Source organism: Pseudomonas sp. LBUM1673 (genome assembly GCF_059695645.1).
On the sequence record NZ_CP166780.1, the window covers coordinates 1,431,597 to 1,485,166 of the forward strand.

The following is a 53,570-nucleotide window of genomic DNA, read 5'->3' on the forward strand; positions in this document are numbered from 1 at the left end:
TTTGCGCCAACGTTAGTTGCTTCAGTGGCCTTGACTTCAACGCCAGGTCTGACGAACTGCAACCCTTCGGTAATCACGCGATCGCCTGCCTTCAGACCGTCTTCAATCAGCCATTGGCTGCCGACGGTACGGCTGGCCTTGAGCTGACGCAGTTCGACCTTGTTGTCCGGACCGACGACCAGTGCGGTCGGGCTGCCTTTGAGGTCACGGGTCACGCCTTGTTGCGGAGCCAGAATCGCCGCGCTGTTCACGCCGGCCTGCAGCTGGGCGTGAACGAACATGCCCGGCAACAGGGTGTGGTCAGGGTTGGGGAACACGGCGCGCAGGGTCACGGAACCGGTGGTCTGGTCAACCGAGACTTCGGAGAACTCAAGCTTGCCGTCCAGCTTGTACTGGCTGCCATCTTCCAGGGTCAGCTTGACTGCGGCGGCGTTGTCGCCCGCTTTTTGCAGACGACCGCTTTCCAGTTCGCGGCGCAGCTCAAGCAGCTCCACCGAAGACTGGGTGACGTCGACGTATATCGGGTCCAGTTGCTGAATGACTGCCATGGCGTCGGTCTGGCCGCTGCTGACCAGCGCGCCTTCGGTCACCGAAGAACGGCCGATGCGACCGGAGATCGGTGCATAAACCTTGGTGTAGCGCACGTTGATCTGGGCGCTCTGCAGGGACGCCTCCGATTGCAGGCGGTTGGCCAGCGCCGTGTCGTATTCCTGACGGCTGACGGCCTGTTCGTCGACCAGTTGCTTGTAGCGATCCGAAATCGATTTGGTCGAACGCAGATTGGCTTCGGCGCTTTTCAGGGTCGCATCATAGACCGCAGGGTCGATCTGATAGAGCTGCTGGCCGGCCTTGACGTCGCCGCCTTCCTTGAACTGTCGTTTGAGAATGATGCCGTTGACCTGTGGGCGAACTTCGGCGATGCGGAACGCACTGGTGCGCCCTGGAAGTTCGGACGTCAGGGTGAAGGCTTGAGGTTGCAGGGTTACGACGCCGACCTGAGGGGTGGGTGCGGCGGGTGCCGCCTCTTCCTTTTTACATCCGCTGAGCAGCGATGCCAGGGCGACGGCAGTAACCAGAGCGGTAACAGCTGGCTTGAATTGCATGAAGATCCTCGGGTCAGGCGCGCACATTGCGCACAAGAAATGTGGAAGGGTAAAAAATTTCTACCGGGTGGATAAGTAGCTTGCTAAGGAATATACTTACATTCATGGTTGTTTGTAAAGGCCTTGGCGGCGTACCCGCACCGTTACAAAAGCCGTTCAAAGGTTTGAATTGTAGGCCTGATGAGACGCCCAAGAGCGCTCGCCCCACTTTTATTCAGCTGATATTCAGACATCGCTGAAGCACCCTGATTGAGGTTGTACTGCCATGGTCCGTCGTACCAAAGAGGAAGCTCAAGAAACCCGAAGCCAGATACTCGAAGCGGCAGAAAAAGCCTTTTTTGAGCGGGGTGTGGCACGCACGACGCTGGCGGATATCGCTACCCTGGCCGGCGTGACTCGCGGGGCCATCTACTGGCATTTCAGTAACAAGGCGGATCTGGTGCAGGCGATGCTCGATACCTTGCATGAGCCGCTGAATGAAATGGCCAAGGCCAGTGAAAGCGAAGATGAACTCGATCCGCTGGGCTGCATGCGCAAGCTGCTGATTCATTTGTTTCATCAAGTTGCCCTGGACCCGAAAACCCGACGCATCAACGAGATTCTGTTTCATAAGTGCGAATTCACCGATGAAATGTGCGACCTGCGCCAGCAGCGCCGAATGGCCAGCCTCGATTGCAATGTACGAATCGCTCTGGCCCTGAGTAATGCGGTGAATCGGGGGCAGTTGCCGGAAAACCTCGACACCTCCCGCGCGGCCATCAGCCTGCATGCTTACATCGATGGCATCCTGTATCAGTGGCTATTGGCGCCCGACAGTTTTCAACTGCACGCCGAAGCCGAGCGTTGGGTCGATACAGGGTTGGATATGCTGCGCTTGAGTCCCAATCTGCGCAAATGAAACAAAATGCGTAATTGGATCCATTTGTGTCAATGCCGGGAACGGGACAAATGTCCCTGTTTCGCTCGCCTTTCTGTGATGGGGTGCTTTTATATACGTACGCTCGCCAGGTTGACAGGTAGCGAGCTACGTATTTTGTAGGAGTTTTGTGTCGAGTGTGTGAATGAGTGTGAACAACCCGGGCTACAAGGGCGCCGAGCAGCCGATCAAGGGCATCGCATTGATTTGCCTGGCGGTGTTGTTGTTCGCCAGCCACGACACGTTGTCCAAGTACCTGTCCGGCTTCTACCCGATTGTGATGGTGGTTTGGGCACGCTACGTGGTGCACACATTGTTGATGTTGGTGATTTTCGTACCACGCAGTGGTTTTTCAGCGGTGGTGCGTACCAAGCGTCCCGGACTGCAATTATTGCGTGCGCTTTGCCTGATCGGCACCAGCCTGTTCTTCACCACGGGTCTGCGTTACATCCCCTTGGCCGAAGCCACGGCCGTGAACTTCCTTGCACCTTTATTAGTCACGGCACTGTCCGTGCCGTTGCTGCGTGAGCGGGTGACGCGTAACCAGTGGCTAGCGGTGCTGGGTGGGTTTGTCGGCGTGTTGATCGTTGTGCGGCCTGGCGGCGCGCTGTTCACCCCGGCCATTTTGCTGCCACTGTGCTCGGCATTGTGTTTTGGCTTTTATCAATTGCTCACCCGCATGCTCAGCGGTATCGACAGCCCGACCACCAGCAATTTCCTGACTGGCATTCTCAACAGCCTGATCATGAGTGCGCTGTTACCGTTCTTCTGGAATACGCCGACGCTGCTGCACGGCCTGTTCATGATCGGCCTGGGCACTTGCGGCATGCTCGGGCACATGCTGCTGACCCAGGCCTTCCGGCACGCCGCGCCGGCGATGCTGGCACCGTTCAGTTATGGGCAGATTCTGTTTGCCGGGATGTACGGGTATTTGATCTTTGACCATACCCCGGACAGTTTCGGTGTGATCGGGATTGCGGTGATTTGCCTCAGTGGCCTGGCGGTCGCCTGGGGACAGCGCAAGCGCTGACAAGATTGCAGCCTTCGGACGATTCTTTGATCTTCCATACGCAAAAGCCCCGGCTCTTTCGAGTCGGGGCTTTTGCATTCCAACAGCGGACGCTTACAACGCCGGATAGTCGATGTAGCCAACCGGGCCCTTGCCGTAGAACAGTTCCGGGCGCGCCTCATTCAACGGTGCATCGGCCTTCAAGCGTGCCGGCAAGTCAGGGTTGGCAATGAACGGTACACCGAACGCCACCGCGTCAGCCTTGCCGCTGGCCAGCCACGCGTTGGCGCTGTCCTTGGTGAAGCGTTCGTTGGCGATGTACGGGCCGCCGAAGGCTTCTTTCAGTTGTGGACCGAGGCTGTCGCCGTCTTCTCTCTCGCGGGAGCAGATGAAGGCGATGCCACGCTTGCCCAGTTCGCGAGCGACGTAGGTGAACGTCTCGGACAGGTTATCGTCGCCCATGTCATGGAGATCGGCACGGGGTGACAGGTGCACACCCACGCGGCCCGCGCCCCAGATTTCGATGGCGGCATCGGTCACTTCCAGCAACAGGCGCGCACGGTTTTCCAGGGAGCCACCATAGTTGTCGGTGCGCTGGTTGGTGCTGCTTTGCAGGAATTGGTCGAGCAGGTAACCGTTGGCACCGTGGATTTCCACACCGTCGAAACCGGCGGCCTTGGCGTTCTCGGCACCGACGCGGTAAGCGTCGATAATGTCGGCGATTTCAGCGGTTTCCAGGGCGCGGGGGGTTGGGAAGTCGGCCAATGGACGAACCAGGCTGACATGGCCCTTAGGCTGTATGGCACTCGGAGCGACCGGTACTTCGCCGTTCAGGTAGGACGGGTGGGAAATCCGGCCCACGTGCCACAGTTGCAGGAAGATTTTGCCGCCCGCGCCGTGGATCGCTTTGGTCACGTTGCTCCAGCCGCGTACCTGGTCGTTGGACCAGATGCCGGGAGTGTCGGGGTAGCCCACGCCTATCGGCGTGACCGAAGTCGCTTCGCTGAGGATCAGGCCGGCAGAGGCGCGCTGCACGTAGTACTCGGCCATCAACGCGTTCGGCACACGGCCTTCGTCGGCGCGGCATCGGGTCAGCGGTGCCATGATGATGCGGTTGGCCAACTCGAGGTCGCCCAGTTTGATGGGATCGAAAATAGTCGTCATGAAATAGTTCTCTTTTGGCGATCAGTTAGTAGCAGGGGCCAGCTCGGCATCGCCGCTCTGACGGAAAGTAATCAGGGTCACCAACAGAGCGAGTACCGCCAGTGCGGCTGCCGCGAGCGGCACACGGGTCAAGCCGAAGCCGTGGGCGATGACGCTGCCGCCGACCCAGGCACCGAGCGCGTTGCCGATGTTGAAAGCGCCGATGTTCAGGGTCGACACCAGGTTCGGTGCGGCCTTGCCATAGGTCACCACGTTGACTTGCAGGGCGGGTACGGCGGCAAAGCACGCAGTGGCCCAGAGGAACAGGGTGATTTCGGTCGGAATCACGGCAATGCTGGTCCAGGTCAGTACGGTGGAGACCACCGCCATGGTGATGAACACACCGATCAGCGTTGCAGCCATGCTTTTGTCCGCCAGCTTGCCGCCGATGATGTTGCCGACCGTCAGGCCCAGACCGATGAGCATCAGGGTCCAGGTCACCCCGCGCGGCGAGACACCGGTGACCTCGCCCAACAGAGGTGCGACATAGGTGAACAAGGTGAAGACCGAGGCGGCGAACAATGCGGTCATGCTCAACGACAGCCAAATGCCGGCGCCTTTGAGGGCGCGCAGTTCGGCGCGCATGTCGAGCTTTTCTTCATCGCGCTTGGCCGGCAGGAAGCGGATCAGGCCGATCAGCGCAATCACACCGATCACGGTCACCGCCCAGAAGGTCGAACGCCAGCCGGCTTCCTGACCGAGCGCGGTGCCCAGCGGCACGCCGAGGACGTTGGCCAGGGTCAGGCCGGTGAACATCAAGGCCACTGCCGATGCACGTTTGTTGGCCGGCACCAGGCCTGCCGCCACCACCGAGCCGATGCCGAAGAAGGCGCCGTGGCACAGGGCGGTGACCACACGGGCAAACATCAAGACGTTGTAGTCACTGGCCAGGGCGCAGAGCAGATTGCCGATGATGAAAATGCCCATCAACGCTACCAAAGCGGCCTTGCGCGGCAGTCTGGCGGTGGCCAGCGCCATGAACGGGGCACCGATGGCCACGCCCAGGGCGTAACCGGTCACCAGCCAGCCGGCGCCGGGGATCGACACACCAAGATCGGCCGCCACTTCGGGCAGCAAGCCCATGATGACGAACTCGGTGGTGCCGATGGCGAAGGCGCTCAAGGCCAGAATGAGTAGCGAGAGGGGCATTGTCAGTTCCTTGTCGGAGCGCTGAGCTCCTTGACGATGGCGTCGAGGAACGCCTGAATCACGTCCTCGTTGCGTTTGAAGAAGTGCCATTGACCGGCTTTCTGGCTGCTGATCAGTCCCGCCCGTTGCAAGGTCGCCAAGTGAGCGGACACGGTCGACTGCGACAGGCCGCAGCGTTGATCGATCTGTCCGGCGCAAATGCCGTACTCGTGGTTGTGGAGCTGTTCCGGGAATTGGACCTTGGGGTCTTTCAGCCAGATGAGAATGTCTCGGCGTACTGGGTGTGCCAGCGCTTTTATTATTTCGTCGAGGTCGATGGTCATGGTTGGGGCTCGTGATGAGTAAAACGCTATATCGCGATGAGGCGAACTTTAAATCGGTACTTCGCGATATACCAATATGATTTTGGTCTGATGACCGCATAAATCGGTATATCGGGTTATAACGATACGATGTTTGTAAAGATAAGTATTGGCGGTGCTAAGCTGCGCCCATGAACTATCTCGCACATCTGCACCTCGGTGGCCAGCGCCCCGGTCAAATGCTCGGCAGTCTGTACGGCGATTTCGTCAAAGGACGGCTGCAAGGGCAGTTCGATCCGGAGATCGAGACGGCCATTCAGTTGCATCGCAGCATCGACGTGTTTACCGATCGCCATCCGCTGGTGGACATCGCCTTGTCGCGGTTTTCCATCACGCGCAGGCGTTACGCCGGAATCGTGCTCGATGTGTTTTTCGACCACTGCCTGGCGCGGGACTGGGAGTTGTATGCCGACCGTCCGCTGGCGCTGTTCACTTCGGACGTTTACCGGGTGCTGTTGGCCGAGCAACAGTTGCCGGAGCGCCTGGCGAAGATTGCGCCGCACATGGTGGCCAATGACTGGTTGGGTGCTTATCGGGAATTCGAAGTGCTTGAACAGGTACTGCGGGGGATTTCGCGCCGGTTGACCCGGCCGGAGGAGTTGGCGGAGGCGATGCAGGAGTTGCGACGGTTGTATGAACCGTTGAGCGAGGATTTCCGGTTGTTCTATCCGCAGCTTCAGGATTTCGTCCAAAACCGCTGACACAAATCCTGTAGGAGCGAGGCTTGCCCGCGAAGAACGATAACGCGGTGTCTCAGGTACACCGCGGCGTTCCCTTCGCGGGCCTCGCTCCTACAGATTACGCGGCGATCAGTTCGCCGGCACGCCGTGGCTCGGCAGGTTTCGCGACTTCACCAAACAACGCCCTCTGCACCGCCTGCTGCGCCTCGAACGCCAGCGCTGCACGCTCCCGGTCCTGGCACTCAATCGGTTTGAGCAGATGAATTTCCACCTCCCCCCGATCATTGGCGAACAAGCGCATCAGGTGCGACAGCAAATCATCATCGCCAATGAACGGTGCCAGGGTATCGAGCTCGCCATCGCGTAGATAACGAATCGCCACCGGTTGCAGCGCCACGTCGGAATCGATCGCCGCTGACAGCAAACGACCATGAAACGTGCGCAGCGAGCGGCCATCGGTGGTCGTGCCTTCGGGGAACATCAGCAGCGGATGTTCCTGCTCCAGATGACGGGTCATCTGCTTGCGGATCAACTGACTGTCGCCCGAACCACGGCGGATGAACAGGCTGCCCGCCTTGGCTGCCAACCAGCCCGCCACCGGCCAGGTGCGCACTTCGGCCTTGGACAGGAACGACAGCGGCGTGAGCATGCCCAGCAGCGGAATGTCGGTCCAGGACACGTGATTGCTGACCCAGAGCATTGGTTGCTTGGGCAGCTCACCCAGCACAGTCACGCGAAAGGGCAGGGCATTGCTCAGCCGTGCCATAAAAAACCTCGACCAGCGCTGGCGACGGACCATCGAGTGGGCAATCCCCAATCGCTCGAACAACCCGAACACACCGGCCATGCTTAAGCCCAGCGCTACCACCAAAAGCACTCGCGCAATTCGCGCGTACACCCGCAAGCGGCTCATTACACAGCCGCCTTGAAGTGCTTGGCGTAACGTGGGCAGAGCTCGTCGCGCTTGAGCAGGATGAACACGTCGGCCACCTGGAAATCCTCGTCCCAGCACGGCTCGCCACAGATTTTCGCGCCCAGGCGCATATAGGCCTTGAGCAGCGGCGGCATTTCGGCGATGACGTTGGACGGAATATCCAGCGTCGGCAATGGCTTCTTCGGTTCGGCCCGCAGGTGTTCGGTGCACAGGTAGCGTTCGCGCAGGCGCTGCATGATCGCGTGGGCCTGAATGCCGCCGTCCTGCATCGGAATGCTCGCGCAACCCATCAAGTAGCTGTAGCCGCCCTGGTTCAGCACTTCGGCCAGTTCACCCCAGAGCACGGCGATGGTGCCGCCGTTGCGGTAGGCCGGGTCGACGCAGGTGCGACCGATTTCCAGGATCGGGCCTTTCAGATGGACCAGGCCATGCAGGCTGAATTCTTCTTCGCTGTAGAACTTGCCCAGGCTGCTGGCCGCTGTGTGGTCGAGCAATCGGGTGGTGGCCACCAGGCGCCCGGTGTTCAAGTCACGCACACCGATGTGGGAGCAGTGAACATCATAGTCATCCATGTCCAGACCCTGCTCCGCGCCTTTGAGCCTGGCGTTGAATTCGCCGCTGAACACGTTGAAGCGCAAGGCCTGGGCTTGCTGCAAGGCCTCGGCGCCCACCAGGCGTTCGGCTTGCAGGCGGCGTTCATTGCCGGTGTCGCTGATGCGGGCGATCTGAGTCATTGTGAATCTCCGTACGGGCTGGCCACCCGTCTTGGGTTGCAGCCGATCGACTTTCTTTATGCAGCCGTGTTGTGCAAAGTCAGGCTATGTAGCCCCGGTGTCATCACCATGAAGCTTTGGTGATGCTTATATGACAGCCTTTGAGGAGCCTCTTATGCCTTGGCAAACCCTGTTGAACCGCCGCGATCGCCTGCCCGCCAACCCGGACCTGGGTGAGGGGTTTGCGACCTTGTTGCAACAGTTGGGGGCGGTTACGCCGTTCGAACTGGCGGTGGTCGGTGGACGGCTGATGGCGACACCGGGGCTGGCGTTTCTGGTGGGTTATCAAGCGGCGTTGCGCATGCTCTGGCCGAGCGCGTCGCCGAGCCTCGGCGCGTTGTGTGCGACCGAACAACGCAGCTTGCGGGTGGCGGACATGCAGACCCGGCTGCGGGATTTGCGCCTGAGCGGGCGCAAGGATTTCGTCACCGCCGGCGATGCCGCCGACTGGCTATTGGTCGCCGCTCGCAGTGAAGAGCCTGGCGACGCCCCGCGCCTGAGTCTGGTGGTGGTGTATCCCGATGAACCCGGCGTGCGACTGGAGAAACTCGCCCCGATGCCGCTGATGCCGGACATTGGCCACGGCCGGTTGTTTCTCGACAACGCCCTGTGCGAATTGCTGGCGGGGGATGGTTGGGATGCTTACGTCAAACCGTTCCGCACTCTGGAAGACATCTATGTACTGAGCGCCATGACCGCTTGGCTGTTCGGCGTCGGTCAGGACAACGACTGGCCGCAGACCTTGCAGCTGCGTTTGCTGGCGCTGCTGGCCGGGTGCGCGGAAGTCAGCCGTCAGGCGCCGAATAATCCGGCCGGGCATGTGTTGCTGGGCGGGTTGTTTGCGCAGTTCGATGGGCTCAAGGCTGAAGTGAATCAGGCCCTGGCCGATGGCCCGCCGCAATGGGCGGCGATGTGGCAGCGCGATCAGACTGTGATGGATTTGGCGGCAGGGGCGCGGGGCAAGCGATTGGCCAAGGCGTTGACGGGATTGTCGTAAGGTTGGAGGGACCCTTCGCGGGCAAGCCTCGCTCCTACAGGGATCGCATCCGGCACAAATCCTGTAGGAGCGAGGCTTGCCCGCGAAGGTGATCCCATTGGCGACGCAAATTCAAAAACTGTCATCAAGCTCGACTAGGCTCTGCAGGTTCATCCCTCCGAGCACCCCTCATGTTCAAAGGCTTGTCCCTGATTGTCATGCTGCTGCTCAGCCTCGCCGCCCACGCCGAAAACTGGCCGGCCGAGCAATGGTCGCCCGGCCCGAAAGTTACCGGCCCGGCACTTCAGGCCCTGGAGAGTTATGCCTTCCCGCCCCGCGAAGACACCACTCACCAAGGCATCCGCACCGATGCCTTGCTGGTGATCCGCGATGGCCAACTTGTCTACGAACGCTACGCTGCCCCGACCACTGCGCAAACGCCGCACCTGACCTGGTCCGTCAGTAAAAGCCTGATAGCCATGGTGCTCGGCGTGGCCTATGGCGAAGGGCTGTTCAAATTGCAGGACCCGGTGGTGCAGTTCTATCCACCGCTGGAAAAACATCCCGCCATGACCATGGCCGACCTGCTGCACTGGGCCTCGGGCCTGGACTGGCAGGAAGACTACGAATACGCCCCATTGAAGTCCTCGGTGGTGGCCATGCTTTACACCCGTGGTCACCGCGATATGGCCGCCTTCACCGCCGACCACGACGAGTACGCCAAACCCGGTCAGGCATTCCGCTACTCCAGCGGCGACAGCAACCTGCTGGCGGCAGCGCTTAAAACCATCGTCGGCCCGGCCCGTTATCCGGATTATCCGTGGACTGCGCTGTTCGAACCCTTGGGGATTCGCAGTGCGGTGTGGGAAGCGGATGCCACGGGCACATTTGTCGCATCGTCCTATGCCTACCTCACCGCCCGGGACCTGGCGCGGGTCGGTCTGTTGATGGCGCGCGATGGTCGTTGGCGTGAGCAGCAATTGCTGCCCAAGGACTGGGTCGACTTCAGCCGCGAGCCTTTCGCCCGCTATCAAGCCAACCAGGATGAAGCAGTGCCCGGCGGGCATTGGTGGCTCAATCGCGCAGTGGATGGCGCGACACAACCCTGGCCCGCCGCCCCCGTCGATACCTTCGCCGCGCTGGGCCATTGGGGTCAGGCGATGTACATGATTCCCAGCGAAAAGCTGGTGATCGTGCGCTACGGCGATGATCGCGACGGGAGTTATCGGCACAACCAATTGCTCAAACTCGCGCTCAAGGCGTTTGCCGCGAAGGTGCAGCCATGAGCCGCCGCTTTATTCGCCGTCGGCCGTTCAGCACGCTGTTGCTGGTGCTGCTGATTGCCTTGCTTGGCTGGGTCTGGCAGGAGCGTGTGGCGCTGTGGGCCTTCCCCGACATCATCAGCGCCTACACCGCCAAGGAATACTGCTCGTGTCGCTATGTGATGAACAATCCGGCCGAGTATTGCCGGGGCTATGTGAAGCAGTACTTGCCCACCAGCGGGTTCGTCGATGATGCCGCGAGCAAGCGTGTGATGGTCGGCGGCATGGGGCGCAGCAATAGCGCTGTTTGGGTTGGTGAACGCCAAGGCTGTCGCCTGCAACCCTGACAGTGGTCAGTTTTTTGTGGCGAGGGAGCTTGCTCCCGCCCGGCTGCGAAGCAGTCGTAATGCCAGCGGCCGAGGTCTGACTGGAAGAACTCATTGTCTGATTTTGGGAGCGCTTCGCACTCCAGCGGGAGCAAGCTCCCTCGCCACAAAGGTTGGGTTGGAGTAACAGAAAGTTTGCAACCTGCCTCAGGCCAGTTAAGGTTCGCTCAGGTTTATCTGCCCATGAGTCTCTATGTTCAACCGCTTTGTCTGCAAAACCCTCGCCTTCCTGCTGCTGGCCGGTGTAACTGTGTCGGCCCAGGCCAATTGGTATCTGGATGGCGAGTCCTCGCGGCTGTCGTTCATTAGCACTAAAAACGCCAACATCTCCGAAGTGCAGCGCTTTCTGGTGCTGCACGGCAAGGTCGATCCCAAAGGCCTGGCCGAGGTAGAAGTCGAGCTGGAGTCCGTCAACAGTGGCATACCGTTGCGCGACGAGCGCATGCGCAAGGAACTGTTCGAGATCCAGACGTTTCCCGAAGCGCTGATCACCACGCAAATCGATCTGCGGCCGATCAACGATTTGGCGCCGGGTGCGCAACTGGAGTTGCGCTTGCCGCTGACCGTCAACCTGCATGGCAAACAACACCAATACAACGCCGAACTGCTGGCGACCCGTCTCGATGACCGGCGCTTTCAAGTGGTGACCCTCGAACCTTTGGTGATCAGCGCTGAAGATTTCGACCTGGCCCCAGGCCTGGAAAGCTTGCGCAAGGTTGCCGGTTTGTCGGCCATCAGTTTGTCGGTGCCGGTGGGTGCGGTGCTGATTTTTACGGCGCGCTGAGATGCGTGGTGCAATTTTCCCGTGGCGCGAAGGCAACCGCTTTGAACTGCTGATCGACGGCCCGCAGTTCTTCCCGAGAATGCTGGTGGCGATTGCTCGCGCCGAAGAACAAGTCGAACTGGAACTGTACCTGGTGGAGGCGGGGGCCTGCGCCGAGGCCATGGTTCAGGCTCTGGTCCAGGCGGCCGAGCGCGGTGTGCGGGTACGTTGCCTGTTCGATGACTATGGCAGCCTGGCCTTCACCCTGGCCTTGCGTCAGCGCCTGACGGCCGCCGGTGTCGAGTTGCGTTTCTACAATCGCCTGAGCTGGCGACGCTGGGTGGGCAACTTCTATCGCGACCATCGCAAGCTGCTGCTGGTGGATCAATGCCTGGCGGTGGTCGGCGGCACCGGGGTGACCGATGAGTTTTGGGCACCGGGCGAAGACACCTGCGAATGGCACGAAGTGATGGTGGAAATCACCGGCCCCTTGGTCATCGACTGGCAGTTGCTGTTCGATCGCCAATGGATCGCCAACCGTTATCGCCGCGCCTGGAAACCCGCTTCGCACTTCGGTTTGCCGCGCCTGCCACGAGTACCGGCCATGGGCGAGGGCATGGGCCGGGTCGCCTATGCCGACGCCCGCCAGCACCGCGACATTCTGCAATCGCTGGTTCGCGCGCTGAACAGCGGCCAGCGGCGGATCTGGCTGGCCACACCGTACTTCCTGCCGACCTGGAAAGTCCGCCGCTCACTGCGTCGGGCGGCAGCTCGTGGCGTCGATGTGCGTCTGCTGCTGACCGGGCCGCGCACCGATCACCCGTCGGTGCGCTACGCCGGGCATCGCTACTACCCGCGCCTGCTCCGGGCAGGGGTGAAAATCTTCGAATACCAGCCGTGTTTCCTGCACCTGAAAATGGTGTTGATCGATGACTGGGTGAGTATCGGTTCGTGCAACTTCGATCACTGGAATCTGCGTTTCAATCTGGAAGCCAACCTCGAAGCTCTGGACCCCGGACTGACCCGGGCGGTGGCGGCGAGTTTCGAAAATGACTTTGCCCTGAGCCAGGAAGTCAGCCTCGAGGCATGGAAGCGCCGACCGTTGTGGCGGCGGGTCAAGCAGAGGGTGTGGGGATGGGTGGATCGGCTGGTGGTGAATCTGCTGGATAGGCGGGGCTGAACACAATTTCCGCAACACCCCAGAACCACTGTGGGAGCGAGCCTGCTCGCGATGAGGCCATAACATTCAGCATCTCTATTGAATGTTATGCCGCCATCGCGAGCAGGCTCGCTCCCACAGTTTTATTGCGGTGTGTCAGGGATTACAGCAACTCAAAACTCTGCTGCGTCACGTCCTGGGAATCCAGGCCGATCTGCACGTTGAACTTGCCCGGTTCCGAGGCGTATTTGAGCTGGGCGTTGTAGAACTTCAGGTCGTCCTCGGTGATGGTGAAGTGCACGACTTTCTGTTCGCCGGCCTTGAGCAGCACTTTCTGGAAGTTCTTCAATTCCTTGACCGGGCGGATCATCGAACCGGTCACGTCCTGGATGTACAACTGCACCACGGTTTCGCCGTCACGCTTGCCGGTGTTCTTCAGCACGACGCTGGCGTCGAGCTTGCCGGTCTTGTTCAGTGTGGTCGACGACAAGGCCATGTCGGTCAGGCTGAACTGGGTGTAGCTCAAGCCGAAGCCGAACGGGAACAGCGGCCCGGTGGTGTCCTCGAAATATTGCGAGGTGTAGTTGCCCGGTTTGCCCGGGGTGAACGGCCGGCCAATGCTCAGGTGGTTGTAGTAGGTCGGAATCTGACCCACCGAGCGCGGGACGCTGATCGGCAGTTTGCCCGACGGGTTGTAGTCGCCGAACAGCACGTCAGCGATGGCGTTACCGCCTTCGGTGCCGCTGAACCAGGTTTCCAGAATCGCGTCAGCCTGCTCGTTCTCTTCGAGAATCGACAACGGACGACCGTTCATCAATACCAGCACCAGCGGTTTGCCAGTGGCTTTCAAAGCCTTGATCAGCTCGCGCTGGGCGGCCGGGATGTTCAAGTCGGTGCGGCTTGACGATTCGTGGGACATGCCACGGGATTCGCCCACCGCTGCCACCACCACATCGGCCTGTTGCGCGGCTTTCACCGCTTCATCGATCAACGCATTGGCCGAACGCGGATCATCCACCACTTCCGGCGCATCGAAGTTGAGGAAGTTCAGGTAATCGAGGATTTTCTTGTCGCTGGTGATGTTCGCGCCACGGGCGTAGATCAGCGTCGACTGCGCGCCAAGCGCACTGGTCATGCCGTCGAACAGGGTCACCGATTGCTCGGGACGGCCAGCGGCGGCCCAGCTGCCCATCATGTCGATCGGCGCCTTGGCCAGTGGACCGACCAAAGCGATTTTCGCGGTTTTCTTCAGCGGCAGCGTGTCGCCCTGGTTCTTCAGCAACACCAGGCTGCGGCGCGCCACATCACGGGCCTCGGCGCGGTGCAAGCGGCTTTCGGCGTAGGTGTCGGCCGGGTCATCCTCGGCCTTGCCGATGCGCAGGTACGGGTCTTTGAACAGGCCCATGTCGTACTTGGCGGCGAGCACTTCACGTACGGCGTTGTCGATATCTTTCTGTTCGATCTCACCGGCCTTCAACAGCCCTGGCAATTCCTTGCCATAGAGGGTGTCGTTCATGCTCATGTCGATGCCGGCCTTGATCGCCAGCTTCGCGGCTTCGCGACCGTCAGCGGCAACGCCGTGCTTGATCAGCTCGAAAATTGCCCCGTGATCGCTGACCGCCAGCCCCTTGAAGCCCCATTCCTTGCGCAACAGGTCGTTCATCAGCCAGGTGTTGGCGGTGGCCGGCACGCCGTTGATCGAGTTCAGCGCAACCATCACCCCGCCGGCACCGGCGTCGATGGCGGCGCGGTACGGCGGCAGGTAATCCTGGTACATCTTGACCGGGCTCATGTCGACGACGTTGTAGTCGCGACCGCCCTCGACCGCGCCGTACAAGGCGAAATGCTTGACGCTGGCCATGATGCTGTCGGCCGCGTTCGCGCCGGTGCCCTGGAAGGCCTTGACCATCACGCCGGCGATCCGCGAAACCAGGTAGGTGTCTTCACCGAAGCCTTCGGAAGTGCGGCCCCAGCGTGGGTCGCGGGAGATGTCGACCATCGGTGCGAAGGTGATGTCGAGGCTGTCAGCCGCCGCTTCCTGGGCGGCGATGCGCCCGGAGCGACCAATGGCGTCCATGTCCCAGCTCGAGGCCAGGGCCAGCGGAATCGGGAAAATGGTGCGGTGGCCGTGGATCACGTCATAGGCGAAGAACATCGGGATCTGCAACCGGCTGCGCATGGCCGCGTCCTGCATCGGACGGTTTTCCGCGCGGGTGATCGAGTTGAAGGTGCCGCCGATATTGCCAGCGGCGATCTCCTTGCGGATCATTTCCCGAGGCATTTCCGGACCGATGCTGATCAAGCGCAACTGGCCGATCTTCTCATCGAGGGTCATTTGCTTCATCAGGTGGCTGATGAAGGCGTCCTTGTTCTCTATAGGTGCGGGCGTCGTGGCGGCCAATACGGTATGACTGACCAGGCTGACGAACAGGCCCAGCAAACACAGCTTCTTCATGAATGGTTTTCTCTAAAGCCTAAACGACAGCGGATACGCGCCGGTCAGCCAAAATTTAGGGAGCGACTATTGTTGTTCGAGCATTTGTTGTTCGGGCATTGTTCAGAAAAATGCAGCACACTTCTCAACAGTTTTTTACGCTGGGCATCTTTTAGCCCATTGGCTCGCTGCAATCCAGTAGCGGTGCAGATTATGCCCCAAGAGCTCGCAGGTTGTTTCATCAACGGAATGTGCCAGGGAGTCAACCAGATGAATGTACGACACCACTATCGGTCGAGCCTGCAGGTTGCAGCCTTGATGTTGCTGACCACGCTGCTGGCCGGCTGCGGCATCAACACCATCCCGACCCTCGACGAACAGGCCAAGGCTGCCTGGGGCCAGGTGCAGAACCAGTACCAGCGCCGCGCCGACTTGATCCCCAACCTGGTGGAAACCGTCAAGGGTTATGCCAGGCACGAACAGGAAACCCTGACCGCCGTGATCGAAGCCCGGGCCAGGGCGACGTCGATTCAGGTGGATGCCAGCACGCTGGACAATCCGGAAAAGCTCAAACAGTACCAGCAGGCGCAGGATCAACTGACCGGCGCGCTGAGCCGGTTGATGGTGGTGTCCGAGCGCTACCCGGACCTCAAGGCCAACCAGAACTTCCTGGCCCTGCAATCGCAACTTGAAGGCACCGAGAACCGCATCGCCGTGGCGCGTCGCGACTTCATCCTGGCGGTGCAGAAATACAATACCGAGCTTCGCACCTTCCCCGGTCGCCTGTGGCACACCGTGATGTACAGCGATTTGCCGATCCGCGAAACCTTCGAGGCTACCAGCCCCGGTGCCGAGAAAGCGCCTGAAGTGAAGTTCCAGTAAGCGCCGGAAACGGTTCGAAGCGCCACCAAGGATGAGGTTGCCAATGCGCATGTTGAAAGTGGGCCTGGTGCTGTTGTTCTGGGTGTTTACCCTGACGGCCCAGGCCGAGTTGAAGTTCCCGGAACTGACCGGGCGGGTGGTGGACAACGCCGGGATGATCGAGCCTGCGGTGCGCGAGCAACTGACGCAACAGCTCAACGCCCATGAAAAAACCACCGGCGAGCAGTTGGTGGTGGTTACGTTGACGGATTTGCAGGGCACCGACATCGCGGATTTCGGTTATCAACTGGGACGCTACTGGGGGATCGGCCAGAAGGACAAGAACAACGGCGCGCTGCTGATCGTCGCGCGTGAGGAGCGCAAATTGCGTATAGAAGTCGGTTACGGCCTGGAAGAGCGCCTGACCGATGCGCAGAGTTCGGTGATCATTCATCAGGTGATCACTCCCGCGTTCAAGGCCGGCAACTTCAGTAAAGGTATCAGCGATGGCGTTGCGGCGATGCTGGTGGTGTTGGGGGGCAATCCGCTGGACGAGCCGTCGACGGTGTATGAGTCGTCTGGCGATCAGGAAGGGGACTTTGTCTCGCGGCATCCGGGGCTTTTCGTGTTACTGGTGATGCTGTTCATCCTGACGATCTTCGTCGGCCAGATGTTCGGTATTCTGCCAAGCGCAGGTGGGGGCGGCCGGGGCAGCTCGGGAGGCGGTTTCGGCGGTGGAGGTTTTGGCGGCGGTGGAGGCGGGGGCTTCAGCGGCGGCGGGGGCAGTTTCGGGGGCGGCGGTTCGTCGGGCGGCTGGTGATGACACTGCAGGTAAAAACAACAATAGCGAGCAGGCATTCATAAACATGGCATTACTCACTGAACACGAACAACGCAAAGTCGCCGAGGCGATTGCCCGGGTCGAGCGCGACACCGACGCCGAACTGGTGACGGTACTTGCGGCCCGCGCCGACGATTACGCGTACATCCCGCTGCTCTGGGCCAGCCTGCTGGCGCTGGTGGTGCCGGGTATCGTGCATTACCTGACGGGCTGGCTGACCATGCACAGTCTGTTGCTGGTGCAATGGCTCAGTTTCATCGTGTTGTGCCTGGTGTTCCGGATTCCGAAAGTCACCACGCGCCTGATCCCGCGCTCGGTCCGTCACTGGCGCGCGTCGAACCTGGCGCGTCGGCAGTTCCTGGAGCAAAACCTGCACCACACCGTGGGCAGCACCGGCATGCTGATTTTCGTCTGCGAGGCCGAGCGCTATGTAGAGATTTTGGTGGATGAAGGGATTTCCAAACGGCTGGACAACAAGAACTGGGACGCGATTGTGGGGGCGTTTACCCAGCAAGTGAAACAGGGGCAGACGTTGCAGGGCTTTGTGACGTGCATCGAGGCATGCGGCGAGTTGCTCAAGGTGCATGTGCCGGTGACCCATGTGCGCAATGAATTGCCGAATCGGTTGGTGGTGTTGAGCTGATTTCACCCTCTGGAATTGACATAGCTCTCTGTGGCGAGGGGGCTTGCCCCCGTTGGGCTGCGCAGCGGCCCCTGTCCGGTTTCTTCAGTTAGACCGAGTTCTCTGGTTTTACGACTGCTTCGCAGCCGAACGGGGGCAAGCCCCCTCGCCACAGGACTCGCTAGCCTCAGGATTCGCACCGTTCGGCAAATAACTGCGTGTCCCGAACGGCCATCCCCCCTAAAATACCCGCCATTCCCTGATTCGCACCGCCCGAGGCCGTTTTTTCCCATGTCTGTCACCACCACTCCCGCCAGCCTCGCGCCGGATCATCACGCCCAGTTCATCGACCTGCTGCAAACCAGCCTCGATCAGAACGCCTTCATCAAACTGGTGCTGGCCAAGTACGTCGGTGCTGAAGTGGATTTGCAGCGGCTGATCATCAAGCAGCTGACGGTCAAGGATCAGCCGTGCCTGTCCTTCGTCTATCGCTACAAGACCCGCGACATCACCAAGAACCTGCCGATTGCCGAAGGCGTGGCGACCATTGCGGCGCTGTTGCCGGCGTCGTTCAAGAATGCGCATTTACTGTCATTGACCGACGAAGCCCAGCTCGAATACAGCAAAAAGGGCAAATCTTCGCTGTTCAAGAGCAAACCTCAGCAATTGCGCGAAGTACCGTCCGCCGAGCATAACCGCGAGAAAAACCGCTTCCTTGAGCTGAGCCGGCCGTTTCTCAAAGACCTGGGCGTGACCAACGCGCAGCATGAACTGATCCCGGCGATGTCGCGCAAGTGGAAACAGATCAACAAGTTCATCGAAGTCTTCAGCCATGCGCTGACCTCGTCACCGTTGGCGCTGGACAAGCCTGTTCGAGTGGCGGATTTCGGATCGGGCAAGGGCTACCTGACGTTCGCGATCCACGACTACCTGCGCAACACCTTGAAGGCCGAGGGCGAGGTGACTGGCGTCGAGCTGCGTGAAGACATGGTCAGCCTGTGCAACAGCGCGGCGGCGAAGCTGGAGCATCCGGGGCTGGTGTTCAAATGCGGTGATGTGCGTAGCGTGGCGCCGAGCGAGCTGGACGTAATGATCGCGCTGCATGCCTGCGACATCGCCACTGACTATGCGATTCACACCGGCATTCGTTCCGGCGCGTCGATCATCATGTGCTCGCCGTGCTGCCATAAACAGATTCGCCTGCAAATCCAGAGCCCGGCGCTGCTCAAGCCGATGCTGCAATATGGCCTGCACCTGGGCCAGCAGGCGGAAATGGTCACTGACAGTTTGCGTGCATTGTTTCTGGAAGCCTGCGGCTATGAGACCAAGGTCTTTGAGTTCATCTCACTGGACCACACCAACAAGAACAAAATGATTTTGGCGGTCAAACGCGCCGAGCCGGTGGACCCGGCTCAGCTGCTGGTGAAGATTCAGGAACTGAAAGACTTCTACCACATCAGCGAGCATTGCCTGGAAACCCTGCTGCGGGCTGACGGCTATCTCTAACCGCTGCTGTGGGATATGACGGCCGCCGCTAATTCTGTAGGAGCGAGGCTTGCCGGCGAAGGCGATTGAGAGGGCGCCTTCGCCGGCAAGCCTGGCTCCTACAGGGTTAGACCGTGGCAACACGCGCGGGTTGTACTGCCGTCTTACGCCCCAACATCACCGTCACGATCACCCCGGCCGCAAACAGCCAGGTAATCGGCTCGACGTGCTCGCCGAAGAACAACGCCGAAAACGCGATCGTGAAGAAGATCTGCAGCAATTGGATCTGGCTGACCCGGGCGATGCCGCCCATGGCCAGCCCGGCATACCAGGCAAAGAACCCGATGAACTGGGAAAACAGCGAGACATAACCGAAGGCCCACCAGGTCCGGGCCGAAATCTCGCCCTGATGTTGCAGCGCCAGGTACAGCACCGGCCCGATCAGCAGCGGTGTCGACAGCACCAACGCCCAACAGATCACCTGCCAGCCGCCCATCTCCCTGGCCAACCGTCCGCCTTCGGCATAACCCAAACCACCCACGGCAATGGCTCCGAGCATCAGCAAGTCACCGGCCTGAATGCTGCCGGCGCCGCTGATCAGCGCATAACCGAGCACCAACGCGCTGCCCAGCGCGGCGCAGGCCCAGAAGGCTTTCGACGGACGCTCATGGGACAGCCACGCCGCGTACAGCGCCACGCACAAGGGTTGCAGGCCATTGACCAGCGCACCGTGGGACGCCGGCAAGGTCTGCATGGCCCAGGCCGAGAGCACCGGAAAACCGAGGATCACCCCGGCGATCACCAACGTCAGGCCTTTGACCTGTTTCCAGGTGGGCCATTTCTCCCGGCGCCACAGCAACAGCAACGCCGCTGGCACCGCCGCGAACAGCGCACGACCGAGGCCGTTGAGCAGCGGATGAAGTTCCTGCACGACGATCCGTGTGAAGGGCAGGGTAAGACTGAAGATAACGACGCCGAGCAGGCCCAGGGCCATGCCGGTGTTTTCGCGCGAGGACATGATGGCAACCAGAATCGAGGGTGGCGGGAAGAGTCTTCATCTAGCCATAAACCGCGCGGGCTGCGGTGTTACAGCTAGGCGCAGAGTTATCCGTACAGTTGGGGGTAATGCCTGTGGCGAGGGGGCTTGCCCCCGTTCGGCTGCGCAGCAGTCGCAACACCAGAGAACACGGTCTGACTGAATAGACCGGATCAGGGTCGCTTCGCGACCCAACGGGGGCAAGCCCCCTCGCCACAAAAACCATTGTGTTCGTAGTAGTCGGTTATTACCTGCCATGCCGATTAAGGACTACCTTGAATACTCCTGCAGGCCCACGTATTTCCCAGAGGAGTCCTCCCCATGGCTGCTAAAAAAATTCTGATGCTGGTCGGTGATTACGTCGAAGACTACGAAGTGATGGTGCCCTTCCAGGCGCTGCTGATGGTCGGCCACACGGTGCATGCCGTTTGCCCGGACAAAACCGCCGGCCAGACCGTGCGCACCGCGATCCATGACTTCGAAGGCGACCAGACCTACAGCGAAAAACCCGGTCATCTGTTTGCCCTGAACTTCGATTTTGCCAAAGTCGATGCGGCGGACTACGACGCGCTACTGGTGCCGGGCGGTCGTGCGCCGGAGTACCTGCGCCTGAACGAAAAAGTCCTGGAGCTGGTGCGCGCGTTCGACAAGGCCGGCAAACCGATCGCCGCCGTGTGTCACGGTGCGCAACTGTTGGCCGCTGCAGGCATTCTTGAAGGTCGCGAGTGCAGCGCCTACCCGGCGTGCGCTCCGGAAGTACGCTTGGCTGGCGGCACGTTCATCGATATCCCGGTGACGGAAGGTCATGTTCAAGGCAATCTGGCCACTGCACCGGCCTGGCCAGCGCACCCGAGCTGGCTGGCCGGTTTCCTCGGGTTGCTGGGCACCCAAATCACGCTGTAACGAGGGATCTGTTCATGTGCGAGCTCTACGTCAAGGCCGATCCGATTCTCTACGAATCGCGCTCTCGCTCGCTGCGCATCTGCGGGGTGGTGACCACCCTGCGGCTGGAGAATCAGTTCTGGGACATCCTCAGCGAAATCGCCGAGGTCGACGGCATGACCACCAATCAGTTGATCGCCAAGTTGTATGAAGAAGTGATGGATTACCGCGGCGAAGTGGTGAATTTCGCCTCGTTTTTGCGGGTCAGCTGTACGCGCTACCTGAGCCAGCGACGGGTGCAAGCCCCGGAGTTGTCGGTGGTGCGGGCGGTGGTGAAGTAGCGAGGTGTTGTGGTGATTTTGCCGGCCCCATCGCGAGCAGGCTCGCTCCCACAATGGATTGATGTACACAAAACCACTGTGGGAGCGAGCCTGCTCGCGATGGCGGCGGTATAGGCGACAGAAGCAGCAAGCTGGTCTTTACTCTGAAGCGCGAAACCTCTTAATCGCCAAGGAGAAGAAGCATGTCTGGATGGTACGAAGTGAGCAAAACCAGCCATGGTCAGTTCAAGTTTGTGTTGAAAGCGGCCAACGCCGAAACCATTCTGACCAGTGAGCTGTACACCACGCGCGGCGCGGCCGATAGCGGTATCGCCTCGGTTCAGGCCAACAGCCCGCTGGACGAACGCTACGAGAAAAAAACCACCAAGGACGGTCATCCTTACTTCAACCTGAAGGCTGCCAACCATCAGGTCATCGGCAGCAGCGAATCCTACTCATCCGATGCCGCGAGGGATAAAGGCATCGCCAGCGTCAAGGCCAACGGCCCGACCACGGTGATCAAGGACAAGACCTTGCCGGTGCTCTGATCACAACATTCAAGTCCACACTGATCCCTGTGGGAGCGAGCCTGCTCGCGATAGCTATTTACATAGGCATTGATGTCGCCTGACACACCGCTATCGCGAGCAGGCTCGCTCCCACAGGTTATGCGTTTGCTTCAGACCTCGACTGGAACGGTCAGCTTCGGACTACCAAGCGCATGCGTCTTCGAATCAAAAAACCGCAACGCCACGCCCGTCCCCTCAAACACCTTCGCGTAATGCCGCTTCTGATGCTGGATGAACGCCTTGCTGCGCGGATAAATCGAGATCGCCACGGTCTTCGGCTTCGCCTGGCGCAACGCATGAACGATGTGACTGTCCTGCTCGCCAAGAGCATGCCCGAAGATGCACAACCCGTCGCCATGGCCCAGTAACTGGTCGTAGCAGAACGACAGGTAATCCGAGCTGCGAATGGTCTTGAGCTTGTCTTGAACCGGGCCTTCGTTGACGAACAGCGGCACGTCATCGAGGGTCTTGATCGTATTGTTGATCGCGAAACTGCCCAGCAATGTGCCCTCGGTCGACATCAGTTTGCGCGCCGTGCCGTCCTGATTGCGCACCAGATGCAGACCGCCGTGCAGGTATAGCAGCCGGGTTTTGTCTGTTGCGGTGATGCTCAGATCAAAACGCGGCTCGGTACCCTGAAACAGATCGCAAATGACATCTGGCCGATGCTGGATCGCCCAGTAGTTGAGCAAGTCGTAGTTGGTGGTGAACACCGTCCGATAGCTACCCAGTTCCTGATTGATTGTCACCAGCGTCGAAGCCTTCACCAAGCGCCACGGGATGTGCACCGCATGCACCGTGTTGATCAGCGCTTCCTTGATCGCGTAATAGCGATTGCGCGGTGCGGCGGAGCTGACGGCCAATGCCTTGTTCACGCGACTGGTGGTTTTCAGCGCACTGAGAACCTGCTCGAAACTACGCGTCTGCATCGCGTCGAACACGCTCAGTTCGGATTGGCTCAGAGGCTTTTCTTCGACGGTGCGAGCGTTTTCGAACAACGAGTCGTAGCCGAAGTCGTCCCACACTGCGCGGCTGGCGCCGTTACCTACCAGCAATCCGTCGAACGAGGCGGTGGCGCACAAGACGTTCCAGTCTTCAAGTTGGGCATCAACATCCTGGAAATCGGTCATTGCGATCAAAGTCTCAAAGCAAAAGGTCTGATGGACGGCGACTTTATCACGACCCGGACTTGAGCCAGATCAAGTTACCGCACGACGAATGGGTCGATCCTGTGCGCCCCCGCCAAATCGGTGCTGCCGATTCGGGTTCAGCCAGGAGATACGCTCATGAGTAGTACGTTTTTCATCCCCGCCGTGAACATCATGGGCTCCGGTTGCCTCGACGAAGCCATGGACACCATTCGCAAGTATGGTTTTCGCAAGGCGCTGATCGTCACCGACGTCGGGCTGGCCGAGGCTGGCGTGGCGAAGATGATTGCCGACAAACTGGCGCTGCAGGACATCGACTCCGTGATCTTCGACGGCGCCAAGGCGAATCCGAGCATCGCCAACGTCGAGCGTGGCCTGGGCCTGCTCAAGGAAAGTCGCTGTGATTTCGTGGTGTCTTTGGGCGGCGGCTCGCCTCACGACTGCGCCAAGGGCATTGCCCTGTGCGCGACCAACGGCGGGCAGATCCGCGATTACGAAGGCGTTGATCAATCCAGCAAGCCGCAACTGCCACTGATCGCGATCAACACCACCGCCGGAACTGCCAGCGAAATGACCCGTTTTTGTATCATCACCGACGAATCCCGTCACGTGAAAATGGCCATCGTCGATCGCAATGTTACGCCGCTGCTGTCAGTCAACGATCCGGCGCTGATGGTCGCGATGCCCAAAGGGCTGACTGCCGCCACCGGCATGGACGCATTGACCCACGCCATCGAAGCCTACGTCTCCACGGCGGCCAACCCGATTACCGATGCCTGTGCGCTGAAAGCCATCACGTTGATCACCAATAACCTGCGCCTGGCCGTACGGGACGGCAGTGACATGATCGCGCGGGAAAACATGGCTTACGCACAGTTCCTCGCCGGCATGGCGTTCAACAATGCATCCCTGGGTTATGTCCATGCCATGGCTCACCAGTTGGGCGGGTTCTACGACTTGCCCCATGGTGTGTGCAACGCGGTGCTGCTGCCTCACGTACAAAGTTTCAACGCGCTGACCTGCGCCGACCGCCTGACCGATGTTGCTCATGCAATGGGTGCCGACATTCGCGGGTTCAGCCCGGAAGAGGGCGCTCAGGCAGCGATCGCGGCCATTCGCAGCCTGGCCAAGGACGTGGACATTCCCGCTGGTTTGCGTGAACTCGGTGCCAGGCTCAACGACATCCCGGTGCTTGCCGGCAATGCCCTGAAAGACGCCTGCGGACTGACCAATCCACGGCCGGCGGATCAGCGGCAGATCGAGGAGATTTTCCGCAACGCGTTCTGAGCGGTTTGACGGCCGGGCGCGGGCACTGCGCAAAGCAGCGCGCCCAAGGCCAGCAAGGTACATAACAGCGACAGCGGCCATGCCTGCTGGCTGGCTATCAGGCTGGCGATACCGCCGATTACGGCGGCCAACAGTTGGTGAATGAAACCGCTCAACGCCATCGCGTAAGCACCGCCGACCGGCGAACCGTCATTGGCCAGGGACAGGCTGATCGGGTAATTCAGCGACTGGCCAAACACTGCAAAACAATAGGGCAACCAGAACAGCAGCGCTATTGAAGTGCCAGCGATGCTACCCAGCAACATCACTGCGCTGCCGGCCAGTATCAGTCCAACGCCCGCCGTCATCAGTCGGCGCTGACCCGTGCGCAGCACAAAGCGATTGACCGCCACGGCCCCGAGAAAATAGGCCGCGCTGATTGGCCAGCCCAACAACCCGTATTCCACTGCCGACCAGTTGAAGGCGCCTTGCAGAATCAGCGGTGCCGCCGTGTTGAACGCGACGATCACCCCGTACCCCAGACCACCGGCGAGGGCCGGCAGCAGGAAGACCCGATGCCGCAGAATGTACCAGTAGCTCGTCCAGGCGGATGACGGTGTGTTCTCTTCTGCCAGCACCGGGAACCTGACCCGCGCCACCACCACTACCATCAACAGGCTCACACCACCCAACAAGTAGAAAATCGCCGACCAGCCCAGCACCAGCAGGATGATCGACCCCAAGTATTGGCCGATACCCAGCGCCACCACAAAGGAAATCGATATCCAGGACAACGCCTTGGCCAGCAGATCGCCGCGAAAACTGTCGCGGATCAGCACCCGGGTCATGACCGAGATTCCGCTGGCGCCAATACCCTGAATCAGTCGAAAAATCAGGAACGACTCGAGCGTCTGGCCCAGGGGCAGGGCCAGGTTGCCCACCCCGTAGATGCATAGTGCTGCGAGCAACACCGGTTTGCGGCCAATGCGCTGACCCAGGCTGCCCCAGAACAGCATCGGCAGCGCCATGCCGATCAGATACACCGCCAACCCCCATGAAACCTGCGAGGCATCGGCGGACAGATCCCGGGCAATGTCCGGCAGCGCCGACAGATAAATGCTCATGCCCAATTGAGCGAGAAAAACCGTGCAGCAGGTGATGAGAAGGGTGGTGCTGCTCTTCATTTGATCTTCCCTGAGTTTCAGCTGCCGATGTCCCGGTCGTATTGTTCGGTTCGTATGAGGCTGACAAAGAGGCGAATCTTAACCTGAAGTTTGTCCTGCAACGCGGCGAGTTCCATGGGCAATGTCTGGTTTATTAGCAGTTGCGCGGTCAGGCCTGAGGTTTTCACTGCCAGGGCCGGCCTCTTCGCGAGCAAGCCCGCTTGTATGGTAGGACTTGAAGGGAGGAGGAGGGACAAAGCCCGATTCTGACTGTTGACGCAGTACAGATCCGTGGGAGATTTCGCCCCTCCTCCTTTCACCCAAGCGCCGATAAAGAATGCATCTGGCTAGACCGACGATAGGAACAAGCCTGCGCCTCTGGGTGAGCCCTTCAAGTGCTCAAAACCATATCCCGGAGGAAATTTAATGGCAATGCTGGTTTCTGTCTCAAAGCCGATCGTAGGCGTGGATGTTGCCAAGAATGAACTGGTGATCTATCACGCCGAACTTGACCTGCTTGAAACGATTCCCAACAACAAGGCAGCCATCAAGAAGTGGTTGAAGGCCTTGTCGGGGACTGTCGCTATTGCCATTGAATCGACCAATATCTATCACCTGGAGTTCGCCGATCTGGCCTATGAGGCCGGCTGCGTGATTTACATGGTGGGTGGCTACGAACTCAGCCATTACCGCAAAGGGGTGAATGTCCGCGCCAAAACCGACGCGCTGGATGCCAGGCTACTCGCTCGCTATCTGAAGAACGAGGGTGATGATCTTCATCCTTGGACCCCGCCATCACCGCTGTACCGCCAGCTCTTGAGCCTTTTTCGTCGTCGCGCAGCCTTGGTTCAGGCTCGAGTCGGCCTGGTGCAAAGCTGGGCGAATGAGCCGCTGCTGAAGGCGGCTTTTGCCGAGCAAGTGAAATCGATGCAGCAGCTTGAGACGCTGGTCGAGAAGACGATTAACGATCATCTGAAAGAAGCCGGTTTGCTCGGCCAGTTGAAGCGTTGCCTGAAAGTTGAAGGCATCGGATTTCTGACCGGGGCTCGCTTGCTCACGGCGTTTCAGCGGGGCGACTTCAGAAACGCAGATGCCTTTATTGCCTTTCTGGGAATGGATTTACGGGTGTCGAAGTCGGGACAAAAAGACGGTCGCCGGAGCTTGACCAAGCGAGGTGACCCGGAAGCTCGCCGGCTTCTGCACAACGCGGCCATGTCGGCCAGTCGTACGCCAGCCTGGAAAGGCTTTTACGAAGAGCAAAGAGCTCGAGGCTTCAGCACCACTCAGGCGCTGGTGATACTGGCTCGCAAGCTTGCTCGGATCGTATTCGCTCTACTGAAAGGACAGAGCGAATACCAACCCAAAGCCGGTTGAGGGGCTTCCCCTCAACCATAGAATCTCCCACAAGGGATTTGTGTCTAACCGTGTCCAACTTTGGAGCTCGATCAAGTGTGGGAGCGGGCTTGCTCGCGAAGACTGACTCACAGCCAACAATGCACCAGCGGTTCTACGCTCAAGGGTGTTTAAGTTGTACGCTCCATTCGGAACCTGCCAGAGAGACACAAGGTTACTAAACCCATGCTAACCGGCCTCAACCACCTGACTCTCGCCGTCACCGACCTGAACCGCAGCGTGCCGTTCTATCGCGACTTGCTGCAATTTCAGCTTGAAGCCACTTGGGACACCGGCGCCTATCTCTCGCTACCGGGTCTGTGGTTGTGCCTTTCTCTCGATCCGCTACGCGAATCCGCGTCCGCCGCCGACTACACCCATTACGCCTTCAGCATCAGCGCTGCGGGCTTTCCGTTGTTTGTCGAACGCCTGCGATCGGCCAACGTGCGGGAATGGCGGGACAACCGCAGCGAAGGCGCGTCGTTCTATTTTCTCGACCCGGACGGGCACAAGCTTGAGGCGCACGTCGGGGATCTGGCGTCGCGACTGGCGGCTTGTCGGCAACGGCCGTATGCGGGGATGAAGTTCTTCGACGATCAGTGAGTCGATGCCGGGGGGCTGAGATAGACTTGCGCCGCCCCAAGGCTTATCCGGTGGCGGTGGCTACCTTTACTGCGCTGCTGTCCAGCCGTGCAGGGTTGCTGCATTGGTCGATGCTGCCGTGGTTGATCGTCTTGAGCTTCGTCGGCGGCCTTATGGCCTACGCTATTCTCATAGGCGTTGTTGGCGCGCGTCAGGTGCGCACGTTATATCAGCGTCATGAACTGCTGATCACCCGGTTGTGCGGGGTAATGTTCATCGGTTAATGCCCTGGTGCATGCGCTGCCGGGGCTGATGACGAACAAGGCTTGAGGCTGATCGCAAGGAGGCGTCGGCAGCACAGTCATCGCTCGGGCGTATGACCGGTCAGGGAGGGTTACTCAATGTTGGATTGTCCGGACACGCGCTCTGCACCATGGCAACCAGAAATTCCGCCCCACTGGCGAGCTACATCGACCTCTTGCTGGACGCCGTCTGTGCGGTCGATAAACAAGGTCGCTTCGTATTTGTCAGCGCGGCCTGCGAGCGCATTTTCGGTTACACCCCGGACGAGTTGATCGGCCTGCCGATGATCGATCTGGTACATCCTGCCGACCGCCAGCGCACTCTCGACGCCGCGCGGGAGATCATGGGGGGCGAGCCCAAGCTCGACTTTGAAAATCGTTACCTGCGCAAGGATGGTCGGGTGGCGCACATTCTCTGGTCGGCGCGCTGGTCGGAAGTTGACCAGTTGCGCATCGCCGTCGCTCACGACATCACCGAGCGCAAGCAGGCCGAGTCCCGGCAAGCGGCCCTGTATGCGATCTCCGAAGCGGCCCACGCGGCGGAAGATTTGCTGGCGCTGTTCAAACGCATCCATTCGATCATCGGCGAATGGCTGCCCGCGTTGAATTTCTCCGTGGCGCTGTATGACGAGCGCTGTGCGCAGCTGAATTTTCCCTATCACGTCGACGACCGTGAACCGCAACCCGAGCAGCCCGGGACTGTTACCGGGCGTTTGTGCGCTGAAGTGATTCGCAGCGGCCTGCCAATCCTGCTGACCCCGGATCAGGACAATCCGCCGGCGGGCTTTGCGGCGCTGGTCGCGGGCCAGGATTCGCCCTGCTGGTTGGGCGTGCCATTGAGTTCGCAGAAGGGCACCATTGGCGCGCTGATCGTCAAAAGCATGCCCGGCGGCGAACGCTACACCGAACAAGACAAGGAGTTGCTGCAGTATGTTTGCGCCCAGGTCGCGACCGCGATCGAGCGCAAGCAATTGCATGCCCGGCTCCAGCGCATGGCTCAGTACGACCAACTGACTCAGTTGCCCAATCGCGAATTGCTGCGCGAACGCCTCAAAGCCTCGCTGGCGCTCGCCCGAGCAGATTTTGGCCGGATGGCGTTGCTCTACGTCGACCTCGACCGCTTCAAGCAAGTCAACGACACCCACGGTCATGCGGTCGGCGACATGCTGCTGCAAGCGGTCGCCAATCGTCTAAAGGGCTGCGTGCGCGAAACCGACACGGTGGCGCGCATCGGCGGCGATGAATTTGTCGTGTTGTTGCACGGTATCCACGCCGCGGAAGACGCTGAAAGTGTGGCGGAAAAAATCCGTCAGGTGCTGGTTCAGCCCCTGCGTCTGGACGGGCACAACCTGAGCATCCAGCCGAGCATCGGCGTTGCGCGATACCCCGAGCATGGCACCGAAGAAGAACAGCTGTTCAGGCATGCCGATGAGGCGATGTACACCGCCAAGCGCCAGCATCACCTGCGTCCCGGGGCCTGAAAGTCCGGCACCGTTCGTCGCGGCGTTGCGAGGATTTCTAAACCTTTTTGGGCGTGGAAATTCATATCCTATGCGGGCGACTGCTCGCTGATCATCACCAAGAGGATGAGAACCATGCCTACTTCAAAAAATCCAAACCCTGGGAACCTCACCAACGATCGAACGAAGGCGTCTGAAGCCGGTCGCAAAGGTGGGAAAACTACCACTACGACCGTTGAAAAAGACCCTGCGAAAGGCAGTATGGACCGCAAAGGTGGTCAGAAATCTCGGTAATAGGTGAAGGTGGTTTAATTAATAGACGGGGGCGCAAGCTCCCGTTTGAATTTTCAAGAAGGAGGGCGCGCTCATGAACCGGATGGCCACCCGTTTACGCAATGCCAGTTTTGTCACGCTGCTGGGGCTAAGTGCCAGCAGTGCCTTTGCCCAGTCACCCGCCGAATTCATCAACGAAGCGTCAGCCAAAGGCATGGCCGACATCGAAGCAAGTCGCCTGGCGCATCAGAAAACCGAATCCAAAGAGGTGAAGGATTACACCATCGTGGTGATCAACGATCGCACCACCGCCAACCAGCATTTGGCGAAAATTGCCAAGCAACTCGATTTGCCGGTTGCGCCACGCGAAGAGGTGGTCGACAAGGCCAAAGCCTTGATGCCAGAGGTGAAAGATGATGCTTCTTTCGATCAGGCGTACGCCGCCAGTCAGGTGAAAACCACCCAAGAGGCCATCGAGCAGCTTCAACAACAAGCGCAGACCACGGATGTGCCGCAAATCAAAGCGTTTGCCGAAGAAACCCTGCCCAAACTGCAAAACCATCTGCAAATGGCCAGGGCGCTGCAAGCCAGTCGCTAGTAGCCTGCGGCGCGGGTGACTCCGCCGAGTCACCCGCAGGGCATGGATCAGCGATCAGCATTGATTCAAATCCTGTTTCTTTGTTTCCTGGACGACGGTGCCGTCCAGGGAAATCGTTTCCCCCTCGCCGAGGTTGCGATATTTCTTTCTCAATGCCTCCAACTGATTGAGGTCCAGCGATTCGAGTCCCAGCATCGCGTTCTGCGCATCCTTGGTCACCCGCAATAACTCATCGATCTTCAGGTGCAAAATGTCCGTGTCGCGGTTCTGAGTGTTCTGGATCAGGAACACCATCAGGAAGGTGATGATGGTGGTCGAGGTGTTGATGATCAGTTGCCAGGTATCGTTGAAATGAAAAATCGGTCCGCTCAGGCCCCACAGGAAAATCAGAATGATCGCCCCCATAAATGTCCGTGGCTGGCCGGTCCACAGGGAGAGTTTCTGTGCAATTTTCGCGAATTTCATTGCCGTATTCCTCATAGGGATGCGCCTGATTTTCAGACAGCACGGGCATGATGAAAATTCTGCTGAGAAATTGCCTGTCGGATGAAAAAAAACGCTGGTCCGCCCCTAGTCGATGTTCATCGCCCGGGGCTCAGAAAGTCGCAACCATTTCCATCATCGTGGGTCACTACTTCAAGCCCATGAAACCGGAGAACAGCATGAACCTCACCCGCATGTTTTGCCTTTCCTGTTGCCTGCTCGCGTTGCAAGGCTGCTTCGACAACTCGGATAACGAGACCAAAGACAATACTGATGGCACCAAGTCTTCGGTGCAGATGCAGGAGAAGGGGGCGGATAAGCAGTGAATGACTGGCCTGTGAGTTGATCGTTCGCGCTCTTCATAGGAATGTGGCCTATGCCTTTTACGATTATTCGGATCACTTGAAGAAGACTGTTGGATATTACGACTAGCCCGTTGAATAAGCGGCATCAAGAGAACCGGCCCTTGAGGCTAATGCCAGTCAGTTAAGCCGTACTACAATCTGTAGCAGCTGGCGAAGCCTGCGTTCGTCTGCGTAGCCGTCGTGAATCCGGCTAACGCGGTCTGCCTGGCGCACCGTGATCTCTGGTGTTACGACTGCTTCGCAGCCGAACGCAGCCTTCGGCAGGTGCTACAAAGAGTGCGTTGCGGCTGAGATAACTTAACTGACTGGCATTGCCCCTGAGGCCGGTTTTTTGTGCCTATCTATTTACGCCGACAGCGTCACCTCAGTTTTCCAGCTGAAGTATCCCACCGCTTCACAGCTCTGGTTGACCAGCATGAAACTCAGTTCGCAGACTGTCACGCCCGTGCTCAGTTGCGAACACTCCCAGTAATGATCATCGGCGCTATGGCTGCCCGGCTGGGTCGGGTTGGCGGGGTCGGGCGCGCAGACTGTCTGGTCGCCGTGGACGATCAGGTTGGGCGGTGATTGTCGGTCGACGAACGGTCCTTTCTGTTATGGCTTCCAATGATTTGGCGATAAAAAAAGATTCATTCAGATCCCCAATGCCCTCCAAAAGTCGGGATAGGGCAGAGCACTCCGCTCGATGTATCGTAGCGAACTGGTTGTCTGCCTCTGGCTACAACAACGCACCGACAGGAGAGCGATATGAGTTGGTCCGCCAAACAATACGTAGCTTTTGAAGATGAGCGCACACGCCCGGCGCGTGACTTGCTGGCCGCCATCCCCGCGGTGCACGTCCAATCGGCAATCGACATCGGCTGCGGACCCGGTAATTCCACCGAGTTGCTGGTGCAGCGCTTTCCCAATGCCGCGGTGCGCGGGTTGGACAGTTCACCCGATATGATCGAGGTCGCCCGCAAGCGCTTGCCTCACGTACGTTTCGACACTGCTGACATTGATACCTGGAACGAGACCGGCCTGTTCGACGTGATTTTCGCCAATGCGGTATTGCAGTGGCTGCCCGATCACGCCCGGTTGTTGCCGTCATTGACGGTCAAACTCGCGCCCGGCGGCAGCCTGGCGATTCAAATGCCCGACAACCTCAACGAACCGTCGCACAGGTTGATGCGCGAGATCGCAGCAAACGGCCCTTGGGCTGACAAACTGGCAAGGGCTGCTGGCCAACGAACCGAAATGGAGGATGCTGGCGGCTACTACTCGATGCTGCGTGCCCACTGCACCCGGGTCGATGTATGGCGCACCACTTACTATCATCCGCTCGCGGACGGCGCATCGGGCGTGGTCGAGTGGTTCAAGGGCAGCGGTTTGCGGCCTTTTCTTGAGCCGCTGGATGAAGCGGAGCAGGCGCAGTACCTCAAACAGTATCAGGCGGCAATCGAGCGGGCCTATCCGGCGCTGAGCGACGGTTCGGTGCTGCTGCCGTTTCCACGGTTGTTTATGGTGGCGACGCGTTGACGAACAAAGGGACACGTTTGTCCCTTTGATTTACCCAGATATTCAGGCCATCAGCCCTGCTGCAAATGACATCGATATCGCGCAAACCATGTGTGGAGCGGGCTTGCTCGCGAAGACGGCGGCACAGTCAACATTGATGTTGACTGACACATCGCCTTCGCGAGCAAGCCCGCTCCCACAGGTTTCGTTCCTTAACTGACAGGCATTAGCCACTTCGGACCGGTTCTTGTGTTCCTCGAGAATCACGCCGTAGCGTCTACAGCAACTGATCAATCAAAACCGCGTTGGTATAGATCAGGCTGCCATCGCTCGCTCGATGCCCTACCAAATGGAATTGACCGCGCTCGTAATCGCGCTCTTTATGTATATAGACGCGCATTTGGCAATCGGACAAGGGGCCGTATCCCTCAGGCAAGATCAAATTCATTGTGTCCATGTCGACATCGACCATGGCTTCGGGCTCATGGGTCTTCTGTAGACGTTCTTCAGCTTGCTCCAGACGCAGATGGAGGGGGCCGTCGACGTAAAAATGGATCTCACCGACCGGGATGGACTTCTGGTCGGGGCTGGGCTTGCACCAGCCTTCGATCGTCAGGTTACTCATGACGAAACCTCCGTCGTGGATTGCTGGACTCGGTGGCGCTTGTCTCTTCTCAATGCCATCACTTATCTGACTACTACGCATAGGCAGGGTTCGTCTTTTGACGCCGCTTTTGGCCGACCTCTGCCGTCCGTAATCTGAAATTGAGTATAGCTGGCAACCGGATCTCGCTTGCCTGCCTTCCTCCCTTGCTCAGCCACCCGACCTTCGACCGCGCCTGCGCCTTGGCCTGATCAATCTATGCTGTTTAGTGGTGATGCTTGTACATAGCCAATGAGCAACAGGAATAGGATGAACAGAAAATGGCAATAGCAATTGTCTTGATACTAATCGTTATTGCATCCGTGCTGTTCCATGTACTCGCGCCCTGGCATGCGACACCGGCAGCTTCCAACTGGGGGTCAATAGACACCACCCTGTTCATCACCCTGATCATTAGTGGAATATTTTTCATCGCCGTCACGATGTTTATGGCGATAGCCGTGATGCGTTATCGTCACAAGGAGGGTGTCAGGGCACACTACCAGCCAGAAAATAAAAAGCTGGAAACATGGTTAATTATCGTGACCTCGCTAGGTATTGCCGCGATGTTGGCGCCAGGTCTGGTTGTTTACAGTGATTTCATCCGGGTGCCGAAAAATGCCTATGAACTTGAAGTGGTCGCCCAGCAGTGGCAGTGGGCCTTTCGTTTTCCCGGCCAGGACGGGAAGCTGGGCAAGTCGGATATTAAGTTTGTTGATTTCGCCAATCCCCTCGGCCTTGACCCCAAGGATCCTTTTGGGCAGGACGATGTGCTTATAAAAAACAATGAAGTTCGCCTTCCACTCGATCAGCCAGTGAAAGTTTTACTGCGCTCTAAAGATGTGCTGCACAATTTCTATGTGCCGCAAATTCGCAGCAAGATGGACATGGTGCCAGGGATGGTGTCGTACTTTTGGTTTACGCCGACTAAAACCGGGAACTATGAAATCCTTTGCGCTGAATATTGTGGCGTAGGTCATTACAACATGCGCGGGAAGATGATCGTGGAAGAGCAGGGTGCCTTCGATCAATGGCTGAACAGCCAACCGACTTTTGCGCAGACATTAACGACAGCTGCCAAACCCAGCCGGGACAGCGTGCTGGAAAAAGGTCGCCTGTTGGCCGAAAAATACGGCTGCGGTGCCTGCCATAGCCAGGATGGCAGTACCAGCCTCGGCCCGGGATGGAAGGGGCTGTACGGCCGCACTGAACAGCTTGCCGATGGCACCAGTGCGCTGGTCGATGAGGCCTACCTGAAAGAGTCGATCCTCGATCCGAAGGCCCGATTGGTACAAGGCTACCCGCCGGTCATGGTGGCCTATACTCTCACTGAAGATGAACTGGGTGCTGTCGTCGCCCTGATCAAATCACTGGGTACCGCGTCGCAAGACAATGAACCTTCTACCAGCGAAGCGTTGGACCCACGTGACGACTTGGCGACGCAGGGGCAGCGGCTGGCCGAGTCGCTGGGCTGTCTGGCCTGCCACAGTGTCGATGGCAGTAAGGGCGTCGGCCCCAGCTGGCAGGGCCTGTATGGCACGACAGTAACCCTTGCCGACGGTACGAGCATGAAGGCCGATGAGGGCTATATAAAGGATTCGATTCTTAATCCCAGTGCCAAAATCGTCAAAGGCTATGCAGCCGTCATGCCGGCCTTTACCCCGAGTGATCAGGAGTTGAACGCACTGATCGCGTTCATCAAGTCCAAAGCGAATGCTGACGCTGATACGAGCAAGGCGGAGCCAGGGAAGTAGCCGTAAAGCAACCAGGAATGCACCGAAACTTCGACAGGAGGATGACGTGATGGCCTATGCGGAGCAAGCCGAAACAGAAGCACTGCACGAACCCAAAAGTTTCCTGACCAAATATATCTGGAGTCAGGACCACAAGGTCATAGCCATTCAATATTCCTTGACGGCTATATTCGTGGGTCTTATCGCCGTGGTGTTGTCCGGCTTGATGCGCATGCAGATAGGCTTCCCCGGTAGTCTGGAGTTCATGGACGCCAGTGCTTACTATCAGGCGATGACCATGCACGGCATGATCATGGTCATTTATTTGCTGACGGCCTTGTTTCTGGGGGGCTTCGGCAACTATCTGATCCCGCTGATGGTGGGCGCCCGCGACATGGTCTTCCCCTATGTCAACATGCTGAGTTACTGGTTCTACCTGCTGGCGGTACTGGTGTTGCTCGCCAGTTTTTTTGTCCCGGGCGGCCCCACCGGTTCGGGCTGGACGCTTTATCCGCCACAGTCCATTTCACCGGGGACACCGGGGACCGAGTGGGGCATCGTACTGATGCTCGTCTCACTGGCGATTTTTATTGTCGCAGCCACCATGGGCGGGTTGAACTACGTCACCACGGTGTTGCAGGCGCGCACACATGGCATGACATTGTTTCGCATGCCGCTCTCCGTATGGGGAATCTTCATGGCCTCGATCATGGCCTTGCTGGCTTTCCCGGCGTTGTTCGTCAGTGCGGTCATGATGCTGTTTGACAAGCTGTTGGGCACCAGCTTCTTTATGCCGGCGATGATCTCGCTGGGGCAGCAGCTCGATCACCAGGGTGGCAGCCCGATATTATTCCAGCACCTGTTCTGGTTCTTCGGCCACCCGGAGGTCTACATCGTTGCTCTCCCTGCGTTTGGTCTGGTCTCCGACTTGATCAGCACGCATGCGCGTAAAAATATCTTCGGCTACCGAATGATGGTGTGGGCCATTATTGCGATTGGCGTACTCAGCTTTGTGGTCTGGGCGCACCATATGTATGTCAGCGGAATGAACCCCTACTTTGGCTTTTTCTTCGCTGTCACCACTTTGATCATCGCGGTGCCGACCGCACTGAAAGTCTACAACTGGGTGCTGACCCTGTGGCGGGGCGATATCCATCTGACCGTGCCGATGCTGTTTGCCCTGGCCTTTATCGTCACCTTCCTGGTCGGCGGTCTGACCGGGTTGTTTCTCGGCAATGTGATCGTGGATATTCCGCTCTCGGACACCTATTTCGTCGTAGCCCATTTTCATATGGTCATGGGGGTCGCACCGGTGCTGGTGGTGTTCGGCGGCATTTATCATTGGTTCCCGAAAGTCACCGGGCGCATGTTGAACGACACCCTGGGCAAGCTGCATTTCTGGATTACCTTCCTGGGCACCTACGCCATCTTCTTCCCCATGCACTACCTGGGTTTTCAGGGCATGCCCCGTCGCTACTACGCCTATGAAAACTACGCGTTCATCCCGCAGTCGGCGCAAGATTTGAATGCCTTCATTACGGTGGTCGCATTGTTCGTCGGCGTTTCCCAGCTGCTGTTCGTGTTCAACCTGGCCTGGAGTGTATTTAAAGGCAAGCCCGCAGGCAGTAATCCCTGGGGCGCGGCCAGTCTGGAGTGGCAAACGCCGGACACCCCGCCGATACACGGTAACTGGGGGGCGAAGCTGCCGGTCGTGCACCGCTGGGCCTATGACTACAGTGTGCCGGGGATAGAGCAGGATTTCGTTCCGCAAACGGTCTCCGCCGAGGAGCTGGAGCAAATGCGGCAACTCAGTGCCGGAGCCAAGATAGCGGACGTTAAAACATGAACAGACTGCTATTGAGAAACGCCGATGGCACTGAGCCCGGTGGCAGTTGGAGTCGCGATCCTGAGGGTATTCAGGCCCCCGAGGGTGCCGATAGAAGCCAAATCGCAAGAGTGGGCCTGCGCTTGTTTCTGGTGGTGGTGAGCTCGTTATTCTTTCTCTTCCTGTTCGCCTTTATTGCCCGTTCACAAATGGCCGACTGGCTACCCCTGACAGACCCCTTGGCGCCGTTAGCCAATCTCTGGCAGTTATGGCTGAATTCGGCTTTTCTGGTATTCAGTTGCATCGCACTGCAGTGGTCGCGTATGGCGGCCCGACAGGCTCGACTGGACGCAACGGTTATTGGTTTTGTATTGGGGGGCGTTTTTGCCATTGCCTTTCTGACGGGACAACTCTGGGTCTGGCAGCAGTTTGTCGTCTGGGGCTACTTTGTCGCCAGCAATCCGGCCAACAGTTTCTTCTACCTGTTGACCGGTCTGCATGGGCTCCACCTGCTGGGCGGGTTGATAGCCTGGAGCATAATCGTCACTAAATTTCTGCATCGCGTGCCGTTGCCGCAACTCAGCGCCAGCGTAGAGCTCTGTGCCATCTATTGGCATTACTTGTTGGGTCTTTGGTTCGTGCTATTCGCTCTACTGGCCAGCACGCCAGAAACCTATGAAGCCATCGCCAGATTCTGCGGCCTGAGGTGAAAAGCCATGGCATCGCTCCCACAAGCCCCAGGCGAGTCCAGTTTATCCAATCCACCAGGCTCGCCACCTGCACCCGGATGGCAGGGCATCGCCAGCGACTGGGCCTCGGATAGAGAGGCCTTCAAGCAGGTCCCCTGGGGCAAGGCGATGATGTGGATATTCCTGCTCAGCGATACTTTTATATTCACCTGTTTTTTAACCGGTTACATGTCGGTACGCATGACCATCACTACCGCCTGGCCGAACCCCAGTGAAGTGTTCGCATTGACGATCGGCGGTAGAGAAATCCCACTTATTCTGATCGCCATCATGACCTTTGTGCTGATCAGTAGCAGCGGCACCATGGCCATGGCCGTTAACTTCGCCTATCGCCGTGATCGCGTGAAAACCACTGCCCTGATGCTGGCGACCGCTGCCTTGGGTGTGGCCTTCGTCGGCATGCAGGCATTTGAATGGAGCAAGCTGATCGCAGAAGGGGTGCGTCCCTGGGGAAACCCCATGGGGGCGGCGCAATTTGGTGCCAGCTTTTTCATGATTACCGGTTTCCACGGACTGCATGTGTCAATCGGCGCCCTCTACCTCAGCATTGTGGCGCTGAAAGTATTGCGGGGAGATTATGAGCGCTCCGGAAACTATCAGAACGTCGAGATAGCCGGGCTCTACTGGCACTTCGTGGATTTGGTGTGGGTGTTTATTTTTGCTTTTTTCTATTTATGGTAAGTCTGGCGTGAACAGGTTCTGAAGAGGAGCACTGATGATGGCGCACGCTCAAGGTCAGCAACATCCAATCAGTTTGTACCTTAAAATTTGGGGGCTGTTATTCGTCCTCAGCACGCTGTCGTACCTTGTCGACTATTTCCACTTCCATGGCTACCTTCGGTGGTCCCTGATTATCACTTTCATGTTGTTGAAGGCAGGTTTAATTGTCTCCATCTTCATGCATATGGCGTGGGAACGGTTGGCCTTGGTCTACGCCATATTGATGCCACCTTTGTGTTTGCTGGTGCTCGTCGGACTGATGGCCACCGAGGCGGACTATGTTTTCCTCAGCCGGGTCATTTCCTTCGGCCAATAAGAAGCAGCTTCCGGATGGCCATGAGTCTCCAGGGCTAACCCGATATCACTCGCTTGAACTGATGCCATTTGTGCTGCCAGGCTACTGTCCAGTGGGGGGCTGCCGTTCCTGTGCCGGCGATCGTCAGCGTTGGATGATGTTCGATTACCCGGTCCAATACCGATTCCTGATCCGGCTCAACATCCACGAAGAAGATATGTTTGCCCTCGTCTACCACCTGTTTAAAACTTCGGAAGTGAGCGTTTGGCACCTGGAACCCAAAAAAACCGCCTTCCCAGATGCAGAAGCCAAATATAACAATGGCAAGGAGGATAAAAGGCATCCAGCCTGCGGCGGATTCGGTCCAGCCCATCCACCAGGCGCCACCAAGGACCAGCGCCGCGAGTGGTACACCGACCACCGCGCCAATCTCGCCAGAGTGAACAGCATCTTGCTTCATTAACGAGTTAACCTCGTGAAGGTGATGTTCTTCAACATCAGCCACTTGTTCACTGAGCACATGAATTTGTTCGGTATCGATGCCGTTGGCTTCCAGTTCATTTTCAACGGCTTCAAGATCGTCGAGATTGTCACTGATGTAATAGTGCCGATTCATGCCACACCTCCCATCTCGTGTTGGCTGTAGACCTCCGCTGTCCTGCAGCCGTTAACTGAGATTTGCAGTCGGTATCTGTACCCGTGGGGGACGTTGCACACCTCATGCAATTCGAAAGAAGTATAGCATTCGCTAGCATGCGGGGCGGGCAACGTCAAGATCTGAGAGCCAGCAGCAGGGCCTGGCGCTGCCCGACGAATTCTGTGCCGAAGTGCCATTGGTAAATTCGCCGAATGAGGGCCGAAACAGGAGTCAGATATTCAAAGCAATCGCTGCAAGCCCCTAAACCCCAAACACAAAAAATCGGCCATCAAGGCCGGTTTTTTCTAATTCACCCCAGCGCCTTATCCAGATTCGCCGAAAGATCCTTCTTCGCCCGCACCCATCTCTCGATCCTCAAACGCAGAACGCACGGCCTCCACGACTCGTTCCGCCATGCGCTCATCTTCAAGCTGCGGGTACCCTTTCTTTAGCTTGCCGGACACCACCCAGCCGTTCTCCTTGATGGAGCGGATGATGCGGTTCGCATCCTGGTCTGGCATTTCCAGTACCTCTTTCAGCTGCTCCTGAGCTCGCTGAAAGATCATCAGTACTCTGGCTTCATCCGCCATTTCCTTTCGAATCGTGTGATCGACGACGCGTGCGGTGTACAGGACGTGTTCGGTCAGATCGGGATACCGCCAGGCAACGCGTGCGTCCTCGTATTCATCGAAGATGAAATTGCTAAGAGTCCCGTCCTCGTAGGTCACGAGTTCGCCGAACCGATAGGCCGTCGCGTAACGTCGCATGAACGGTCGCGAGAACACTTCGAGCGTACGATCGTAGCCGGCCCTGAAGTCGATCGAACTTGTGATTGTGGCTGACACCGGCAGTATCACGCCATCGGGCACCGCTTTATCCCGAATCAGGGTGTCGTTGATCAGGAAGCGATGAATCCGGCCATTGCCATCGCGCATGGGATGGATGTACACGAAGCCAAATGCCAACACAGCGGCACGTGCCACTGACTCCGCACCACGCGTTGCGACCTCAAACTCGTTGAGTCCTGCCAATAGCTGCGCAAGATCCGAGAAATGGGGGGCAATGTAATGCACGATGTCCTCGCGCATCGTGGCCTGACCCACAAATACAGGGGAACGCCGCAAGCCCAGTCCGATGGCATCACGTCCCAGAATGCCGGCTTGCAGGGACTGCAGGCTGTCGTTGCTCAACGGGTCTTCGATATGTCCGCAGTAGTGGGCAATGACATGGGCAAACCGCTGGATGCGGTCGGCCTGGTCGGCTTCCTTTTCGATAAGAAAGCTCGCGCGCGATTCCTTGAACGTCAGCCAACTGGCGGTACGCATCAGGATGTCGGGGCCAAAGGCCTGATCCAATTCATCCAATGCCTCGCGCAGATCGAATTGCAGAGCTTCCTGTACTGACGCCGTACGACGAACCAAGGGGCAGAACTCAGCCGTCCCCGGCAGATTGTTATTGACTCGCCAACGCCGCGTTCGCAGTGCTTCGCGACGAGTCAGGTAATCTTGTGGCGAAAGTACATCAATATAGCCGCCATTGGTCACGTCTGGCACATCCAGACGTTCCCCTGTCAGCCATTCGTAGAGGAATCCTGTGCGACGCGCGTACTGGCCGAATGGCTCCCGTCGACACCAGTCTTCGACAGGCTGCGGACCTATGGCCGCAAACAGGCGGGCGAAGAACTCGAGATGGATCTCTTCGTACTTGAGGCCGAATTCGAAATGTCCTGCGAAATCGTCTGCGGGCCGATAGCTTGCCGGATACCGGTTCTCCACATTTCCGTCACTTTCGCGACTGACACGTACAGTGCCGATCATCGAGTCGACTCGTAGAGGCTGTACCAGTGCGATGTCGTAACGGTTTGCGAGGGTCTTGAAACCGACTTGCATTGACGAAATCCTTTACTGGGGCAAGAAAAACGCTAACAGAACATCGATCATATGCGAAAACGCTAATTTTCATAGATATGAAAATATTAACGCTTGATGAAATTTGATAATAAATCCGTTCTTTTCGAAAAAAACGCTAACAGACTTCAGGGTAGTCGCTAACGCCCCGAGAGCACTTACTCATCGATCAGCGGATAATCACGAAAACTGGGGGATGTCTCAGAGCCTGATTCCACCAAACCCCAGACACAAAAAAACCGGCCATCAAGGCCGGTTCTTTTTGTTCCTGCATCCCCCGTCAAAAACTGACGTGAGACAAATATTTGATTGGAGCGGGTGAAGGGAATCGAACCCTCGTTATCAGCTTGGGAAGCTGAATAGCGTGGAATATCACTAAATTTTGCTCTGTATCTACAAGTGTTAAAAATCGTTATAAATCAACGCATTAAAACCACATTTCTAGTCTCACTGCGTATCAGGTAATCTGCTGTTAATTCCGGCTAACAGACACCTCTAACAGACACCTTACCTGATGCTAACAGACAAACAGATACGATCAATGAAACCCGGCGAGACCGACTACACGAGATCCGATCAGCGAGGTTCACGCGGTAGCGGTGTGCTGGTGGTCAAGGTCAAAACTACCGGGGTCAAAGAGCTTTATTACGTTCGCTATGTTCAGCAGAAGATCCGCCGAAAGAAGCTGGGTAACTGGCCGGACCTATCGCTGTCCGATGCGCGACTCCTGTGCAGCGAGGCAGGCGAAACCGACGCATCTGGTGGTTCGCTGTCCCTGCTCCTCGATTCCTACGTATCAAAGCTTAAGGCTGAGGGTGCGGCTTCACACGATGACGTGAAGTGGTCGTTCAAGAAGTACGTCACTGAGCCGCACCCAGAGATTGCGAAGCTGCCCGCAACGCTGGTTGAGCCTGGCCACATCAAGGACATTCTGTCGAAGATGATCCAGGCGGGTGTGACCACATTTACGAACAGAGTCAGAGCCCGGCTGCACGCGGCGTTTCAACACGGGCTCAACCAAGAAAACAATCCTCGGGAGTATCTCAAAGACGGTATCCAGTTCGGGCTGAAACATAACCCCGTGGCGGGTGTCCCTGTTCAGAAGGATTGGGAGAAGCCGGGGGAGCGGGCGCTATCGGCAAAGGAGCTGGGCACGCTGTGGAACCTGCTGCCGGAAGAGCTCAGTATCGTGACGTCTGAGCTGATCAAATTCCTTATCGCCACGGGAGGCCAGCGGCCGACCCAGTTACTGACCGCGGACCGGAGCATGTATCACAAGGATCACGTGTTGATTCGGGATGCGAAAGGCAAGGCAGGGGAGCGTACCGCGCATGCTGTGCCGCTTAATGAGCTCGCGTTGGGATGCCTGGAGCGATTGTCGATGATCACCGCCAAGGATCCATACCCTTTCTCCGGCAAGGATCTCACCGAATCAATACATACCAATTCGTTGTCGCGCGCGGTCACCAAGCTTTACTCGAGGCATAAGGAAGCGTTCGCCGGACCTTTCACGCTGAGGGATATTCGGAGGACGTGTAAAACGTTGATGGGCGTGGCGGGGATCAGCAAGGAAATCCGGGACCGGATTCAGGGGCATGCGTTTTCTGACGTGTCGTCCAAGCATTACGACCGCTATGACTATTTCAAAGAAAAACAGGCAGCCCTTGATGTATGGGCTGCCTGGCTTGTTGATGAGGCAAAAGTGGCGGCCTGATCAGGCCGCCTCACGTTGGCTCCACTCGGCGGGTGCGCTTTGCCAGATTGCGATCTCCGACGCCCGCCAACCAACCCGGCCTGGTGAGATGCGTACCTGCGCGGGAAAACGTTTTGCTTTTACTTCCCGCCAAAGCGTTGCATGTGAGAGCGAAGTTACAGACAGTACTTCGACCTCTTTTAAATAGCGATCAAGGTTGGTCATGACGTCACCCGCTTGAACTCGACGACCCATACCCACGGGTTGGCGTTCCACGACTCAATTCCGTTGAACATTGTCCACAGCCCACCGAATAGCTCGCAGGGCGAGTAGTCATTGCCTTCAGGGTCGATTTCGCGCTCAGCGCTTTTCACACCTTCCGCAAGAGCTTGCTCAGTGCTGATGTCTTGCAATCGCTCAACGCGGATGTCGGTGATCTCCAGCAGGATGCGGCAGGCCCAGCGCGGCATGTGGATGCTTGGCTTCCAAACTGGCTGCTCTTGTTCGTAAGGCGTCAGCCCGTCGGCGGCGTAGACCAGCGTGCCGTCGTTCCGCGCGGTGTCGATATCCAAGTCATCCGGCTTGATGTATGGGCCGCGCATGACCTCGAAGTGATCGCAGTACCAGGTCTCGCGCACCCACAGCCGGTCGCCGGGCTTGCCATAGGGGCAGGTCGCCCACCTCCATGTTTGCCGGGTTCCGCCTGTAGCTGGTGATGGGCCCGAACCCATCCACTTTCCAGTTCCCCCGGCATCCAATACCCATTCCTCTGTTTCAAGCGCGGGTTGTGGTTTGATCACCCGCCGAGTGACCGTCTTCTGTCCATAGAGAATCGCGCGCACCATCGGCGCGGTGAATAAAACCTGGCGCTCTTTGATGGTGACAGTGGTCATGATGCCTCCCCATTGGATAGAGGATCGGCATAAAAGACTTCCTTCGGAGAGTCCGGCCATTCCTTTCGAATAGCCTCAAAGTTGCCTTCATTCCAGCACCGCAGGAACTCCATCGGCTCTTCCATTCTTCCGGCGCCGGTCATATAGCTCACAACGGCGGACCAACATTCGTCTGCTCGCTGCAGTTCTAAGTTCTCCGTTCTGAGCTGGTCGGTCAGGTGCCAAGGCGTCCAATATCCATCCTCCATGGGTACCGCCAGTGGTTGGCTGGGGCCGTTCCAGCGGAGTCCATAGCGTGGCAACCCTTGTCCCTCGGGTGGACGGGGCGGCAGACCTGGCGTCAGACCTCTCAGCGCGGAAATCTCGGCTTGCAGTCGTGTGAAGTGGGCGCGGTCGATCAACTCGGTTCCGACGGGTACTGCGTCAATGGCATCCCGATGGATAACCATCGTTTCCGGAAAAGCACTTTCCGTTTCCGCTACGACCGCCAAAACTTCGGGTGTATCGACGGCAGATACCTTGCCAGTCACCCGCGCTTCGATCATCGTCCACACACGTTCATATTCCGGCCAATCCGCCTCAACAACGACGCACTCGACACGAGCGTCTTCGAGAAAGCTGTTGTTCAAGGCTTCAAGCTGCTTTGCCTTAACGAAGGCATCAGAGTCGAGTTTTGAAATTTTGAACACGACGTAGCGCTCTTCGCGCTGAAATTCATTGTTCATACTCGGCCCTGCGCAAGAGAATGATCGAACGAAACCTTGAAGCCAGCGGCATTGCGATGACCTCCGCCACCGTACTGTTTGGCAATTTCGGATACGTCCATGCCGGCGTCTGTGCTGCGCAGGCTAAAGCTTCGGCCATCAGGAGTATCGAAGTAAGAGGCGGCGAAGAGTTCGCCTTCAGCCATAACAGCCCCGGCATCACTCGCAAACATGAATGGAAGGTTTGCGACAGGTACGTCGTGGCCGCCGATGAGCATGCGGCGTTTGGTGGCGTGCACCAGGTCGGCTACGGTCTTTTGATGCTGGCGATTGATGGCCACACCGTCGAGGCGCAGTGCGTTGATGTCATCGGCGAAGAGACGGTCCCAAATCGCGAAGTCCTGCGGGTAACTGAACAGGTCCGCCATGATCTCGCGGGTGCCGCGCAGTTTGAATTGCCAAAGATCGCGGTCTTCAATGTGGTTGATCAGCTGCGGGCGCGGCTGTCCGGGGAAAAAGAAGTCCCAAGTGAGGCCGGCACCGCTACGGGTCATGTCGAAATGCTGTCCGATATGTGGTGCATTGCAGATCAAGCATTCGGCCTTACATTCGCGGTTGAACTGTTCATAGTTCTCGCCTGCGGCAAACACCCCTTTAAGGTCTTCTTGCGCCGTTTTGTGATGATCGAGGATCAGCACCGATGCTGCTTGGTCAGCGATTTCGACAAGCGTTTCGTAGGGATACGAGAAGTCGACGATGATCACGTTTTTTCCCGCTACATCGGGCGGTTGTTGGCCGTAGCTGGCTGCATGGAATTCGATGTCGGCGCCCAAGGCCTTGCGAACAACCCAGGCGGCGCCGAAACCGTCAGCGCAGTTGCCGTGATAGATGCAGAGAGTGATGTCTTTTTGGCTGTTCATGCGGCCTCCTTGACCAGGTCGGCCAGCAGCAACGCGTTCTTGGTGTCCTTGTGCAGTTTGCGCAGGGCGTTATTGCCGATCAGCATGGCCAGCTGCCGATCGAACTCTTTACGGAAACGAGTCAGCTCCTGCAGCTCGGTGGTGGCTTTGGTGCATTGCTGATGCAACTGGCCGGCAGCCTCTGGGGTAAGGCGTAGCATTGGGATTACTCGGCTCATGCCGCATCCTCCTGTGCTACCGGCTCCAGAAGAGCTGCGATGACGAGGGCTTGGTCGCGGAGCGCAACGGTGTCTCGTTCGAGTTTCTTACCTGTACGGAATGCGCTGAATGTCTCGGCTGCGATTCGCAGTTTTTCTGCGATATCCAGCAGAGTCTGTCGATCTTGTTCCCCTAGTTTTGAAGCGGCCAAGGCGCGCTCATAGCGGGAGTGCAGATGCTTGTAGTGAGCCTGCGCCTGATCAAGCGATCGCTTCAGGTCCTGAATCGTTCCTGAGTTATCTGATTGCTGAATGGCCTTGCCTTCCTCGATACCTTCGATGCGGCCATCGTTCAGACCGCCGCGATAGCCTGCCCGATAGGTGAGGCCAACAAGTACGATCAGAACGATCAGCGCGCAAACTTGAATTGTGGTCATGTGCTGTGTACCTCGGTAGAGCCCGCCGCCGGGATTCTTGGTGAGAGGCCGGCGGCGGGGTATTGCTTGGGGTTTAGTTACAGGGTGGCTTCGTACAGAGGTACGTCACCGATTGCGCTTTGGATCTTCTGGCGAACGGCGTTGTAGGCTTCTTCAAGTACCTTGTCTGGTCGCACCAGCTCGAACCACATTTGCAAGCGGCCTTCCAGAATGCGGTAGCGGAAGCGGGCAGGGACGCAGAAGGCGTCACCGCCGAGGAAGGGCTTCACGGCAATGAAGAATTGTTCAGGGATGCTGAGCTGGCCAGCTTCGCCGGCGCGACCGTCGATTTCTTCGTTGTAAGTCAGCTGCACCTGGCCATTGTCCAGGCGAGTTCCTTGGCGGAAGCTAATGTTCTTCTTGGCTTCGAGGGTTCGACTGATCTCCAGCATGTCTGCGGAGTTCGGCGCCTGCGGCAGATCGGCGGGGCTGGTGATGTCTTTGATGTTCTCTTCGATAAATTCCGCGAATTCAGCTTGGCTCATGCGCTTGCGATCCCCGGCCTTCCAGCGACCCCACTCGATGCTTATCGGGCAGCAGTATTCGGCTTTGTGCTGACCCCACGCCGGCGCTTCAGGTTGGTGGTAGTCCAGCACGGCGGTGAAGGTGCGACCGTCTGGGCCATTGCAGAACACTGCGGCTGCCGGGCTAGCAAAGCGGTTTACGTACGCGATGAAGGTGTCAGCATCAAGGACAGTGATGCCCTGGCGGATGCGCGTCGGTGCTGGCAGCAGGCCTTCGAGGTCTTGCAGCTTCACGCCGGCTGGAACCAAGGCGTATGGAGCGGGCAGTGCGGCATGATCGACTGGCTTGCCGATGGTCTGCGCGAGGGTGACCAGTTGCTGTAGGGCTTCTTGCATTGGATGTGCTCCATTGGGTGATGCTGTGGTGAGAGGTTTTGAAGTCAGAAGTTACTGACTGACGTGGCGCAATTTGTCGGGCGCGTGCTCTTCGCTGACGGTGCGTAGTGGCAAGTCTTGTTGCCGTGGGTCACGGCGGGTCAAGTTGCCTTCGGGCGTCAGGAAGAACAGCGATGTGCCGCGAGACAGAATCGGTTCTTTCGCTTTGACGTCGGCCTTGATGGTCATCTGGCCGCTGCCGTCAGGCTTATAAATCAGCTTGATGTTCAGCTCTCCGCCCTTGCCGGTCTGGCGAATGGCGTCGATCAGGCTGTGTTGGGTTTCGCTGAGTTCATCGAGCAGACCTCCGGCCTCGATATCCCGTAACGTGTCGATGAAGGGGCGAGCTTTGCTCATGTGCTGTGCCTCATTGAGTGGATGTTGTTTGCCCCTGGACGGCAGGGGCCACCGTTGAATCAGGCCGCTTGCTTCGCCGCTTGGGCATCGAGGTAGGCGGCCAGGTCATGCAGGTAAACAACTGCTGTGCCTTTGTTTCCTGCTCCGCCTAGGCGGGTCACTTTCAACTGAATCCGCCCGGCGCTGATGCGGCGTAGTAGGTAGCGATCGCTAGATATGTGAGAGAAGTAACGCTGGCGGATGGCCGATAGCGTTGGGCATGGTGTCGCCCATTCCTTTCGCAGCTGGTCAATGGTGTTACTCACGCCGCGTCCTCCCCGAACCCCTCCGATCGGGGCACCAACTTGAGGCGGATCAGTTCGGCGAGGCCTTCTTTGCTCTTGCCCATGGCTGCAGCGCAGATCTGGCCTTTTTCGTCAGCGACCACGGCGCCGAAGGGAAACTCGGGCGAGTTGGTGGGGGTGACATAAGCCACTTGGCCTTCTTGAATCACGTCGTTGACGCAGCGAAAGACCTCTGCCAGCTCCACTGTGCGGCAAGGGATACTGTCCAGCAGATCAATGGCTTCGCTTGCGGCGCCGATAAGAGTGGCGCGACTGACCACGCCCGGGCTGTCCAGATAGATTGGAATCAACCGAAGGGCACCGAGGGCTTGGGTGTACGCATTGAAGTAATTGGTTTTCATGCTGCGGCGTCCTTGTGCGTGATGGCGATGCCAAGCTTCTTTGCCAGCCATTGCACGCCGGCCTCGGTGACCATCACCACGGCGTAGTGCTTGTAACTGTTGGTGGTTCCGATCTGGACGCTGCGCGGATCTGAAAACAGATTGCCGCCGCCACGGTGGTGGCTGGCCAGGTCGCCGCTTTGTGTCAGTACGCGAAGCTCACGCAGTTGCTCGCGGAACTTCCGGGGTTTGAGGCCGAGCACGGCGGCCGTTTCGTCCAGGGTGCGGTTCATGGCGCGGTCCTCAGGCGGCGAGCAGTTTGCGGACGCCTTTAATCAAGGCTTCCGACTCGTCCAGCATTCGATGTATTTGCGCATCGCGGCTAGATTGCTCCGGAGTTGGCGTGGGCGTTTCGAGTTCGGGCTTCTGGTCATCCGTCGTTGAGGCCGGAGCAAGCCGGGCCGACTCAATGCGCCCATTCGCGATGTCTTGGATAAAGTCACGAAGGTGCAGATGGTTTGCCCGATCTGAGCGTTTGAGGGTCAAGTGGCCCGAGTGCCCGCCCAGGTCAACGTTGATGACAGCGTTATCGTCGGTGAGCTCGACTTCAAAGCTTGCATGAATGGTTTGCTCTGGTCGTTGAAGGGGGCACACAGCGGTGCCGCCAACCTGCAACATGTGGTGCAGGAGCTCTTGTTTTGCGAGTGGAATGAGATAGCTGTTCATGCTGCGTCACCACCGAACGGCGAGGAGCTTTCATCGGGTGCGGCAGTGTTGAGAGGCTTGATGGCCTCGGTGCGGCCTTTGGGGTTGGTGATCACCAGCAGTCCGGTGCGGCGTTGGATGGCTTCTACGGCGGCGAGGCTACTGCACGCAGAGGGGTGCAGGTAGACCGGGCAGCGGGCGTTGCTGTGCTGTGTCGTTTGCATGTCTCGTACTCTTTGGTGAGAGGTGTACGAGGCGAACGATACAAATTCGTATCGAATCAGTCAATACTTACATGTATTGATTTTTGGTTTTCACAAAAAAAACCCGCATATGTGCGGGCTTTGACGCTGTCAAATGTATTAGAAAATTTCTAGTTTCGAGAAGACAACACCGCAGATCATTGCATCATCGTCCAATTCAATTATCGGGTCTGGCCATGCTGGGTTCAGGGGTTTTAGGAATCGGCGGCTCCCTTCCATGACCAGCTGTTTGAATGTTGCCTCTTGGCTATCCATTAGCTTGGCAATAACAAGAGAGCCGTTCTCGGCATCCTTTGCCGGGTCAACAAAGATGATATCTCCGTCTCGAAATGAGCGACGTTCGTGTTGGTTGAACATGGAAAGGCCGCGAACTCGAAGGGCATAACTCTGGGAACTATGTGAGGCGGCGCATGGTAGCCAGATCTCTGCGTCATCCAGGGTGCGGACATCGGATATCTCGCACCAAGCGCCAGCTTGGATCCACGAAATCAGTGGAACATATCCTTTGATGGCTGGACCGGGCTCAATATTTGTGTCGAGAGCGGTGGGTCTTGTTTCCTTTTGGCTGCCTCCCTTCCATAGCCATTCACTGCTGACTTTTAGAGCTTTAGCAATTTTTTCAACATTCTCTTGGCGAGGGCTGGCTACGGCGTTTGTAGCGATCCTATGAATTGTTGGCTGAGGAACGCCAGAGCGTCGACCAAGCTCACCCTCGGATAGGTTCAGTTCGGCCATGCGTTGAGTGATGCGGTCACCAATCACTTTTTTGCCCTTGATTCATAAACGTATCGTCAATTGTATTGAACGAATCAATACGTTTGTGTATTGTTGCGTCCAATGCGAAGGCGCATCGGTGAATAAGATGACTATCCAAGAAATGCTCGCGGAGTTGCTGGAAGCTGGTTTATCCCAGCGGGTAATTGCGGAGCGAGTAGGAACAACGCAGCCGACTATTAATCGTGCCGCGAAAGGTGCAGATGTTCGATATGTAACTGGGAAGGCGATTGAGCGCTTATACAACGAAGTTAAAGACGCTGGAGGCATCGAGCCCAAAGCTTGAAAGGGTGCCGGGCTAGGGCCTCTCACCATAAGAATCCCCCAGCCCAGCGGTGGCGATATGCAGCACATACCATACCGCCACATGAAGCACCGGCCTGAAACCTCTCACCAAAGAAACTACAGGCCGGAAGTAACGAGCTACACAACGTACATGCAAGTCGCTACATAGCGCGTCGGCCCAGGACCTCTCACCATAAGAATCCCCTGGGCCGACTGGAACGATGAACCGTGCTGCACAGCACGATTCGCACAGCACATCGGTCGTGGTCGTAGAATAGAGCGTGTTTGGCTCTACGGCCACACCGTAAATAGGGGATTTACGGTTATGAGTCGCACAGATCTTTTGCCGGGTGCAGGCCCGGTCCTTTCGCTGCGCAAAGCCCTTTACCGGGCAGGCCATGATTATCGGGGCGGTGTGACTGCTCTGGCACTGGACATGGTCATCGATTACGACACCCTCCAGAAGAAACTAAAGCACGACGAAGAGCGCCGGTGGCTTGATCCTGATGAGCTGGAGGAGGTGATACGCCTGACGGCAAATCCCTTGTTGCTGGATGCCCTGATGCGGCCCGCTGGCATGGTCTGGTACAAGCCGGAAGCGGCGGCGCCGACCAAGGAAGCTTTGCTGGCGGTCAGTAAGGTGCTACACCAGACCGGCCTGTTTGTTTCCAGCATGCACGAAGGTGCCGCCGACAACGTCTGGGAGCCGCGCGAAGTTGAATGCCTGGAGAAGCACGGCAACGACGTAATCCGTGCGGTGTTGGGCATCATGGCCGGGGCCAGGGAAGCGATGGAGGCCCGCCAAGATGACTGATGTTATCGATATCGCCAACGACCAGGCCGAGTACTTCCTACAGGTGGCGTTGGATCGCCGTCAGCGCCCAACGTGCGCTGTCAGCGCCCAAATCTGTGAGGATTGCGACGAACCTATCCCGTTACTTCGTCAACAGACGATCCAGGGTTGTGCGACCTGCGTCAGTTGTCAGGGGTTGCGGGAGCGGCGCAGATGAGTGATCACGACAATCGATTGCCTACTGCTGATTGGGCTCAGTTCTACATCGACACATTTGGTTTGGCGCTCGTCCCGATAGAGCCCGGTGAGAAGGGTCCGAAGGGGAAGGGGTGGAACAAGCCCGGTGGCTACTTCACGGAGTCGGCGAAAGCTGCCCAGTTCTGGGAAAAGAAGCCCCAGCACAACCTCGGCGTCGTTTTGGGGCCGAGCCGCATCTGCTCTCTAGATGTCGATGATGTTCAGTGGACTCGGCACGTGCTGTATGACCTGCTGGAAATTGACCTTGATGCAATGGCTCTGGTGTTTCCGACTGTAGTTGGAAACCCGGCTCGCTTCCGCATTATGTTCCGCGTTCCTGATGGTGTTGAGTTGAGCCGGGTTGCACTTGCGTGGCCCAATGAAAAAGACCCTGATGGTTCGATCCACAAGGCTCTGACCGCAAAGGCCAAAGCTGCCAAGGACGCTGGTGATGCAGTAGGTGAGGCCGAGGCGCGTGCGGAGGCCGATGAGTATCAGCGCATAACTGTGTTCGAATTGCGTGGTGGGCTGGTGCAAGACGTATTGCCACCATCTATTCACCCAGGTACTGGCAAGCCCTACACCTGGCGCACGCCTCCGAGCTCTGTTGATGGCTTGCCGGTGCTTGCGCCTGAGTTGCTGAAGATTTGGAATAACTGGGACATCTTCAAACGCGATGCTGAGGCCGCGTGCCCATGGGCACCCAAACCGAAGACACCTCTGGCGAAAGTCATCAAACGTCCGCCGCCCGCCGCAGGCAAGCCGTCGGTTATTGATGAATTCAATCGCAGTCACGACGTTGAAGAGCTGTTGCGTGCGCACGACTACATCAAGCGCGGCAGTAAGTGGTTGTATCCGCACAGTAGCACTGGAATGCCGGGTGTAACGGTCAGCGACGACGGTAAGGTTTATTCACACCATGGTGCTGATCCGCTCGCGAACGGGCATCAGAACGATGCGTTCGAGGTGTTCTGTTTGTTGCAGCATGGTGGTGATCAGTCGCGAGCGGTAAAGGACGCGGCGCGATTGCTGGGTATGCAGCATTCTTCGCGCCCGGATCCGCGTGATCTTCCCCCGTCCCCATCTTGTGACCCGAGCGAGCCGGGCTCTGTGCCCGACGGCACCAGCGAGGCCGCTCCGGCTCCTGATGGGGGGGCGGGGGACGCATTAACGTTTGAACACATCCTTCGGCGATTTGCACTGGTGGAGGGCACCACGCATGTGTGGGACTTTGACCAGTCGCGGGTGATGAAGAAGTCGGCATTTGAGGCGCGTGTCGGTAAGCCCCTGGCAAAGCAGTGGTTGGAAGACACCGAACGCCGCAAGCTGATTTCCGATGACCATGTGCGCGATATCGAGCAATCGCGGCGGATGGCGGGCAAAAAGGGTGGTGCCTTCGGGATGCCGCCGACCGAGCGGTACGTCTACATCGATGGCACGAAAGACGTTTGGGATCGCGAGAAGAAGCGCCGCGTTGCCGAGGGGGCTGTGAAAATGGCCTTGGGTGACGCTTATGCGCTGTGGTTGAACAGCAGCGAGCGGCGCACTGTGGATGTGGACCATATCGTCTTCGATCCGACCATGACCAAGGATCCGGCGGTGTACATCAATACCTTTGATGGTCTGCCATTGGAGCCCGTCAGAGACGATGCGGCTTGTGCGAACCTGCGGTGGCTGATTTCGTTCCTGTGCAACCATGATGAAAACGCGGCGATCTGGTTGACTCGCTGGCTGGCCTATCCGCTCCAGCACCTCGGCGCCAAGATGGATACCGCGGTGCTGATGCACTCCAGCATGGAGGGATCGGGTAAGAGTCTGTTTTTCGCCGATACCTTGGGCAAGCTCTACGGCCAGTACGCCGCGACAGTCGGACAGACCCAGTTGGAGAGCAATTTCAACGCCTGGCAAAGCCGTAAGTTGTGGGCAGTTTTCGAAGAGGTGGTGAGTCGAGATCAGCGCTACAACCAGGTGGGCAAGATCAAGCACCTGGTCACGGGCAAAACGGTGCGGATGGAATCCAAGTTCATCAACGGCTGGGAGGAATCCAACCATATGAACGCGGTTTTCTTGAGCAACGAGATCATGCCGTGGCCGATCAGCGACAGCGACCGCCGAATGCTGGTGGTTTGGCCGCTCGAGACTTTGCCGGTCGATCGCCAGAAAGCCATAGGCCAGGAGTTGGAGCAGGGTGGAGTCGCGGCCCTGTATGGCTGGCTGTTGTCGGTTGATTTGGGTGACTTCAATCAGCGGACGCGCCCGCCATCAACTGACGCCCGCGAACGCCTGGTGGCCTTGAGTCGGGCCGGTTGGCAGACATTCCTGCACTTGTGGAAGTACAGCGAGCTGGGTCAGGGGCTCTGGGGGCCGTGTCTTTCCACTGACCTTTACTCGCTGTTCCTGGAGTGGTGTCAGCGCAACAAAGAACACGTGATGAGTCAGACGAAGTTCTCGTTGTTCATCAATTCCGAAGTGGAAAAGACGCGTTCGATACCGTGGACAGATGGCAGTAATCGCAAGTTTGGTGCGTTCTTCTTTCCTGTTGATCAGGATGCTTCCCCGCCCCCATCACTGAAATCGGCCGAGCTTGGCGCGATGGTCGTCGCCTGGCGGGCAAAGGCGAAATTGGCAGGCTGGAATGTGGACAACTGGGACCACATCAAGGCGGCTGCCGCATGACTACGCCTAAAGGTGTGTTGGGTGTGTCGGGTGTGTGTCGGGTTGGTTTTTGCTACCCAACACAGTTTCAGGCCTTTATTTTCGCGGGTTTCCGGCTGTTGTGTTGGGTGTGTTGGGTTTGGCGTCGCGTGCGCGCATGCGTGACGTTATTTGCACTGAAAGCTAAGGGTGATTTTTTTTCTTATGCGAGGACAGAAAAACCCAACAAACCCAACACACTCAACTCAAAGTTATTAAAAGTATTGATTTTAAAGGGATTTATTTGTGTTGG

The 53,570-nt window shown here is 58.1% G+C and carries 62 protein-coding genes and 2 pseudogenes (2 of these 64 cut by a window edge); 35 read left to right on the forward strand and 29 right to left on the reverse strand.

The window, feature by feature from the left end; all coding sequences use genetic code 11:
- Positions 1 to 1,103, reverse strand: the 5' portion of a protein-coding gene (emhA, locus tag ACA044_RS06400) for an efflux RND transporter periplasmic adaptor subunit EmhA (RefSeq protein ID WP_497445616.1). 55 nt of this gene lie to the left of the window's left edge; the window shows 1,103 of its 1,158 coding nt (coding positions 1-1,103); it begins with the start codon at positions 1,101 to 1,103; the stop codon falls past the left edge of the window.
- 265 nt (positions 1,104 to 1,368) lie between these two features.
- Here emhA and emhR point away from each other — a divergent pair, with 265 nt between their 5' ends.
- Both emhR and ACA044_RS06410 read left to right on the forward strand, forming a co-directional pair.
- Positions 1,369 to 2,001: an efflux system transcriptional repressor EmhR gene (emhR, locus tag ACA044_RS06405; protein WP_497445617.1), complete on the forward strand. Its 633-nt coding sequence runs from the start codon at positions 1,369 to 1,371 to the stop codon at positions 1,999 to 2,001.
- A gap of 163 nt (positions 2,002 to 2,164) precedes the next feature.
- Positions 2,165 to 3,049 carry a DMT family transporter gene (locus ACA044_RS06410; protein WP_497445618.1) on the forward strand — a complete coding sequence of 295 codons (885 nt, stop codon included), beginning with the start codon at positions 2,165 to 2,167 and terminating at the stop codon, positions 3,047 to 3,049.
- Positions 3,050 to 3,142: 93 nt separating this feature from the next.
- Here ACA044_RS06410 and ACA044_RS06415 read toward each other — a convergent pair whose 3' ends face one another.
- Genes ACA044_RS06415 through ACA044_RS06425 form a run of 3 tightly spaced genes read right to left on the reverse strand, consistent with a single transcriptional unit; the run spans position 3,143 to position 5,703 of the window.
- Positions 3,143 to 4,192 carry an alkene reductase gene (locus ACA044_RS06415; RefSeq protein WP_497445619.1) on the reverse strand — a complete coding sequence of 350 codons (1,050 nt, stop codon included), beginning with the start codon at positions 4,190 to 4,192 and terminating at the stop codon, positions 3,143 to 3,145.
- Between the two features lie 21 nt (positions 4,193 to 4,213).
- Complete coding sequence (locus tag ACA044_RS06420; protein ID WP_497445620.1) at positions 4,214 to 5,380, reverse strand: MFS transporter; 1,167 nt, start codon at positions 5,378 to 5,380, stop codon at positions 4,214 to 4,216.
- A gap of 2 nt (positions 5,381 to 5,382) precedes the next feature.
- Positions 5,383 to 5,703, reverse strand: coding sequence for an ArsR/SmtB family transcription factor (locus tag ACA044_RS06425; protein WP_030132713.1), 321 nt, complete (start codon positions 5,701 to 5,703; stop codon positions 5,383 to 5,385).
- Positions 5,704 to 5,873: 170 nt separating this feature from the next.
- Here ACA044_RS06425 and ACA044_RS06430 point away from each other — a divergent pair, with 170 nt between their 5' ends.
- Positions 5,874 to 6,443: an acyl carrier protein phosphodiesterase gene (locus ACA044_RS06430; protein WP_497445621.1), complete on the forward strand. Its 570-nt coding sequence runs from the start codon at positions 5,874 to 5,876 to the stop codon at positions 6,441 to 6,443.
- Positions 6,444 to 6,540: 97 nt separating this feature from the next.
- Here ACA044_RS06430 and ACA044_RS06435 read toward each other — a convergent pair whose 3' ends face one another.
- Together ACA044_RS06435 and olsB are read right to left on the reverse strand one after the other, a co-directional pair.
- Positions 6,541 to 7,335, reverse strand: a complete 795-nt coding sequence (locus tag ACA044_RS06435) for a lysophospholipid acyltransferase family protein (protein WP_497445622.1) — start codon at positions 7,333 to 7,335, stop codon at positions 6,541 to 6,543.
- A complete protein-coding gene (gene olsB / locus ACA044_RS06440; RefSeq protein ID WP_497445623.1) occupies positions 7,335 to 8,090 on the reverse strand; it encodes an L-ornithine N(alpha)-acyltransferase in 756 nt (251 codons plus the stop codon). Before olsB ends, ACA044_RS06435 begins: the two co-directional genes overlap by 1 nt.
- Positions 8,091 to 8,244: 154 nt before the next feature.
- Between olsB and ACA044_RS06445 the strand changes: the two genes are divergently transcribed.
- The 5 genes from ACA044_RS06445 (at position 8,245) to ACA044_RS06465 (ending at position 12,696) form a co-directional block, all read left to right on the forward strand.
- Positions 8,245 to 9,126, forward strand: coding sequence for an acyl-CoA dehydrogenase family protein (locus tag ACA044_RS06445; protein WP_497445624.1), 882 nt, complete (start codon positions 8,245 to 8,247; stop codon positions 9,124 to 9,126).
- Positions 9,127 to 9,296: 170 nt separating this feature from the next.
- Positions 9,297 to 10,391, forward strand: a complete 1,095-nt coding sequence (locus ACA044_RS06450) for a serine hydrolase domain-containing protein (protein WP_497445625.1) — start codon at positions 9,297 to 9,299, stop codon at positions 10,389 to 10,391.
- Positions 10,388 to 10,714, forward strand: a complete 327-nt coding sequence (locus ACA044_RS06455) for an amidase (RefSeq protein ID WP_497445626.1) — start codon at positions 10,388 to 10,390, stop codon at positions 10,712 to 10,714. The genes ACA044_RS06450 and ACA044_RS06455 overlap by 4 nt, the downstream gene beginning before the upstream one ends.
- 232 nt (positions 10,715 to 10,946) lie before the next feature.
- Positions 10,947 to 11,537, forward strand: a complete 591-nt coding sequence (locus tag ACA044_RS06460; protein WP_497445627.1) for a YceI family protein — start codon at positions 10,947 to 10,949, stop codon at positions 11,535 to 11,537.
- 1 nt (position 11,538) lies between these two features.
- Complete coding sequence (locus ACA044_RS06465; protein WP_497445628.1) at positions 11,539 to 12,696, forward strand: phospholipase D-like domain-containing protein; 1,158 nt, start codon at positions 11,539 to 11,541, stop codon at positions 12,694 to 12,696.
- A 142-nt stretch (positions 12,697 to 12,838) separates the two neighbouring features.
- On the opposite strand, the gene bglX is transcribed toward ACA044_RS06465, so the two are convergent.
- Positions 12,839 to 15,130 (reverse strand): beta-glucosidase BglX, encoded by a 2,292-nt coding sequence (gene bglX / locus ACA044_RS06470; protein WP_497445629.1) that lies wholly within the window; start codon positions 15,128 to 15,130, stop codon positions 12,839 to 12,841.
- A gap of 249 nt (positions 15,131 to 15,379) precedes the next feature.
- Between bglX and ACA044_RS06475 the strand changes: the two genes are divergently transcribed.
- The 4 genes from ACA044_RS06475 (at position 15,380) to ACA044_RS06490 (ending at position 18,939) form a co-directional block, all read left to right on the forward strand.
- Positions 15,380 to 15,991 (forward strand): LemA family protein, encoded by a 612-nt coding sequence (locus tag ACA044_RS06475; RefSeq protein ID WP_497445630.1) that lies wholly within the window; start codon positions 15,380 to 15,382, stop codon positions 15,989 to 15,991.
- Positions 15,992 to 16,034: 43 nt separating this feature from the next.
- The gene (locus ACA044_RS06480) at positions 16,035 to 16,790 is read left to right on the forward strand and encodes a TPM domain-containing protein (protein WP_497445631.1); all 756 of its coding nucleotides are present in this window, start codon (positions 16,035 to 16,037) and stop codon (positions 16,788 to 16,790) included.
- Between the two features lie 46 nt (positions 16,791 to 16,836).
- Entirely contained in the window at positions 16,837 to 17,454 is a 618-nt protein-coding gene (locus tag ACA044_RS06485) for a TPM domain-containing protein (RefSeq protein WP_497445632.1), read from the forward strand.
- 270 nt (positions 17,455 to 17,724) lie between these two features.
- On the forward strand, positions 17,725 to 18,939 hold the full coding sequence (locus ACA044_RS06490; RefSeq protein WP_497445633.1) for a class I SAM-dependent methyltransferase: 1,215 nt from the start codon (positions 17,725 to 17,727) through the stop codon (positions 18,937 to 18,939).
- Between the two features lie 106 nt (positions 18,940 to 19,045).
- Here the strand turns inward: ACA044_RS06490 and ACA044_RS06495 are convergent, their stop codons facing one another.
- Complete coding sequence (locus ACA044_RS06495) at positions 19,046 to 19,936, reverse strand: DMT family transporter (RefSeq protein WP_497445634.1); 891 nt, start codon at positions 19,934 to 19,936, stop codon at positions 19,046 to 19,048.
- Positions 19,937 to 20,275: 339 nt separating this feature from the next.
- Here ACA044_RS06495 and ACA044_RS06500 point away from each other — a divergent pair, with 339 nt between their 5' ends.
- The 3 genes from ACA044_RS06500 to ACA044_RS06510 all read left to right on the forward strand — a co-directional run bounded on the left by ACA044_RS06500 (position 20,276) and on the right by ACA044_RS06510 (position 21,704).
- Positions 20,276 to 20,857 (forward strand): DJ-1/PfpI family protein, encoded by a 582-nt coding sequence (locus tag ACA044_RS06500; RefSeq protein WP_497445635.1) that lies wholly within the window; start codon positions 20,276 to 20,278, stop codon positions 20,855 to 20,857.
- Between the two features lie 14 nt (positions 20,858 to 20,871).
- Entirely contained in the window at positions 20,872 to 21,177 is a 306-nt protein-coding gene (locus tag ACA044_RS06505) for a ribbon-helix-helix domain-containing protein (RefSeq protein ID WP_008025707.1), read from the forward strand.
- 182 nt (positions 21,178 to 21,359) lie between these two features.
- The gene (locus tag ACA044_RS06510) at positions 21,360 to 21,704 is read left to right on the forward strand and encodes a YegP family protein (protein WP_497445636.1); all 345 of its coding nucleotides are present in this window, start codon (positions 21,360 to 21,362) and stop codon (positions 21,702 to 21,704) included.
- A gap of 131 nt (positions 21,705 to 21,835) precedes the next feature.
- On the opposite strand, the gene ACA044_RS06515 is transcribed toward ACA044_RS06510, so the two are convergent.
- Positions 21,836 to 22,855, reverse strand: a complete 1,020-nt coding sequence (locus ACA044_RS06515) for a DUF4917 family protein (RefSeq protein WP_497445637.1) — start codon at positions 22,853 to 22,855, stop codon at positions 21,836 to 21,838.
- 156 nt (positions 22,856 to 23,011) lie between these two features.
- On the opposite strand from ACA044_RS06515, the gene yiaY reads away from it, so the two are divergent.
- Positions 23,012 to 24,160, forward strand: a complete 1,149-nt coding sequence (gene yiaY, locus ACA044_RS06520) for an L-threonine dehydrogenase (protein ID WP_497445638.1) — start codon at positions 23,012 to 23,014, stop codon at positions 24,158 to 24,160.
- Here the strand turns inward: yiaY and ACA044_RS06525 are convergent.
- A complete protein-coding gene (locus tag ACA044_RS06525; RefSeq protein ID WP_497445639.1) occupies positions 24,121 to 25,323 on the reverse strand; it encodes a multidrug effflux MFS transporter in 1,203 nt (400 codons plus the stop codon). The two genes, yiaY and ACA044_RS06525, sit on opposite strands and share 40 nt — an antisense overlap.
- 405 nt (positions 25,324 to 25,728) lie before the next feature.
- Between ACA044_RS06525 and ACA044_RS06530 the strand changes: the two genes are divergently transcribed.
- The 6 genes and pseudogenes from ACA044_RS06530 (at position 25,729) to ACA044_RS06555 (ending at position 29,909) form a co-directional block, all read left to right on the forward strand.
- Positions 25,729 to 26,676 carry an IS110 family RNA-guided transposase gene (locus tag ACA044_RS06530; RefSeq protein ID WP_497442862.1) on the forward strand — a complete coding sequence of 316 codons (948 nt, stop codon included), beginning with the start codon at positions 25,729 to 25,731 and terminating at the stop codon, positions 26,674 to 26,676.
- A 204-nt stretch (positions 26,677 to 26,880) separates the two neighbouring features.
- Complete coding sequence (fos, locus tag ACA044_RS06535) at positions 26,881 to 27,297, forward strand: fosfomycin resistance glutathione transferase (protein WP_497445640.1); 417 nt, start codon at positions 26,881 to 26,883, stop codon at positions 27,295 to 27,297.
- Positions 27,298 to 27,323: 26 nt separating this feature from the next.
- Positions 27,324 to 27,606: pseudogene (locus ACA044_RS06540) on the forward strand (LysE family translocator); the annotation flags it as partial.
- 103 nt (positions 27,607 to 27,709) lie between these two features.
- Entirely contained in the window at positions 27,710 to 29,059 is a 1,350-nt protein-coding gene (locus tag ACA044_RS06545; RefSeq protein WP_497445641.1) for a sensor domain-containing protein, read from the forward strand.
- Between the two features lie 114 nt (positions 29,060 to 29,173).
- A complete protein-coding gene (locus ACA044_RS06550; RefSeq protein ID WP_497445642.1) occupies positions 29,174 to 29,332 on the forward strand; it encodes a stress protein in 159 nt (52 codons plus the stop codon).
- Between the two features lie 73 nt (positions 29,333 to 29,405).
- Entirely contained in the window at positions 29,406 to 29,909 is a 504-nt protein-coding gene (locus ACA044_RS06555) for a DUF4142 domain-containing protein (protein ID WP_497445643.1), read from the forward strand.
- A 54-nt stretch (positions 29,910 to 29,963) separates the two neighbouring features.
- Here ACA044_RS06555 and ACA044_RS06560 read toward each other — a convergent pair whose 3' ends face one another.
- Positions 29,964 to 30,374 (reverse strand): low affinity iron permease family protein, encoded by a 411-nt coding sequence (locus ACA044_RS06560; protein WP_497445644.1) that lies wholly within the window; start codon positions 30,372 to 30,374, stop codon positions 29,964 to 29,966.
- Between the two features lie 47 nt (positions 30,375 to 30,421).
- On the opposite strand from ACA044_RS06560, the gene ACA044_RS06565 reads away from it, so the two are divergent.
- The gene (locus ACA044_RS06565) at positions 30,422 to 30,718 is read left to right on the forward strand and encodes a hypothetical protein (protein ID WP_497447342.1); all 297 of its coding nucleotides are present in this window, start codon (positions 30,422 to 30,424) and stop codon (positions 30,716 to 30,718) included.
- Positions 30,719 to 31,102: 384 nt separating this feature from the next.
- Here ACA044_RS06565 and ACA044_RS06570 read toward each other — a convergent pair.
- Positions 31,103 to 31,324: pseudogene (locus ACA044_RS06570) on the reverse strand (AidA/PixA family protein); the annotation flags it as partial.
- A gap of 180 nt (positions 31,325 to 31,504) precedes the next feature.
- Here ACA044_RS06570 and tam point away from each other — a divergent pair.
- A complete protein-coding gene (tam, locus tag ACA044_RS06575) occupies positions 31,505 to 32,275 on the forward strand; it encodes a trans-aconitate 2-methyltransferase (RefSeq protein WP_497445645.1) in 771 nt (256 codons plus the stop codon).
- A gap of 256 nt (positions 32,276 to 32,531) precedes the next feature.
- Here tam and ACA044_RS06580 read toward each other — a convergent pair whose 3' ends face one another.
- Positions 32,532 to 32,879, reverse strand: a complete 348-nt coding sequence (locus tag ACA044_RS06580) for a hypothetical protein (RefSeq protein ID WP_497445646.1) — start codon at positions 32,877 to 32,879, stop codon at positions 32,532 to 32,534.
- Positions 32,880 to 33,178: 299 nt separating this feature from the next.
- Here ACA044_RS06580 and ACA044_RS06585 point away from each other — a divergent pair, with 299 nt between their 5' ends.
- From ACA044_RS06585 to ACA044_RS06605, 5 genes are read left to right on the forward strand one after another with little or no spacing between them, the layout of a single operon-like run.
- Positions 33,179 to 34,651 carry a cytochrome c oxidase subunit II gene (locus tag ACA044_RS06585; RefSeq protein ID WP_497445647.1) on the forward strand — a complete coding sequence of 491 codons (1,473 nt, stop codon included), beginning with the start codon at positions 33,179 to 33,181 and terminating at the stop codon, positions 34,649 to 34,651.
- A 49-nt stretch (positions 34,652 to 34,700) separates the two neighbouring features.
- Entirely contained in the window at positions 34,701 to 36,476 is a 1,776-nt protein-coding gene (gene ctaD, locus ACA044_RS06590; RefSeq protein WP_497447175.1) for a cytochrome c oxidase subunit I, read from the forward strand.
- A complete protein-coding gene (locus tag ACA044_RS06595; protein WP_497445648.1) occupies positions 36,473 to 37,165 on the forward strand; it encodes a cytochrome c oxidase subunit 3 in 693 nt (230 codons plus the stop codon). The genes ctaD and ACA044_RS06595 overlap by 4 nt, the downstream gene beginning before the upstream one ends.
- Positions 37,166 to 37,171: 6 nt before the next feature.
- Positions 37,172 to 37,885 carry a heme-copper oxidase subunit III family protein gene (locus tag ACA044_RS06600; RefSeq protein ID WP_497445649.1) on the forward strand — a complete coding sequence of 238 codons (714 nt, stop codon included), beginning with the start codon at positions 37,172 to 37,174 and terminating at the stop codon, positions 37,883 to 37,885.
- Between the two features lie 37 nt (positions 37,886 to 37,922).
- The gene (locus ACA044_RS06605) at positions 37,923 to 38,240 is read left to right on the forward strand and encodes a cytochrome C oxidase subunit IV family protein (RefSeq protein ID WP_497447176.1); all 318 of its coding nucleotides are present in this window, start codon (positions 37,923 to 37,925) and stop codon (positions 38,238 to 38,240) included.
- A 34-nt stretch (positions 38,241 to 38,274) separates the two neighbouring features.
- Here the strand turns inward: ACA044_RS06605 and ACA044_RS06610 are convergent, their stop codons facing one another.
- Both ACA044_RS06610 and ACA044_RS06615 read right to left on the reverse strand, forming a co-directional pair.
- A complete protein-coding gene (locus ACA044_RS06610; protein WP_497445650.1) occupies positions 38,275 to 38,835 on the reverse strand; it encodes a magnesium transporter in 561 nt (186 codons plus the stop codon).
- 344 nt (positions 38,836 to 39,179) lie between these two features.
- Entirely contained in the window at positions 39,180 to 40,745 is a 1,566-nt protein-coding gene (locus tag ACA044_RS06615) for a Fic family protein (protein ID WP_497445651.1), read from the reverse strand.
- Positions 40,746 to 41,277: 532 nt separating this feature from the next.
- Between ACA044_RS06615 and ACA044_RS06620 the strand changes: the two genes are divergently transcribed.
- Positions 41,278 to 42,477 (forward strand): tyrosine-type recombinase/integrase, encoded by a 1,200-nt coding sequence (locus tag ACA044_RS06620; RefSeq protein ID WP_497445652.1) that lies wholly within the window; start codon positions 41,278 to 41,280, stop codon positions 42,475 to 42,477.
- Here the strand turns inward: ACA044_RS06620 and ACA044_RS06625 are convergent, their stop codons facing one another.
- The 14 genes from ACA044_RS06625 to ACA044_RS06690 form a co-directional block, all read right to left on the reverse strand.
- The gene (locus ACA044_RS06625; RefSeq protein ID WP_497445653.1) at positions 42,478 to 42,681 is read right to left on the reverse strand and encodes a helix-turn-helix transcriptional regulator; all 204 of its coding nucleotides are present in this window, start codon (positions 42,679 to 42,681) and stop codon (positions 42,478 to 42,480) included.
- Positions 42,678 to 43,349, reverse strand: a complete 672-nt coding sequence (locus ACA044_RS06630) for a hypothetical protein (RefSeq protein WP_497445654.1) — start codon at positions 43,347 to 43,349, stop codon at positions 42,678 to 42,680. Before ACA044_RS06630 ends, ACA044_RS06625 begins: the two co-directional genes overlap by 4 nt.
- Positions 43,346 to 44,074 carry a hypothetical protein gene (locus ACA044_RS06635; RefSeq protein ID WP_497445655.1) on the reverse strand — a complete coding sequence of 243 codons (729 nt, stop codon included), beginning with the start codon at positions 44,072 to 44,074 and terminating at the stop codon, positions 43,346 to 43,348. The genes ACA044_RS06630 and ACA044_RS06635 overlap by 4 nt, the downstream gene beginning before the upstream one ends.
- The gene (locus ACA044_RS06640) at positions 44,071 to 44,973 is read right to left on the reverse strand and encodes a DHH family phosphoesterase (protein WP_497445656.1); all 903 of its coding nucleotides are present in this window, start codon (positions 44,971 to 44,973) and stop codon (positions 44,071 to 44,073) included. The genes ACA044_RS06635 and ACA044_RS06640 overlap by 4 nt, the downstream gene beginning before the upstream one ends.
- Entirely contained in the window at positions 44,970 to 45,191 is a 222-nt protein-coding gene (locus ACA044_RS06645; protein ID WP_497445657.1) for a hypothetical protein, read from the reverse strand. Before ACA044_RS06645 ends, ACA044_RS06640 begins: the two co-directional genes overlap by 4 nt.
- Complete coding sequence (locus ACA044_RS06650; RefSeq protein WP_497445658.1) at positions 45,188 to 45,607, reverse strand: hypothetical protein; 420 nt, start codon at positions 45,605 to 45,607, stop codon at positions 45,188 to 45,190. The genes ACA044_RS06645 and ACA044_RS06650 overlap by 4 nt, the downstream gene beginning before the upstream one ends.
- A 77-nt stretch (positions 45,608 to 45,684) precedes the next feature.
- Entirely contained in the window at positions 45,685 to 46,506 is an 822-nt protein-coding gene (locus tag ACA044_RS06655) for a YfdQ family protein (RefSeq protein WP_497445659.1), read from the reverse strand.
- Positions 46,507 to 46,557: 51 nt separating this feature from the next.
- Positions 46,558 to 46,902: a YfdP family phage-associated protein gene (locus ACA044_RS06660; RefSeq protein ID WP_497445660.1), complete on the reverse strand. Its 345-nt coding sequence runs from the start codon at positions 46,900 to 46,902 to the stop codon at positions 46,558 to 46,560.
- Positions 46,903 to 46,961: 59 nt separating this feature from the next.
- A complete protein-coding gene (locus ACA044_RS06665; RefSeq protein WP_497445661.1) occupies positions 46,962 to 47,207 on the reverse strand; it encodes a pyocin activator PrtN family protein in 246 nt (81 codons plus the stop codon).
- Positions 47,204 to 47,587: a hypothetical protein gene (locus ACA044_RS06670; protein ID WP_497445662.1), complete on the reverse strand. Its 384-nt coding sequence runs from the start codon at positions 47,585 to 47,587 to the stop codon at positions 47,204 to 47,206. The genes ACA044_RS06665 and ACA044_RS06670 overlap by 4 nt, the downstream gene beginning before the upstream one ends.
- A complete protein-coding gene (locus ACA044_RS06675) occupies positions 47,584 to 47,859 on the reverse strand; it encodes a hypothetical protein (protein WP_497445663.1) in 276 nt (91 codons plus the stop codon). Before ACA044_RS06675 ends, ACA044_RS06670 begins: the two co-directional genes overlap by 4 nt.
- A 10-nt stretch (positions 47,860 to 47,869) precedes the next feature.
- Positions 47,870 to 48,292 carry a hypothetical protein gene (locus tag ACA044_RS06680; protein ID WP_497445664.1) on the reverse strand — a complete coding sequence of 141 codons (423 nt, stop codon included), beginning with the start codon at positions 48,290 to 48,292 and terminating at the stop codon, positions 47,870 to 47,872.
- Positions 48,289 to 48,495: a hypothetical protein gene (locus ACA044_RS06685; protein WP_497445665.1), complete on the reverse strand. Its 207-nt coding sequence runs from the start codon at positions 48,493 to 48,495 to the stop codon at positions 48,289 to 48,291. The genes ACA044_RS06680 and ACA044_RS06685 overlap by 4 nt, the downstream gene beginning before the upstream one ends.
- Positions 48,496 to 48,633: 138 nt before the next feature.
- Positions 48,634 to 49,296 carry a LexA family protein gene (locus ACA044_RS06690; RefSeq protein WP_497445666.1) on the reverse strand — a complete coding sequence of 221 codons (663 nt, stop codon included), beginning with the start codon at positions 49,294 to 49,296 and terminating at the stop codon, positions 48,634 to 48,636.
- Between the two features lie 100 nt (positions 49,297 to 49,396).
- On the opposite strand from ACA044_RS06690, the gene ACA044_RS06695 reads away from it, so the two are divergent.
- From ACA044_RS06695 to ACA044_RS06715, 5 genes are all read left to right on the forward strand, one after another.
- Positions 49,397 to 49,594: a helix-turn-helix domain-containing protein gene (locus ACA044_RS06695; RefSeq protein ID WP_497447177.1), complete on the forward strand. Its 198-nt coding sequence runs from the start codon at positions 49,397 to 49,399 to the stop codon at positions 49,592 to 49,594.
- Between the two features lie 324 nt (positions 49,595 to 49,918).
- Positions 49,919 to 50,407: a phage regulatory CII family protein gene (locus ACA044_RS06700; RefSeq protein WP_258696459.1), complete on the forward strand. Its 489-nt coding sequence runs from the start codon at positions 49,919 to 49,921 to the stop codon at positions 50,405 to 50,407.
- The gene (locus ACA044_RS06705) at positions 50,400 to 50,603 is read left to right on the forward strand and encodes a TraR/DksA C4-type zinc finger protein (RefSeq protein WP_258696458.1); all 204 of its coding nucleotides are present in this window, start codon (positions 50,400 to 50,402) and stop codon (positions 50,601 to 50,603) included. Before ACA044_RS06700 ends, ACA044_RS06705 begins: the two co-directional genes overlap by 8 nt.
- On the forward strand, positions 50,600 to 53,299 hold the full coding sequence (locus tag ACA044_RS06710) for a bifunctional DNA primase/polymerase (protein ID WP_497445667.1): 2,700 nt from the start codon (positions 50,600 to 50,602) through the stop codon (positions 53,297 to 53,299). The genes ACA044_RS06705 and ACA044_RS06710 overlap by 4 nt, the downstream gene beginning before the upstream one ends.
- On the forward strand, positions 53,296 to 53,570 hold the 5' portion of the coding sequence (locus tag ACA044_RS06715; RefSeq protein ID WP_497445668.1) for a hypothetical protein. The gene runs 61 nt beyond the window's last position; 275 of the gene's 336 nt are visible here — the first part of the coding sequence; the start codon lies at positions 53,296 to 53,298; its stop codon lies beyond the right edge, outside the window. Before ACA044_RS06710 ends, ACA044_RS06715 begins: the two co-directional genes overlap by 4 nt.

Coding starts and splice junctions, on each gene's coding strand:
- ACA044_RS06675 (WP_497445663.1), bottom strand. CDS start 47,859: ATGAACCGCACCCTGGACGAAACGGCCGCCGTGCTCGGCCTCAAACCC.
- ACA044_RS06610 (WP_497445650.1), bottom strand. CDS start 38,835: ATGAATCGGCACTATTACATCAGTGACAATCTCGACGATCTTGAAGCC.
- ACA044_RS06700 (WP_258696459.1), top strand. CDS start 49,919: ATGAGTCGCACAGATCTTTTGCCGGGTGCAGGCCCGGTCCTTTCGCTG.
- yiaY (WP_497445638.1), top strand. CDS start 23,012: ATGAGTAGTACGTTTTTCATCCCCGCCGTGAACATCATGGGCTCCGGT.
- ACA044_RS06685 (WP_497445665.1), bottom strand. CDS start 48,495: ATGCAAACGACACAGCACAGCAACGCCCGCTGCCCGGTCTACCTGCAC.
- ACA044_RS06485 (WP_497445632.1), top strand. CDS start 16,837: ATGGCATTACTCACTGAACACGAACAACGCAAAGTCGCCGAGGCGATT.
- emhR (WP_497445617.1), top strand. CDS start 1,369: ATGGTCCGTCGTACCAAAGAGGAAGCTCAAGAAACCCGAAGCCAGATA.
- ACA044_RS06550 (WP_497445642.1), top strand. CDS start 29,174: ATGCCTACTTCAAAAAATCCAAACCCTGGGAACCTCACCAACGATCGA.
- ACA044_RS06565 (WP_497447342.1), top strand. CDS start 30,422: ATGATGAAAATTCTGCTGAGAAATTGCCTGTCGGATGAAAAAAAACGC.
- ACA044_RS06495 (WP_497445634.1), bottom strand. CDS start 19,936: ATGTCCTCGCGCGAAAACACCGGCATGGCCCTGGGCCTGCTCGGCGTC.
- ACA044_RS06650 (WP_497445658.1), bottom strand. CDS start 45,607: ATGACCACAATTCAAGTTTGCGCGCTGATCGTTCTGATCGTACTTGTT.
- ACA044_RS06500 (WP_497445635.1), top strand. CDS start 20,276: ATGGCTGCTAAAAAAATTCTGATGCTGGTCGGTGATTACGTCGAAGAC.
- ACA044_RS06545 (WP_497445641.1), top strand. CDS start 27,710: ATGGCAACCAGAAATTCCGCCCCACTGGCGAGCTACATCGACCTCTTG.
- ACA044_RS06630 (WP_497445654.1), bottom strand. CDS start 43,349: ATGACCACTGTCACCATCAAAGAGCGCCAGGTTTTATTCACCGCGCCG.
- ACA044_RS06620 (WP_497445652.1), top strand. CDS start 41,278: ATGCTAACAGACAAACAGATACGATCAATGAAACCCGGCGAGACCGAC.
- ACA044_RS06460 (WP_497445627.1), top strand. CDS start 10,947: ATGTTCAACCGCTTTGTCTGCAAAACCCTCGCCTTCCTGCTGCTGGCC.
- ACA044_RS06625 (WP_497445653.1), bottom strand. CDS start 42,681: ATGACCAACCTTGATCGCTATTTAAAAGAGGTCGAAGTACTGTCTGTA.
- ACA044_RS06435 (WP_497445622.1), bottom strand. CDS start 7,335: ATGAGCCGCTTGCGGGTGTACGCGCGAATTGCGCGAGTGCTTTTGGTG.
- ACA044_RS06635 (WP_497445655.1), bottom strand. CDS start 44,074: ATGAACAATGAATTTCAGCGCGAAGAGCGCTACGTCGTGTTCAAAATT.
- ACA044_RS06600 (WP_497445649.1), top strand. CDS start 37,172: ATGGCATCGCTCCCACAAGCCCCAGGCGAGTCCAGTTTATCCAATCCA.
- ACA044_RS06525 (WP_497445639.1), bottom strand. CDS start 25,323: ATGAAGAGCAGCACCACCCTTCTCATCACCTGCTGCACGGTTTTTCTC.
- ACA044_RS06655 (WP_497445659.1), bottom strand. CDS start 46,506: ATGCAAGAAGCCCTACAGCAACTGGTCACCCTCGCGCAGACCATCGGC.
- ACA044_RS06605 (WP_497447176.1), top strand. CDS start 37,923: ATGGCGCACGCTCAAGGTCAGCAACATCCAATCAGTTTGTACCTTAAA.
- olsB (WP_497445623.1), bottom strand. CDS start 8,090: ATGACTCAGATCGCCCGCATCAGCGACACCGGCAATGAACGCCGCCTG.
- ACA044_RS06450 (WP_497445625.1), top strand. CDS start 9,297: ATGTTCAAAGGCTTGTCCCTGATTGTCATGCTGCTGCTCAGCCTCGCC.
- ACA044_RS06640 (WP_497445656.1), bottom strand. CDS start 44,973: ATGAACAGCCAAAAAGACATCACTCTCTGCATCTATCACGGCAACTGC.
- ACA044_RS06480 (WP_497445631.1), top strand. CDS start 16,035: ATGCGCATGTTGAAAGTGGGCCTGGTGCTGTTGTTCTGGGTGTTTACC.
- ACA044_RS06510 (WP_497445636.1), top strand. CDS start 21,360: ATGTCTGGATGGTACGAAGTGAGCAAAACCAGCCATGGTCAGTTCAAG.
- ACA044_RS06410 (WP_497445618.1), top strand. CDS start 2,165: ATGAGTGTGAACAACCCGGGCTACAAGGGCGCCGAGCAGCCGATCAAG.
- ACA044_RS06430 (WP_497445621.1), top strand. CDS start 5,874: ATGAACTATCTCGCACATCTGCACCTCGGTGGCCAGCGCCCCGGTCAA.
- ACA044_RS06560 (WP_497445644.1), bottom strand. CDS start 30,374: ATGAAATTCGCGAAAATTGCACAGAAACTCTCCCTGTGGACCGGCCAG.
- ACA044_RS06660 (WP_497445660.1), bottom strand. CDS start 46,902: ATGAGCAAAGCTCGCCCCTTCATCGACACGTTACGGGATATCGAGGCC.
- ACA044_RS06705 (WP_258696458.1), top strand. CDS start 50,400: ATGACTGATGTTATCGATATCGCCAACGACCAGGCCGAGTACTTCCTA.
- ACA044_RS06615 (WP_497445651.1), bottom strand. CDS start 40,745: ATGCAAGTCGGTTTCAAGACCCTCGCAAACCGTTACGACATCGCACTG.
- ACA044_RS06515 (WP_497445637.1), bottom strand. CDS start 22,855: ATGACCGATTTCCAGGATGTTGATGCCCAACTTGAAGACTGGAACGTC.
- ACA044_RS06680 (WP_497445664.1), bottom strand. CDS start 48,292: ATGAACAGCTATCTCATTCCACTCGCAAAACAAGAGCTCCTGCACCAC.
- ACA044_RS06490 (WP_497445633.1), top strand. CDS start 17,725: ATGTCTGTCACCACCACTCCCGCCAGCCTCGCGCCGGATCATCACGCC.
- ACA044_RS06670 (WP_497445662.1), bottom strand. CDS start 47,587: ATGAAAACCAATTACTTCAATGCGTACACCCAAGCCCTCGGTGCCCTT.
- ACA044_RS06505 (WP_008025707.1), top strand. CDS start 20,872: ATGTGCGAGCTCTACGTCAAGGCCGATCCGATTCTCTACGAATCGCGC.
- ACA044_RS06580 (WP_497445646.1), bottom strand. CDS start 32,879: ATGAGTAACCTGACGATCGAAGGCTGGTGCAAGCCCAGCCCCGACCAG.
- ACA044_RS06475 (WP_497445630.1), top strand. CDS start 15,380: ATGAATGTACGACACCACTATCGGTCGAGCCTGCAGGTTGCAGCCTTG.
- ACA044_RS06445 (WP_497445624.1), top strand. CDS start 8,245: ATGCCTTGGCAAACCCTGTTGAACCGCCGCGATCGCCTGCCCGCCAAC.
- ACA044_RS06530 (WP_497442862.1), top strand. CDS start 25,729: ATGGCAATGCTGGTTTCTGTCTCAAAGCCGATCGTAGGCGTGGATGTT.
- ACA044_RS06415 (WP_497445619.1), bottom strand. CDS start 4,192: ATGACGACTATTTTCGATCCCATCAAACTGGGCGACCTCGAGTTGGCC.
- ACA044_RS06465 (WP_497445628.1), top strand. CDS start 11,539: ATGCGTGGTGCAATTTTCCCGTGGCGCGAAGGCAACCGCTTTGAACTG.
- fos (WP_497445640.1), top strand. CDS start 26,881: ATGCTAACCGGCCTCAACCACCTGACTCTCGCCGTCACCGACCTGAAC.
- tam (WP_497445645.1), top strand. CDS start 31,505: ATGAGTTGGTCCGCCAAACAATACGTAGCTTTTGAAGATGAGCGCACA.
- ACA044_RS06585 (WP_497445647.1), top strand. CDS start 33,179: ATGGCAATAGCAATTGTCTTGATACTAATCGTTATTGCATCCGTGCTG.
- ACA044_RS06425 (WP_030132713.1), bottom strand. CDS start 5,703: ATGACCATCGACCTCGACGAAATAATAAAAGCGCTGGCACACCCAGTA.
- ACA044_RS06595 (WP_497445648.1), top strand. CDS start 36,473: ATGAACAGACTGCTATTGAGAAACGCCGATGGCACTGAGCCCGGTGGC.
- ACA044_RS06695 (WP_497447177.1), top strand. CDS start 49,397: ATGACTATCCAAGAAATGCTCGCGGAGTTGCTGGAAGCTGGTTTATCC.
- ACA044_RS06710 (WP_497445667.1), top strand. CDS start 50,600: ATGAGTGATCACGACAATCGATTGCCTACTGCTGATTGGGCTCAGTTC.
- ACA044_RS06555 (WP_497445643.1), top strand. CDS start 29,406: ATGAACCGGATGGCCACCCGTTTACGCAATGCCAGTTTTGTCACGCTG.
- ACA044_RS06645 (WP_497445657.1), bottom strand. CDS start 45,191: ATGAGCCGAGTAATCCCAATGCTACGCCTTACCCCAGAGGCTGCCGGC.
- ctaD (WP_497447175.1), top strand. CDS start 34,701: ATGGCCTATGCGGAGCAAGCCGAAACAGAAGCACTGCACGAACCCAAA.
- ACA044_RS06455 (WP_497445626.1), top strand. CDS start 10,388: ATGAGCCGCCGCTTTATTCGCCGTCGGCCGTTCAGCACGCTGTTGCTG.
- bglX (WP_497445629.1), bottom strand. CDS start 15,130: ATGAAGAAGCTGTGTTTGCTGGGCCTGTTCGTCAGCCTGGTCAGTCAT.
- ACA044_RS06420 (WP_497445620.1), bottom strand. CDS start 5,380: ATGCCCCTCTCGCTACTCATTCTGGCCTTGAGCGCCTTCGCCATCGGC.